The sequence below is a fragment of the Coprococcus sp. RTP21281st1_F1_RTP21281_210402 genome, assembly GCF_040915325.1.
Lineage (GTDB): Bacteria > Bacillota > Clostridia > Lachnospirales > Lachnospiraceae > Coprococcus > Coprococcus aceti.
This window is the reverse complement of sequence record NZ_JBCPDQ010000005.1, coordinates 134,265-191,935: the sequence shown is the minus strand read 5'-3', so window position 1 is coordinate 191,935 and position 57,671 is coordinate 134,265. Positions and strand designations below refer to the sequence as shown.

The 57,671-nt window shown below is 44.0% G+C and carries 49 protein-coding genes and 1 pseudogene (1 of these 50 only partly in view); 15 read left to right on the top strand and 35 right to left on the bottom strand.

Features of this window, described 5'->3' with window-relative positions; genetic code table 11:
- Positions 1–731: the 3' portion of an argininosuccinate synthase gene (locus AB5150_RS08785; RefSeq protein WP_004848633.1), read on the top strand. The gene continues 508 nt to the left of window position 1, outside the view; only the last 731 of its 1,239 coding nucleotides appear in the window; the start codon falls outside the window, past its left edge; the stop codon is at positions 729–731.
- A gap of 132 nt (positions 732–863) precedes the next feature.
- Here AB5150_RS08785 and AB5150_RS08780 read toward each other — a convergent pair whose 3' ends face one another.
- The 6 genes from AB5150_RS08780 to AB5150_RS08755 all read right to left on the bottom strand — a co-directional run bounded on the left by AB5150_RS08780 (position 864) and on the right by AB5150_RS08755 (position 7,879).
- Positions 864–1,397 (bottom strand): hypothetical protein, encoded by a 534-nt coding sequence (locus AB5150_RS08780; protein WP_004848629.1) that lies wholly within the window; start codon positions 1,395–1,397, stop codon positions 864–866.
- 344 nt (positions 1,398–1,741) lie between these two features.
- Complete coding sequence (locus AB5150_RS08775) at positions 1,742–2,644, bottom strand: NAD-dependent epimerase/dehydratase family protein (protein WP_349092948.1); 903 nt, start codon at positions 2,642–2,644, stop codon at positions 1,742–1,744.
- Positions 2,645–2,675: 31 nt separating this feature from the next.
- Positions 2,676–4,490: an alpha-amylase family glycosyl hydrolase gene (locus AB5150_RS08770; RefSeq protein WP_368291705.1), complete on the bottom strand. Its 1,815-nt coding sequence runs from the start codon at positions 4,488–4,490 to the stop codon at positions 2,676–2,678.
- A 72-nt stretch (positions 4,491–4,562) separates the two neighbouring features.
- The gene (locus AB5150_RS08765) at positions 4,563–5,723 is read right to left on the bottom strand and encodes an ABC transporter permease (RefSeq protein ID WP_368291704.1); all 1,161 of its coding nucleotides are present in this window, start codon (positions 5,721–5,723) and stop codon (positions 4,563–4,565) included.
- Positions 5,710–6,846 (bottom strand): ABC transporter permease, encoded by a 1,137-nt coding sequence (locus AB5150_RS08760; protein WP_368291703.1) that lies wholly within the window; start codon positions 6,844–6,846, stop codon positions 5,710–5,712. Before AB5150_RS08760 ends, AB5150_RS08765 begins: the two co-directional genes overlap by 14 nt.
- Positions 6,847–6,931: 85 nt before the next feature.
- Positions 6,932–7,879: an ATP-binding cassette domain-containing protein gene (locus AB5150_RS08755; protein WP_368291702.1), complete on the bottom strand. Its 948-nt coding sequence runs from the start codon at positions 7,877–7,879 to the stop codon at positions 6,932–6,934.
- A gap of 302 nt (positions 7,880–8,181) precedes the next feature.
- On the opposite strand from AB5150_RS08755, the gene AB5150_RS08750 reads away from it, so the two are divergent.
- Together AB5150_RS08750 and AB5150_RS08745 are read left to right on the top strand one after the other, a co-directional pair.
- Positions 8,182–9,339, top strand: coding sequence for a sensor histidine kinase (locus AB5150_RS08750; RefSeq protein ID WP_022217170.1), 1,158 nt, complete (start codon positions 8,182–8,184; stop codon positions 9,337–9,339).
- A 53-nt stretch (positions 9,340–9,392) separates the two neighbouring features.
- Complete coding sequence (locus AB5150_RS08745) at positions 9,393–10,046, top strand: response regulator transcription factor (protein ID WP_238050459.1); 654 nt, start codon at positions 9,393–9,395, stop codon at positions 10,044–10,046.
- Positions 10,047–10,161: 115 nt separating this feature from the next.
- Here AB5150_RS08745 and AB5150_RS08740 read toward each other — a convergent pair whose 3' ends face one another.
- On the bottom strand, positions 10,162–10,776 hold the full coding sequence (locus tag AB5150_RS08740; protein WP_015533206.1) for an SH3 domain-containing protein: 615 nt from the start codon (positions 10,774–10,776) through the stop codon (positions 10,162–10,164).
- A gap of 280 nt (positions 10,777–11,056) precedes the next feature.
- Here AB5150_RS08740 and AB5150_RS08735 point away from each other — a divergent pair, with 280 nt between their 5' ends.
- Positions 11,057–11,782: a pseudouridine synthase gene (locus AB5150_RS08735; RefSeq protein ID WP_015533207.1), complete on the top strand. Its 726-nt coding sequence runs from the start codon at positions 11,057–11,059 to the stop codon at positions 11,780–11,782.
- A 51-nt stretch (positions 11,783–11,833) separates the two neighbouring features.
- Here AB5150_RS08735 and AB5150_RS08730 read toward each other — a convergent pair whose 3' ends face one another.
- Together AB5150_RS08730 and AB5150_RS08725 are read right to left on the bottom strand one after the other, a co-directional pair.
- Complete coding sequence (locus tag AB5150_RS08730) at positions 11,834–12,946, bottom strand: N-acetylmuramoyl-L-alanine amidase (protein ID WP_015533208.1); 1,113 nt, start codon at positions 12,944–12,946, stop codon at positions 11,834–11,836.
- Positions 12,947–13,052: 106 nt separating this feature from the next.
- Positions 13,053–14,324 (bottom strand): M18 family aminopeptidase, encoded by a 1,272-nt coding sequence (locus AB5150_RS08725; RefSeq protein WP_173795608.1) that lies wholly within the window; start codon positions 14,322–14,324, stop codon positions 13,053–13,055.
- A 274-nt stretch (positions 14,325–14,598) separates the two neighbouring features.
- Between AB5150_RS08725 and AB5150_RS08720 the strand changes: the two genes are divergently transcribed.
- Together AB5150_RS08720 and aroA are read left to right on the top strand one after the other, a co-directional pair.
- Entirely contained in the window at positions 14,599–15,693 is a 1,095-nt protein-coding gene (locus AB5150_RS08720) for a prephenate dehydrogenase (protein WP_055223779.1), read from the top strand.
- Between the two features lie 41 nt (positions 15,694–15,734).
- On the top strand, positions 15,735–17,012 hold the full coding sequence (gene aroA, locus AB5150_RS08715; RefSeq protein WP_055223777.1) for a 3-phosphoshikimate 1-carboxyvinyltransferase: 1,278 nt from the start codon (positions 15,735–15,737) through the stop codon (positions 17,010–17,012).
- 140 nt (positions 17,013–17,152) lie between these two features.
- Here aroA and AB5150_RS08710 read toward each other — a convergent pair whose 3' ends face one another.
- The 13 genes and pseudogenes from AB5150_RS08710 to AB5150_RS08650 form a co-directional block, all read right to left on the bottom strand.
- The gene (locus AB5150_RS08710; RefSeq protein ID WP_070099121.1) at positions 17,153–17,383 is read right to left on the bottom strand and encodes a hypothetical protein; all 231 of its coding nucleotides are present in this window, start codon (positions 17,381–17,383) and stop codon (positions 17,153–17,155) included.
- Positions 17,384–17,486: 103 nt separating this feature from the next.
- Positions 17,487–18,383 carry a hypothetical protein gene (locus AB5150_RS08705; RefSeq protein ID WP_055223772.1) on the bottom strand — a complete coding sequence of 299 codons (897 nt, stop codon included), beginning with the start codon at positions 18,381–18,383 and terminating at the stop codon, positions 17,487–17,489.
- Between the two features lie 2 nt (positions 18,384–18,385).
- A complete protein-coding gene (locus tag AB5150_RS08700; protein WP_055223770.1) occupies positions 18,386–19,807 on the bottom strand; it encodes a hypothetical protein in 1,422 nt (473 codons plus the stop codon).
- A gap of 40 nt (positions 19,808–19,847) precedes the next feature.
- Positions 19,848–21,146 (bottom strand): GHKL domain-containing protein, encoded by a 1,299-nt coding sequence (locus tag AB5150_RS08695; protein WP_055223768.1) that lies wholly within the window; start codon positions 21,144–21,146, stop codon positions 19,848–19,850.
- A complete protein-coding gene (locus AB5150_RS08690) occupies positions 21,143–21,868 on the bottom strand; it encodes a LytR/AlgR family response regulator transcription factor (RefSeq protein WP_368291699.1) in 726 nt (241 codons plus the stop codon). Before AB5150_RS08690 ends, AB5150_RS08695 begins: the two co-directional genes overlap by 4 nt.
- Before the next feature lie 481 nt (positions 21,869–22,349).
- Entirely contained in the window at positions 22,350–22,826 is a 477-nt protein-coding gene (locus AB5150_RS08685; protein ID WP_055223764.1) for an LURP-one-related/scramblase family protein, read from the bottom strand.
- A 75-nt stretch (positions 22,827–22,901) separates the two neighbouring features.
- Positions 22,902–23,366 carry a DUF2752 domain-containing protein gene (locus AB5150_RS08680; protein WP_082431310.1) on the bottom strand — a complete coding sequence of 155 codons (465 nt, stop codon included), beginning with the start codon at positions 23,364–23,366 and terminating at the stop codon, positions 22,902–22,904.
- Complete coding sequence (locus AB5150_RS08675) at positions 23,306–23,851, bottom strand: alpha/beta hydrolase (protein WP_055223760.1); 546 nt, start codon at positions 23,849–23,851, stop codon at positions 23,306–23,308. Before AB5150_RS08675 ends, AB5150_RS08680 begins: the two co-directional genes overlap by 61 nt.
- A 100-nt stretch (positions 23,852–23,951) precedes the next feature.
- A complete protein-coding gene (gene queA, locus AB5150_RS08670; RefSeq protein ID WP_055223842.1) occupies positions 23,952–25,016 on the bottom strand; it encodes a tRNA preQ1(34) S-adenosylmethionine ribosyltransferase-isomerase QueA in 1,065 nt (354 codons plus the stop codon).
- Positions 25,017–25,242: 226 nt separating this feature from the next.
- The gene (locus AB5150_RS08665) at positions 25,243–25,635 is read right to left on the bottom strand and encodes a hypothetical protein (protein ID WP_055272543.1); all 393 of its coding nucleotides are present in this window, start codon (positions 25,633–25,635) and stop codon (positions 25,243–25,245) included.
- 132 nt (positions 25,636–25,767) lie between these two features.
- Positions 25,768–26,397, bottom strand: a pseudogene (locus tag AB5150_RS08660) (DUF4368 domain-containing protein); the annotation flags it as partial.
- A 242-nt stretch (positions 26,398–26,639) separates the two neighbouring features.
- A complete protein-coding gene (locus tag AB5150_RS08655; protein ID WP_082419760.1) occupies positions 26,640–26,843 on the bottom strand; it encodes a hypothetical protein in 204 nt (67 codons plus the stop codon).
- A 146-nt stretch (positions 26,844–26,989) separates the two neighbouring features.
- The gene (locus tag AB5150_RS08650; protein WP_055223756.1) at positions 26,990–27,214 is read right to left on the bottom strand and encodes a helix-turn-helix domain-containing protein; all 225 of its coding nucleotides are present in this window, start codon (positions 27,212–27,214) and stop codon (positions 26,990–26,992) included.
- Between the two features lie 302 nt (positions 27,215–27,516).
- Here AB5150_RS08650 and AB5150_RS08645 point away from each other — a divergent pair, with 302 nt between their 5' ends.
- The 5 genes from AB5150_RS08645 (at position 27,517) to AB5150_RS08625 (ending at position 33,773) form a co-directional block, all read left to right on the top strand.
- A complete protein-coding gene (locus AB5150_RS08645) occupies positions 27,517–28,557 on the top strand; it encodes a DUF6076 domain-containing protein (RefSeq protein ID WP_215684841.1) in 1,041 nt (346 codons plus the stop codon).
- Positions 28,558–28,626: 69 nt separating this feature from the next.
- Positions 28,627–29,310, top strand: coding sequence for a response regulator transcription factor (locus tag AB5150_RS08640; RefSeq protein ID WP_055223752.1), 684 nt, complete (start codon positions 28,627–28,629; stop codon positions 29,308–29,310).
- Positions 29,307–30,338: a sensor histidine kinase KdpD gene (locus AB5150_RS08635; RefSeq protein WP_055223750.1), complete on the top strand. Its 1,032-nt coding sequence runs from the start codon at positions 29,307–29,309 to the stop codon at positions 30,336–30,338. The genes AB5150_RS08640 and AB5150_RS08635 overlap by 4 nt, the downstream gene beginning before the upstream one ends.
- Before the next feature lie 122 nt (positions 30,339–30,460).
- Positions 30,461–31,126 carry an ABC transporter ATP-binding protein gene (locus AB5150_RS08630; protein WP_028088038.1) on the top strand — a complete coding sequence of 222 codons (666 nt, stop codon included), beginning with the start codon at positions 30,461–30,463 and terminating at the stop codon, positions 31,124–31,126.
- A 13-nt stretch (positions 31,127–31,139) separates the two neighbouring features.
- Positions 31,140–33,773, top strand: coding sequence for an ABC transporter permease (locus AB5150_RS08625; RefSeq protein ID WP_055223746.1), 2,634 nt, complete (start codon positions 31,140–31,142; stop codon positions 33,771–33,773).
- Positions 33,774–33,907: 134 nt separating this feature from the next.
- Here AB5150_RS08625 and AB5150_RS08620 read toward each other — a convergent pair whose 3' ends face one another.
- The 7 genes from AB5150_RS08620 to AB5150_RS08590 form a co-directional block, all read right to left on the bottom strand.
- Complete coding sequence (locus AB5150_RS08620) at positions 33,908–34,105, bottom strand: helix-turn-helix domain-containing protein (protein ID WP_317233054.1); 198 nt, start codon at positions 34,103–34,105, stop codon at positions 33,908–33,910.
- A 237-nt stretch (positions 34,106–34,342) separates the two neighbouring features.
- The gene (pheT, locus tag AB5150_RS08615) at positions 34,343–36,772 is read right to left on the bottom strand and encodes a phenylalanine--tRNA ligase subunit beta (protein ID WP_055273583.1); all 2,430 of its coding nucleotides are present in this window, start codon (positions 36,770–36,772) and stop codon (positions 34,343–34,345) included.
- A 104-nt stretch (positions 36,773–36,876) separates the two neighbouring features.
- On the bottom strand, positions 36,877–37,896 hold the full coding sequence (pheS, locus tag AB5150_RS08610) for a phenylalanine--tRNA ligase subunit alpha (protein ID WP_015533215.1): 1,020 nt from the start codon (positions 37,894–37,896) through the stop codon (positions 36,877–36,879).
- 642 nt (positions 37,897–38,538) lie between these two features.
- Positions 38,539–38,718: a hypothetical protein gene (locus AB5150_RS08605; RefSeq protein WP_015533216.1), complete on the bottom strand. Its 180-nt coding sequence runs from the start codon at positions 38,716–38,718 to the stop codon at positions 38,539–38,541.
- 14 nt (positions 38,719–38,732) lie between these two features.
- Positions 38,733–39,005: a hypothetical protein gene (locus AB5150_RS08600; protein WP_156327918.1), complete on the bottom strand. Its 273-nt coding sequence runs from the start codon at positions 39,003–39,005 to the stop codon at positions 38,733–38,735.
- Between the two features lie 25 nt (positions 39,006–39,030).
- Positions 39,031–40,023, bottom strand: coding sequence for a YihY/virulence factor BrkB family protein (locus AB5150_RS08595; protein WP_022217147.1), 993 nt, complete (start codon positions 40,021–40,023; stop codon positions 39,031–39,033).
- 18 nt (positions 40,024–40,041) lie between these two features.
- The gene (locus AB5150_RS08590) at positions 40,042–41,655 is read right to left on the bottom strand and encodes a SpoIID/LytB domain-containing protein (RefSeq protein WP_022217148.1); all 1,614 of its coding nucleotides are present in this window, start codon (positions 41,653–41,655) and stop codon (positions 40,042–40,044) included.
- A 434-nt stretch (positions 41,656–42,089) separates the two neighbouring features.
- Between AB5150_RS08590 and AB5150_RS08585 the strand changes: the two genes are divergently transcribed.
- Together AB5150_RS08585 and AB5150_RS08580 are read left to right on the top strand one after the other, a co-directional pair.
- Complete coding sequence (locus AB5150_RS08585) at positions 42,090–42,689, top strand: hypothetical protein (protein ID WP_022217149.1); 600 nt, start codon at positions 42,090–42,092, stop codon at positions 42,687–42,689.
- A gap of 29 nt (positions 42,690–42,718) precedes the next feature.
- Positions 42,719–43,948, top strand: coding sequence for a 6-phosphofructokinase (locus AB5150_RS08580; protein WP_238050484.1), 1,230 nt, complete (start codon positions 42,719–42,721; stop codon positions 43,946–43,948).
- 90 nt (positions 43,949–44,038) lie between these two features.
- Here AB5150_RS08580 and AB5150_RS08575 read toward each other — a convergent pair whose 3' ends face one another.
- From AB5150_RS08575 to AB5150_RS08565, 3 genes are all read right to left on the bottom strand, one after another.
- Positions 44,039–45,604, bottom strand: coding sequence for a glutamate synthase subunit beta (locus AB5150_RS08575; RefSeq protein WP_368291695.1), 1,566 nt, complete (start codon positions 45,602–45,604; stop codon positions 44,039–44,041).
- 2 nt (positions 45,605–45,606) lie between these two features.
- Positions 45,607–50,154, bottom strand: a complete 4,548-nt coding sequence (gltB, locus tag AB5150_RS08570) for a glutamate synthase large subunit (protein WP_368291693.1) — start codon at positions 50,152–50,154, stop codon at positions 45,607–45,609.
- Positions 50,155–50,488: 334 nt separating this feature from the next.
- The gene (locus tag AB5150_RS08565) at positions 50,489–52,819 is read right to left on the bottom strand and encodes an LCP family protein (protein ID WP_368291692.1); all 2,331 of its coding nucleotides are present in this window, start codon (positions 52,817–52,819) and stop codon (positions 50,489–50,491) included.
- Between the two features lie 204 nt (positions 52,820–53,023).
- Between AB5150_RS08565 and AB5150_RS08560 the strand changes: the two genes are divergently transcribed.
- The gene (locus AB5150_RS08560) at positions 53,024–53,752 is read left to right on the top strand and encodes a glycosyltransferase (protein ID WP_368291690.1); all 729 of its coding nucleotides are present in this window, start codon (positions 53,024–53,026) and stop codon (positions 53,750–53,752) included.
- A gap of 63 nt (positions 53,753–53,815) precedes the next feature.
- On the top strand, positions 53,816–55,039 hold the full coding sequence (locus AB5150_RS08555; protein WP_015533225.1) for a UDPGP type 1 family protein: 1,224 nt from the start codon (positions 53,816–53,818) through the stop codon (positions 55,037–55,039).
- Between the two features lie 57 nt (positions 55,040–55,096).
- Here the strand turns inward: AB5150_RS08555 and AB5150_RS08550 are convergent, their stop codons facing one another.
- The 3 genes from AB5150_RS08550 to AB5150_RS08540 are packed head-to-tail and all read right to left on the bottom strand — an operon-like array spanning position 55,097 to position 57,599.
- The gene (locus AB5150_RS08550; protein WP_022217155.1) at positions 55,097–55,309 is read right to left on the bottom strand and encodes a ribbon-helix-helix protein, CopG family; all 213 of its coding nucleotides are present in this window, start codon (positions 55,307–55,309) and stop codon (positions 55,097–55,099) included.
- 30 nt (positions 55,310–55,339) lie between these two features.
- The gene (locus AB5150_RS08545; RefSeq protein WP_022217156.1) at positions 55,340–56,086 is read right to left on the bottom strand and encodes a glycosyltransferase family 2 protein; all 747 of its coding nucleotides are present in this window, start codon (positions 56,084–56,086) and stop codon (positions 55,340–55,342) included.
- A 31-nt stretch (positions 56,087–56,117) separates the two neighbouring features.
- Complete coding sequence (locus AB5150_RS08540) at positions 56,118–57,599, bottom strand: sugar transferase (RefSeq protein ID WP_022217157.1); 1,482 nt, start codon at positions 57,597–57,599, stop codon at positions 56,118–56,120.
- Positions 57,600–57,671 lie beyond the last annotated feature (72 nt).

Genomic DNA, 57,671 nt, shown 5'->3' with positions numbered 1-57,671 from the left:
CATTTGATGCAAAGCATTCTTACAGCCGTGACCGTAACATCTGGCACATCAGCCATGAGGGCCTTGAGCTTGAGAATCCTGCAAATGAGCCAAACTACGATGACCTTCTGGTTCTCTCAGTTACACCTGAGAAGGCACCTGATGAGCCTGAGTACATTGACCTTGACTTCGAGAAGGGCTACCCTGTAGCACTCAACGGCAAGAAGATGAAGACTTCTGATATCATCCGTGAGCTGAACAAGCTCGGCGGAAAGCACGGTATCGGTATCATCGATATCGTTGAGAACCGTGTTGTCGGCATGAAGTCACGTGGTGTATACGAGACACCTGGTGGAACTATCCTCACAGAGGCTCATAAGCAGCTTGAGGAGCTCACACTTGACCGTGATACTATGGAGTACAAGAAGCTTGTTGGAACAAAGTTCGCAGCACTTGTATATGAAGGAAAGTGGTTCTGCACTCTCCGCGAGAGCCTTTCAGCATTTGTTGCCAAGACTGAGGAGCGTGTAACTGGTCATGTAAAGATGAAGCTCTACAAGGGTAACATCATCAAGGCTGGTACTACATCAGATTATACTCTGTACTCAGAGAGCCTTGCTTCATTCACAACTGGCGACCTCTACGATCACAAGGATGCTTCAGGTTTCATCAACCTGTTCGGTCTTTCAATGAAGGTTCGTGCTATGATGGATCAGAAGCGTGAGGAGAAGGACAACGCTAACAATAAGTAATTTATTATAGTGTAGACATGAAACATCCCCCATCATACTCGTTATGAATATGATGGAGGATGTTTTTTTCTTGACAAAACAAAAAGACTGAAATAGAATATATCAAAAGAAATGGGTTTTCACCGTACAGTTTTACGACTCAAGCGGGCTGCTCGTTTCTTTTTTTATTGTGGTAATATCATGCAGGTACTTATTACCATCCTCTGAATGTTTTATAAGAAGAATAGCTGTGAATATATTATATCTATCTAAATTGCCCGTTTTATCATCATACACAGGCAGTCCAAACCTTATATCATATCTATACCAACCATATTTAGCATCTTTATTATGCTTTTGCTCTTTATTCTCTTCCCAACGTGGATTTTTGGCTATTTTTATTAGCTCTGGAATTCCCTGTGATGCTGATGCCTTTGCCTTTTTTCTTGCACCTTTTAATGCAATTCTGCTTTTCGAACCTGCATATTCAGACGGAAATTCTTTTCCAATATAAACAACATCATTTGTTTCTGTAATTTCATAACAATCCGATATATAGCCTTTTAAGTATTTTTCTATCTGCTGCCAATCATCTTTTGATAAGCCTTTAAATTTTTTGTCATTAATAATTACTATTTGATTATTATTTTCGTCCGTTATTATACTAACATTCCTGTTTTTTATCATTCAGTAACTCCTTTATTATTTTATATTTGCCAAAAATCATTATGGAAATTAAACTATAGAAATTTCAGATCACTTATTTCTACTAAAAAAGAACTAAAATCTTATTTGAGAACAATGAGTAAAACTCCATCATTGTCAAGAACTCTCTCACTATGTATCTGCATTATATCAATGCTAGCGAAGATGTAAACCCACTTATAACGAATTTACACTTTCTTAATGAATTTATACACATCGTATATCTCGACGATATTTGAATGTATATCTATAAAAAAAGATCCGGAGCCGAAGCTCCAGATCTCCCTAAATACATATCATTTACAATATCGCTGCACCAACGTACATTATTTTAAATTACAGTCTATATATTCCATATATGACTTTTTCCCAACTTCTGATTCATTTTCCACATACCACTCTGCGCATTCTTTCAATCCATCTTCCAATGATATTGTCTCCGGGTATATTTTGTTCTGCTGCTGCACATCGAGATAATATTCATAGTTATAAAAACTAAAATAATTTCTCTGTTCTATATCCTCACTGACATTTACAAACTCAGGGATCTTATCAAAGCAGGCGTAACACATCGTCACCCAGTCTTTTATAGTGACCGGCTCCACATTTCCCACATTCATGATATGAGTCTCCGGCTTTTCCTCTATTACTCTCTCCATCAGGATACAGAGATCCTTCACATGGAAGAACTGCAGCTTCATTCCACCATCTCCGGGCAGATAAAATGGCCTGTCCGCCCTGGCGCAGTCAAATACAAAAGCCTCCCTGTATACATTGTTCATAGGTCCATAAATATATGGTGGTCTGAGTATGTAAGCATCACTCACTCTGTCAAGTAATGCATCCTCCGCAGCAATCTTATCCGTACCATATGACCCCCAGTATCTGTTGAGTGCCCGTTCTGAATCTTCACGGAATGGCTGATCTCCATACTCTGGATACACTGCACTTGAGCTGATCATGATATACTGACCAAATGAACCAAGGCTGTCACATAAGTCTGTGATATCTTCCGCATTATATGCGGTTATGTCCGCCACAACATCAAAATAGATGTCTTTGAGTTTGTCTCCCAGGTCATGCCTGTCCGTTTCTATAAGTTTCACACCTGGAACCTGCGGTCTTGAATTTCTGTTCACCACATACACCTCATAGCCTTTGTCCACAAAATACTGCGCCGCATACCGGCTTACAAATACTGTACCACCCGTTATTAGTATTTTCTTCATGGAGATCCTCCTTTAAATTGGGATTTTTTATCTACTCACCAAGTTCCAGTACCACACTCTCATTTCCAGCTAATTTCACTGAACTAAGGTCTGACACACCTGTCTCACCAGAACTTGAATAAAGTACATTTGTAACTGTTATGTCTCCGCACTCAGCAAGTGATACCGTCTGATTGCCCTCTGCAAAGTTGTGCACCACCAGCAGTTTCTGTCCATCCGCCTCACGGAAGTACGCTATCACACTGTCGCTTGTGAGCGCTGCCGCTCTATAGTTTCCTTTCATAAGGGCAGGATTGTCTTTTCTAAGCGCTATCAGTGTCTTGTAATATGAATACATTGAATCCGGATCTTTCATCTGTTGGTCAAGTCCCTTTGTCTCTGCATTCTGATCATCCTTTTCCCATGACGTGTTGTATGTACTGTCATCTCCCCACAGGAATGGTGTCCTTATCATCTCATCCGGCTTGCTGCCGTACATTCCGAGTTCCTCGCCATAGTAAATATATGGATTGCCTGGAAGTGTCATATATACCGCTGCTATCTGTCTCGCCTTATCCAGGCTGTTCACCGACGATGCTATCCTGTCCTGATCGTGATTTGCTCCAAATACTCCATTCAGATAGTTGACATCCACGCCGTCATATTTATTCTGTATATTCTCTATCGCCACGGAAAGAGAATCACCAAAGCCTGGCACCGCCATGCCTTTCTGTACGCAGTTCAGTATCTTCTGCTGAATTGCGAAATCAAACTTCGTGTCAAATGGCTGGACATAATTTTCCAGCACCTTGTCATCCTGCCATACCTCACCCACCAGGTATACATCAGGATTTATGCTCTCGCAGTAACCGGCAAATTCGTTCCACCAGTTGATGTTTGCCGCTTCAGAATCTTCCTGCTGCTTGAACTCATGCGCCCCATAGATATGAACTGCGGCGTCCATACGGAAACCGTCAAGACCAAGCTCCAGCCAGTGACCGGCGGCATCCTTCGCAGCCTGTCTAACATCCGGATTGTTATAGTTCAGATCCGGCATATCCGCGCCGAACACACCATAATAATAGAAGTCTCCTTCCTGGTGCCACACCATATCTCCCCAGCTTGATTTGTCGAGAAGATGATTGCAGTCTTTCTTGTCGGTCTTGTACACCCACCTGTAATAATCTCTGTACTCGCTGTTCTCATCGGACTTTGCCGCCTGAAACCACGGATGATTGATACTAGTGTGATTGATGACCAGATCCATGATGACTTTCATATCTCTGCTGTGTGCTTCGTCAAGCAATCTCTTAAGATCATCCTCTGTTCCGTAATCGGAATTCACCGTCATGTAATCCGCCACGGAATATCCGTGGTAGGTATCGGATGCAGTGATCGGCATGAGCCATATCCCATCGATCCCGAGCTCCTGCAGATAGTCAAGCTTCTCCGTGACGCCATTCAGATCGCCTATACCATCACCGTCTGAATCGGCAAATGATCTGACAAATATCTCGTAATACACACCGCGATTACCCTCTTCGTCGGTCTTCTTACGAGGCTCTGCCGCAAACTCCGCCACGTCATACGAATCACTTGAGTATGTTCCCTCTACATAAGGCTCATCCTTGTCTTCTGTAGCTTTTTTTGACTCCTGTCCATCTTCTTCTGATGCTCCGGCATCTGTCTGATCGTTTGTCTGACCATCCGCCAAAGTCTCTGCTTCTGACGACGCAGCACCGTCCGCTCCGTCATCTGTTTTGCCGCACCCTGTACCGAGTCCAAGTGTAAGGGCCAGCATAACCACTGCAAGTCTCTTCTGCAGTCTGAGTAAGTTGTTCTGTTTCAGCACTTTCTTTTTAAGCACTTTCTCGTTCCTCCTATACTCCCTCCAAAGAACATTATAACAGACCATGCCTCATAACTTCCAGTGTATTTTCTAAGCCATAGCCCTGCCGGCGGTCTTGTACCTGTCAACGATCACTCCAACAAGTATGAACAGAACGGCAAAGAGCACCTGTACTCCCATGCTCACAAATATTCCTGCCACCGAACTGCCTGATGTGAAATTGTCGATGGCGTCTGTCGCATTTGCATACCAGTATGCCGGGAGAAAATGTGCTATCTCCATCACAGTGTCACTTAAGAACTCTCTCGGCACAAATATCCCGCAGAGGAATGCCATTCCAAGTGATATGACATTTGCACACATGGAAAGAATCTGTTCACTCTGAGTAAGCTTGCTAACTAGAAATGCCAGCGAGAGTGCTACACAGGCATACACCAGCATATTGAGTATGAACATTCCGCCCCTTGCTGAGACTATATCATATTTTATAAGTATTCTGGAAAGTACTATAAATACTACAGACACTACACATCCAGTAAACATCATCCCCAGGACAAGTTCCCTGTTCAGCCTGAAAAATTTGTACGATGAGCACTCTATTCTCGCTCTAAGCCTTTTCCTGTTATATACCTGCAAAACAGGCGCTACCCCAATTATCATAACGCATATCATGACCCACCCCAGATAGTTGTAAAAATTATATAACATGGAATGTCCTGAGGTCTTTCCTTCAGCCATATCGACTTCAGCCTTCTGCTCAAGTGCCGTCCTCGCTCTCTTATCGGCATCGTTCACATCATCTCCGGCCCTCTTGTACAGAGACACCATATTCATGTAGCTGTCAAGCCTTGTCTCAAACAGCATGGACGCCTGACTTCCAGGGATAGTCGTTATCTCAAGCAGACCATCCGCAGTATCATTTGCCCATGCATCGCCAAAGCCATCTGGTATCCTGATCACACAATCCACCGCCCTGTTGTAGAGAGCATCCTGAATACCTCGTTCGTCCATATCAACGCCATCTACAAGCTGCTGCGTATCACTCAGGTAAGCCATCAATTTTCTGCTCATCTCACTGCCATCCTCATCACTCACCGCATATTTGATCGTTTTATCCTTATAATAGTTCTGTGGATCTGTGTTTCCCACATTGATGAACACAACCATGACTCCACACAGGATTCCCACATACATGATCATCTGCCCAATACATTTTCTCAAAACCTTGAAAAAAGATTTAAACACTTGCATATCTGTTCCTCCTTACCATGAGAATCCCAACTGCTATGAGCACCACAGCCTCAATAGTCATTATGACGATATTCTCAGTGAAAACCTGGTGGTCACTGTAAACATTCAGCGCATAGAATGAATCCGATATCAGAGCCGCGGGATTGAGTTTATTTATAATCGGCACGTGCTGCTGTATCTCATACTTTACTCCGTTTATACACAGATCAGAAAGGATGGACATCACCATGGATATTCCGATCACAATACCTATCTTGGTCCCCTCAGCAAGCTTTGATATAGCCCCAACTATGACTCCTATTGCCAGACCGATAAAGCAGCCCACAAACAGAGTAAGCAGGATCTCCCATACTCTGTCGCCAAAATCCACTCCTATGCAGGACATGTATATAAAGCTTATGACCTCGACCACAAAATGTATAATCAGCAGTGCAGCAAACTCTGCCAAAACAAAGGTCATTTTTCTCTGTGGGGACACATTTTTTCTCTTTCCCGTAGCGCTCACATTTGCCTGAAGATTGCCCATCATCTCTATAGATGAAAGTGATGCAAAAAGACAGCTCATGGCAAATATGGCATAGAAATAATTGTTATACACATTCTGGCTGCCCTCAGTGCTGGCCTTCTCTGTATAATATGATCTCTGTTCTGAGAGCTTTTCCACAAGGTTCGACATATCACCCTTAGGTTCTGTGCCATCCTTATATATATCCTTAAGTGCATGCTCGTACTGCTTGTACTCAGAAAGCACTGTCTCAAGTATGCTCGCATTGACAGAACTCTCCGCAACCGTGAGCTTCACATCATCCGTATATATGATGCCCTCGACCTCTTCATCAGCCAGTAACTTTTCCGCATCGCTTTCGCTCATCCTCGTAACCGACAGAAGGGCGTCATCGCCATCCGACAGCGCATCCAGCATATAATTAAGTCCATTTGCCGATTCATCCTCAGTGACCACCGCCACCTTGATATTCCTGAACATCTCATCCTGTTCATATATGTTGCCAAATGCCATGTACATGAATGTTGCAAGAAGCAGCGGGAATACCAGTGTCCAGAAGATCGACACCCTGCCTCGGACCATGATCTTTATGGTGTATAAAAAGTCCCGTATAAACATAATTCTCTCCTTTAATCCTGATTCATCTCAATTTTCCATATACAATACGATTTCAACGATCTCATATCTCTGCCCTGAATTTCGTTTAGTCTCTGAGCTCCTTGCCTGTGATCTCCAGAAATACATCGTTGAGCGTCGGGAGTTCCGTAACAACCCTGCCAAATGATATATCGTGCTCCTTGAAAAATTCCATGAGCCTCACCAGATTGTGTCTTCCGCCGGAATATCTAAGTGTAAGCATGCTTCCGTTATATTCGTTCTCATACACATGTGGCTGACTGCGAAGCTCCGACATCTGTTCGCCTGTAAGTCCAAACACTTCAACCTTTATGGTTTCTGTATTCTTGATCATCTTCTTAAGCTCATCCTTCGTTCCGACTGCAACAGATTTACCTTTGTCCATTATGACTATCCTGTCGCAGATCTGCTCTACCTCCTCCATATAATGAGAAGTGTACACGATGGTCGCGCCTTCCTCTTTCAGTCGTTTGATTCCCTCAAGTATTCTGTTGCGGCTCTGCGGATCAACTGCCACTGTCGGCTCATCGAAAAATATAAGCTTTGGCTTATGCGCTATTCCGCAGGCAATATTCAGTCTTCGCAGCAGTCCACCCGAGAGCTTCTTTGGAAGGAATTTCCTGTAATCCGCAATATCCACGAAATCCATTGTCTCCTCAACACATTTGCGTCTCTTCTCTTTGTCCTTTATATAGAGGCCGCAGAAGTAATCAATATTCTCATATACAGTCAGTTCATCGAACACCGCCACATCCTGCATTACAACTCCTATCTCTCTCTTGATATCGTAGCTGTCGGGCTTCATCTCTTTGCCAAATACCTTTATATCGCCCTTGTCAAATGTGAGCAGGGACAGTATACAATTTATAGTTGTCGTTTTGCCGGAGCCGTTTGGTCCAAGGAGTCCAAGTATCTCCCCCGCCTTCACCGTCAAACTGAAATGATCCAGCGCCAGTAGATCTTTATATCGCTTTACCAGATTGGTAACCTCTATTGCATTTTCTGAATTACTCATATATATCCTCCTGTTTTGATATCCTGTTTTTTGACCCTCATTATCTTATGAGTGTCGTTCATAACATGATAGTCTGCACGCATCAGCATGCTACATTCTTTATTACATGCTCTCATTATATACACCCTTGATCTGTTTTCACAGTGAACAACGTCATCTTCACAATGTGACATTTGTCATATTTCTTTTTCCCTCATATTTATTTATAATAATTATTACACTAGGCTGCGCACACTGCCTGGCACGGCTATTCAGACAGCACGATATATACTACAGCATTTTCTACATTATGGAGAATAATTATGAAACACCTCATCAACAAAGGACTCCTGCTGGTCTCAGCATTTGTCATGATATATGCGCATAATACTGCCACGGACACCTGGATTATCATCGCACTACTCCTGTCGCTCATTGCCGGTGCGGTCTATCCGGCACTTTCCGGGATCTCCGCAGTGAACAGAGCCACCACGAAGGGCGCCGAGAACCACAGCAGAATATATCCATACATATGCGAGGCACTGGTATGCGCGTATCTTGTATCCGCATTCTGGCTGCACCCAGTCTATATGTTCGTGTCCATAGTCAGCTACGACATGTACAGATACAGACAACGGCTGTCACCAGTCATACTTGTCCTGTTATCCATATACATGTGCGTCAACTATCCTCTGATGTCAGTTCTCCCACAGATATGCCTCATCGCATTCTCATTTGCTATGAGCGTGTACTGCTGCCGGATAAATCTGCTGAGGGCGGAGCTTCTTGCCATGAGGGACAATACTGCAGAACACGACATGCTGGTTGCACAGAACACACGCCAGTTGCTGGAAAATCAGGACAACATGGTGCTCACCGCCACCCTGTCAGAGCGAAACAGGATTGCCCGGGAGATTCATGACAATGTCGGTCATATGCTCACCAGATCCATACTTCAGACCGGTGCCATCAAAGTTATCAACAAAGACGAGCGTCTTGAGAAGCCCCTGGCACAGCTGCAATCTACGCTGGATACCGCAATGGACAGCATGAGAAAAAGTGTCCACGATCTACACGATGAATCCATAGACCTGCGCACTGCCCTAGATGATGTGATCAACAACGTCAGCGACATGGACATCTACATGGATTACGACATGTCAGATAAGCTTCCAAGAGAGATCAAATACTCATTCATCAACATAGTAAAGGAAGCCATTAACAATACGCTGAAGCACAGCAACGGCGACCATATGGATATCCGCGTGCGGGAACACCCGGCATTTTATCAACTGTATATAACAGACAATGGACAGAACATCCGCTCCGATCCATCCCCGGCACAAGGAAGCGCTTCTGGCGGTATGGGCTTAAATGGTATCCAGGAAAGAGTAAACAAACTTGGAGGCACAATGAAGATATCAACCGACGACGGATTTTCCATATTGATCAATATCATGAAAAGAGATTTTACAGACTGAATTCCAAACAGATATGCAAAATATCCTGATTATAAATAGGAGGAAACCGACAAATGAATGTAGTTATAATAGATGACGACCAACTGGTGGCACTGTCACTTCAGACCATACTCGAAGCCTGCGACGACATACAGGTATCCGCCACGGGAGGCAGTGGAGCTGATGCGATCAGACTGTACGAAGAATATCAACCGGATGTTCTACTCATGGACATCCGCATGGAGAACATAAATGGCCTTGAGGCTTCTGAGACTATCATGGCCTCTCACCCGGATGCCCGCATTCTTCTCCTGACAACATTTTCAGATGACGAATATATAATCAAAGCACTGAGTATCGGGGCAAAGGGATATATACTGAAGCAGAATTTTGAGAGCATCGCACCGGCAGTAAAAGCAGTACACAATGGACAGACTGTATTCGGGGATGAGATAGTTGGAAAACTCCCTGATCTTATTGGACATATGGACACTACCTCATCAGATGTCCAGCCATCGCCATTTGCCGGAATGGAATACGAACTCAGTTCCAAGGAAATGAATATTATCAGACTTGTTGCAGATGGTCTGAATAACAAAGAAATCGCATCAAGCCTGTATCTGAGCGAGGGTACAGTGAGAAACTATATCAGTTCCATCCTTGACAAGCTGCAGCTGAGAGACCGCACACAGCTGGCGTGCTTCTACTACAAAAAGCTAACCAATTGAGCAACAGTCAATACAACAATAAAAAAGCAAGCCGCACGCCATCCTTGAATGACATGCGGCTTGCTTTTTCTGTCTTACTGGGTCGTACCTGGGTGAGGGGTACTCATATACACTACTACTGAAGTGAGGCATCCACACTTACATATTCTGTTGAAATATATCCGATCGAGCCATCGTATAACTGAACTCCTATCCAGCTCTCATCCTGTGATACAACGTCGAACATCTCTCCACTGTTCACTGTAGCTATGATATCTGATTCTGATGACTGCTCTGTATGGACATACACACCATCATATATCACTGATGCTGTTACGCCCGGAAGCACCTCTGAAGGGGTCTCTTCTGTTGTCGCTTCCTCTGTTGTCACTGCCTCGGTAGACGCTGAAGTCACAGACTGTATACTACCTGATGCATTGCTGGCAACTCTGGCCGTATCGTTGGCCGATACTGAACTTCCTGCAGGCACCACTGCGTCGATGGCAAGCTGCACACTGCTGTCTGCCATCATCACTGCCTGACTCTTGTTGATAGTCACACTATCATTCGCATATAATTCATCCGCAAGCGGGTCAGCCTTCTCTCCAAAACTTATGACAGCAAATACACAAAGAGCCATTACAACCACAAGTGCTGTCATCAAAATGTTATGTCTTAAATATTTATAACTGAGAACATTCCTTCTCATGTGATCTACAAATCTTCCAAACTTACTGCGTGATCTAGTCATTAATTTTTCCTCTTTTACCCTTAATCCAAGCTATTTTCTATGTAGTATTTCGTAATCTAAATTTTACAAAGTTACCGCATTTGTTACATTTCTGTTAAATATAATACACTACACATGTGCATGTGTCAACTGATTCTGACAAAAAAATACCAATTTCTAGTGGTTTTACACAACTGTTTGTAACGACATGTTGTGTTTTGTAACATTTAACTTTTCTGCTGAAAAAAGCGCATTTTCGTGGTATCATATGACATCATACAGTCAACAAAAGGAGTACATTATGAGACTTGATAAATTTCTAGTTGAAATGGGGATTGGCAGCCGCAGTCAGGTAAAGCAGTATGTGAAAAAAGGCACTGTCACCGTCAATGGTGCCCCGGTTAAATCCTCAGATGTAAAGATAGATGAGAACAACGATACTATAAAATATAACGGCAGGATTCTGAATTATTCCAGATACAGATATTTCCTCCTGAACAAACCTGCGGGGTGTGTAAGCGCCACCAAAGATAACGTGCATCAGACCGTTATCGATCTGCTAAAAGGAGAAAATACAAAAGACCTGTCACCCGTGGGACGGCTGGATATAGACACAGAAGGACTTCTACTTCTGACAAATGACGGAGCACTGACCCACCATCTTCTGTCTCCTGCACACCACATTCCCAAGACATATTACGCAGAGATTGACGGATATGTAACAGATGATACCATAAACCTTTTCGCCACAGGTGTGGATATCGGAGATGAAAAACCTACACTGCCCGCAGATCTGCGCATATTATCTTCCGACAGCACCGCTGCCAGATCGGAGATCGAACTCATAATAACAGAGGGACGTTTTCACCAGGTCAAGCGAATGTTTGAGGCCGTTGGCATGAAAGTTACTTTTCTGCGAAGAATTGCAATGGGTGAGCTGAAGATAGACGAATCGCTTCCAACAGGTGCCTACAGAAGTCTCTCGGAAGAAGAGGTCAGTCTTCTCCGGTTCGATATGCCACAATAAAAATAGAGAACAGGAAATCCTGTTCTCTATTTTTATTTATGTTACTGACTTCTATTCTGTAATATATTTATCAAGGCCATCTGCTATTCCCTTGGCGATCTTGTTCTGATAATCGTCTGTTACAAGAAGTGCCTCCTCAGATGCTGTAGTCATATAGCCAACTTCCACTATGGTTACCGGAACTGTACTCCAGTTTATTCCGCTCATGGTATCCGTCTCCCATATTCCATCACTCTTAGCTCCTGTGGAAGCCAGAAGTCCTGATAAAACATCCGTGGCAAGACTCTTGCACTGATCATAGATAGCTGAATTATATGGATTAGATGATGTCTGACATACTGTCATCACACCTGTCGCATTACCGTCTGTCGATCCATTTGTATGGATCTTTATAACTGCATCTGCCTTAAGGTTGTTCGCATATTCTGCTCTCGTCGCATTACTTATATCAACATCATTCGATGTTCTGATCATCTTAACTGTATAGCCTCTGGATGTGAGCTCTGCCTCAAGCTTCTGTGCGATCTGAAGATTCAGCTCATATTCCTTTATTCCTGTTGATACACCTGTGTTGCCAACGGTTGCCTTTACTTTTGTCTCTGTAGCAGCAGGGCCTATCGGCTCGGTCTCTTCATTTGCATTCTGCTGATGTCCGGCATCTATAACTATCATCTTGCCCTCACCAACATTGGATGTAGTTCCCTGTTCTGTGGATGCATCCGATGAATTCTCTGTTGTCGCCTCAGTCGATGCATCAGACTTATCTCCTCCGCCTACGACCTCAAGGAGCTCTGAGAATATATAGTATTCCCCACCATCTATAGATACCTTGCTCCACTCATCGTTATAACCGATTCTGTCCAGCTCAACATCATTTGCAACTTCCTGATATATCTCTCCATCAGTTGATGGGCTCGTTCTGACATTCACATAGTCAAGAGTCTTTACTTTGTCATTACATATTGTAAAGCCATCCTTGTCCTTCTCCGGCTGTGCCTCAGTGGTTGCTTCCGTAGTCGCCACCGTCACTGCCTCTGTGGTCGCCTCTGTCTCCGTCGGATTGGCTGTGGTAGCATCGTCACCTTTGCTTCCGCATCCGGCAAATGCCAGCATGGAGGCAAGTCCAAAGCAGAGCACTGCATATTTTAAATGTTTCTTCTTCATGAGTATCCTCCGTAAGTGATTATTGAAGTTAAAAATACATCATCTTATTGTAACACAATCGTAATAACTGCACAAGTACATTGCTCAAATACCTGATTTCACCATACTACATTTCAAATACTGCACCGCAAATCTTCTCAAGTTGTGCATAATCCTCCGCACTTCCAAGCTCCACCGCTGAATGCATAGCCAGTATCGGTATTCCCATGTCTACAGCTCTGACTGGCAGATAAGATGAAGCTATAGGACCTAAAGTCTGTCCTCCTGCCATACCCGACCTGTTCACCTGACGCTGTATCTTTATCTCCTGATTTCTTGAAAGAGCCATGATGACCGCAGATGCCTCACTGTCTGACACGTATCTCTGACTTGCACTTGATTTGAGTGCCACTCCGCGCCCCATGACAATCTGATTTGTCGGATCACTCTTCTCTGAATAATTCGGATGGGTTGCGTGCGCCACATCAAGTGACAGCATGAATGCATCTCTCATAAGGCGTCTTCCTGCTCCAGCCTCAATATCCAAGCCTTCCATGATACGCTTTATTATCTCCGACAGAAGCACCGAATCTGCTCCCTGCTTTGATCTGCTGCCTATCTCCTCATTGTCAAACAATGCTATAACATTTGTATTATTGCCATTTGTCTCTCTGCACATGGTGTCAACAAGCGCTGACACGGAAGTTACATTGTCAAGTCTCGGAGAAGCTATCATATCCTTATCTGCCCCAACTATCTCCATTCCATCCATGTTATACAGGTATAGATCATAATCAAGAATATCGTTCTTCAAAAGCCCAAGGTCATCTGCCACATACTGTAATATATCTTTGTCCTTCACAGTCTGACCATCCAGACCATATACAGGTATGAGCTCCTTCTGCACATTCATTTTCTCCCCGGGTGCATCCTTTCTCAGATGCGGTGCAAGGCTTGGCACTATGCACATGGCACGCTCTGAATCATACAGATACGTCTTCGGCCTGAACGGATCCGTGGTCTGCGCCATGACCTTGCCCGCGATTCCAAGCGGTCTGTCAAACCATGTCTCCTTGATAAGTCCGCCGTACGGCTCTACATTCAGTGTCTGGTAGCCGCTTCTGTTCATATCCGGCTGAGTCTTTATCTTGAGCATAGGAAAATCTGTATGTGCAAGGCCGATATTCAGCCTGCCATACTCAGGCATCTCCCCTGCGGCAAACGCCACCATCATAGATGAGTATGGCTTCACATAATATCTTCCTCCGGCCGTGAGCTCCCAGCGTTCTCCCATATCAAGCTCCATGTAACCGTGATCCTGCAGCATGGCTTCACATTCCTTCACTACATGAAACTGTGTGACACCGGCGTCAAGTAGTCTGCAAAGTGTATCTATCATAATAAATTATCCTCCTTATAATGGTCGGTCGACAAACGCACACATCAGTATACTTTCTTATGTGCATCGTCTGCGTTCTCCACAAAGATTTTAGTACAAATCTTCAGCTTATACAATTCCCTTACTTCTTATTTTAGCTTAATATCCACATCTGATATTCAAGTTTTTTTATCGCAATGTGAATCTTCTCTTGCCCTGTCCTTCAAAAGGCTGTATAATCGCCAATAGATACTTTAACGCTTTTATGCGTCAAACTGTTAAAGGAGAACGTAAAATGAATGATTTTTCAATAGGATTTATCGGTCTGGGACTTATCGGAGGATCTATTGCCAAATCCATCCACCGCATTTTCCCTGATTACAGAATAGTCGGCTTTGACAATAATCTATCTACACTCAAGGAAGCTGTCTCCGATGGGACACTGACTGAATATACAGATGATATCCATACCATAGCAGAATGCAACTATATCTTTCTGTGCGCACCGGTCCACTATAATATAGAATACCTGCGCCAGCTCAAGCCATTTCTTACAGACAGCACCATACTGACTGATGTCGGAAGCGTAAAGCTCGACATATACGAAGCAGTCCAGGAGCTTGGGCTTGCCAGGTATTTTGTCGGCGGACACCCTATGGTCGGCTCTGAGAGATCTGGCTACGAGGCGGCCACCGACAGGCTCATAGAGAATGCCTATTACTTCATCACACCTGCAGACGGAGTTCTGCCGGGCAAGACTGAGGAGTTCTCCACATTTATCGGAGATCTTGGAGCGATACCGATCACATACTCACCTGTTGAGCACGACCGTATAACCTCTTACATAAGTCATGTGCCCCACGTCATAGCCGCCTCACTGGTCAACCTTGTCGCAGCGGCAGACAGCCCGGACAATATTTTCAAATCACTGGCAGCCGGAGGCTTCAAAGATATAACCAGAATCGCATCCTCCAATCCAGTGGTATGGGAGCACATTCTTCTGGCAAATCCTGACAATATCGTACACGGGCTTCAGGAATATGTTGAGCTTATAGACAAAATGATTTATCATATTAAACAGCGCGATGCGGCTGGGATAAATGCTTTTTTTGCATCCGCCAGAGATTACAGGGATTCCATCCCTAACAACAGCAGCGGTGTCATAAGAATGCACCATGAACTGTTCGTAGATATCCCTGACGAGGCTGGTGCGCTGGCAAAGGTGGCAGCTTTTATCGCAGAGGCAAAGATAAGCCTCAAGAACATCGGAGTCTCCCACAACCGGGAGGATGAGGAAGGGGTTCTCAGACTCTCATTCTACGATGCTGATTCAAGACGGAATGCGCAGGATGTGCTGAAGGCCGCAGGCTATAAGATTTATAACCGATAGGTAAAACATATTACACTAGAATAAAGGAATACTGAGAATTTATGAAGATCAACAGAGTAAAATCACTTAACGGAGAGATAACAATACCGGGGGACAAATCCATCTCCCACCGCTCCATCATGTTCGGCTCAATCGCAGATGGAATAACCGAGGTACACGGATTTTTAAATGGAGCAGACTGTATATCATCCATGAACTGTTTCAGGCAGATGGGTATAGATATTGATTACGACGGCTGTGTCGTTACTGTACACGGCAAAGGACTGCATGGACTGTCAAAGCCTGAAGGCACACTCGATGTCGGCAACAGCGGAACAACCACCAGACTTATATCAGGTATACTTGCCGCTCAGCCATTTGCAAGCAGGCTTATAGGTGATGCTTCTATATGTAAGCGCCCTATGAAGAGAATCATGACGCCTCTCTCCATGATGGGTGCCGACATCACATCCGAACTCGGAAATGACTGTGCACCGCTCCTTATAAACGGAAAGGAACTCCATGGAATACACTACAACTCACCTGTCGCGTCAGCACAGGTAAAGTCATGTGTACTCCTTGCCGGACTCTATGCAGACGGCGAGACAAGTGTCACCGAGCCATATGTGTCAAGAAACCACACTGAACTCATGCTTGAGTCATTTGGCGGCAATATAAAAACAGAGGGAACTACGGCTACCGTAAAGCCTGTGGATAAGCTTGTTGGACAGAAGATACTTGTACCTGGAGATATATCATCAGCTGCTTACTTCCTTGTTGCAGGACTTATCACTCCGAACTCATGCATCACCATCAAGAATGTTGGAATCAACCCGACCAGAGACGGAATACTTGAAGTAATCAAGGCAATGGGCGGCGATATGGAATACTCCAATGTAGTGAGCGGATGCGGTGAGCCAACCGCTGACATAACAGTCAGGACATCAAGTCTCAAGGGCTGTGTCATTGAGGGTTCCATCATACCAAAGCTCATTGACGAGATCCCTGCCATCGCAGTTCTCGCATGCTTTGCAGACGGTGAGACCATCATCAGGGATGCCCAGGAGCTCAAGGTCAAGGAATCAAACAGAATAGATGTCATGGTAAACGCTCTCTCATCCATGGGCGCAGACATAACTGCAACCGATGACGGAATGATCATACGCGGTGGAAAGCCTCTTCACGGTGCAGTGATTGACAGTCACTTGGACCACAGAATCGCCATGAGCTTTGCCATCGCAGGACTTAACGCTGATGGCGATACAGAGATCACCGGAGCCGAGTGCGTGAACATCTCATATCCGGGATTTTATGATGATCTGGGTGGGCTGGAACGTTAAATTTTTCATCAATAGTAAAGGCGTCACTGCTGTTTATGATGCTTCGCATCCTACGATAACAGTGACGCCTTTATTTCACCCAGTGCTCTTGACTTTTACCAGAACCATTTGGACCAGCAAATACAAGAACCATCGGTTTTCTATTTTGCATATTTTATATCTCCATTTGCATATTCAATATATGCTTTTTTATTCTCTTTATCATATCCCGCTATTGGTTTTTTACATACTCTGGCTTTATTTATTGCAGCTTTAACCGCCTCAACAGCTCTGGCATCCATCTCCCGATCAGACAACGTTAACGTTTTACTTTCTTCTTCTCTTGATACTACATTTATTATCTTCCCACTTTTCGTGTTCACTGTTGTCATACAATCACCGCCTTTATACTTTTTATTATATATATAATTCATGATTTAAATAGTCTTATTTTATAATTCATTTTACCACAGTTCATGGACTATTCACAACAGCTTACTCCGTTGCCCTCTCAAACTCATCAGTTCCAGTATCTTCCCAGTTTGTCTTTCCACTGCTTATCACTTCTCCACTGGAAAATACATATGCATAGATATCTTCTATTTCGGCGCTGCCATAATCATATGTTCCATCACCGCCTTTTTCAGTACGATACCTTACATACAGACCGCACTTCTCATTTTCTGACTTGCCATCATATACAATGTATTCCACTGTAGTATCACTTTCAGACAATATACATCTTGATGATGACTCCGAGGCGCCGTAATATACTTCGAATTTTCCAGCTGTGGCATCTGAATATTTCTCAAAGATCGCCTGATACCCGACTGTAATTTCCTTATTTTCTGGCTGATCATTTACATCAGGATCAACAGAGGAATCAGTGGAGCTCTCTGCATTCTCCCTGCTGTCACCCGAAGCTTTTTCCGTTATCGCAGAGTCTTGTTCGCTGTCTTTTTCTATATCCGTATCTTCTCTTCTATATCTGGTCGTGAGACGTCTACTGCTGGTCTGCCCATTAAAACGCATGGTCACAAGCTCGTCACGCTGTTCAGAGCCAGACACTACCACCTCCACACGATCAATATACCATGTCGTCTTTAGATCGCTTTCGTCAAATCTTGCACCATCATTTGCCACTTCAAATGACCTATATGCAACCGTCTTCTCTTTGCCCTTCAGCACCAGTCTTCCATGGGCAGCTCCAAATGGAAAATCCGGGTCGCCAACAGAATAGATCACAAGCTCATAATCACCATCTGGAGACGTTAACACACTTATCTGCTCAGCTTCGTAACGCGTCTTATATCTAACATAACCTAATGGCAGCAACACCACCATTACCAATATGCCTACTATAATCACAACATACTTTGATATCTTGTTCATGACTATTTCCTGCCTGTCTCCTCATACATTCCCATCTTTTTCATGTTATCCACTATATCTATGTAGTTTCCATCTATCGCATTTATATATACCCTCTGCAAGGGCATATCGCATCGGTAGTCTTCATTATATTCATTCTGAGAAAATATCCATGTCGGAACAAAATACTTATTTCCCGACTCATCAGCACATGGTACATAGGCAAGTTCCACATCATTAAATTCCACCGTTCCATAATTTGTCGGGTGATCCTTATAATATTTGGCTATACTCTCGCCCGCAGCTTTAATCATCTCATCCCAGCTTAAAAGCTTGACCTCCTCTTTATCAAACGTATCCTCATCGGCATATACATACACTGTAGATGAGACAACCCCAAACTTATCAACACTTATTACCGCCTTGTCAACTCCACCTTTATAGGTAAGGTTATCGGTATCAATACTATCCACGGTATCGATATCTGTTGAGTATACCACGTCTATGCCATCTATCTTCCGTCCGAACTGAAATCTGTATCCATCCGGCTTTTTACAGATATCTTCACCATATGAACCTCCAGTCCAGGCTCTTACCGCCTCCTCTGTCTCTGTACATGCAAAGCCGCTTATCCCCAGATTGTCTAGTAACTTCATTGCAGAACCGAGTCCTTCATCTTCTGTGATCGGATTCTTCTCGTCCCCATCATATGTGTCTTCACCGACAACATTGATCTCATACGTACTTTCAGTTCCAGGAACCTCTGATACAAGAGCCTTATCCTCACCCTCTGGTGTCATATCGTATGTAAAATAGCTATTGTTGTATCCATCTCCATCTTCAGCATCAGATGCAGCCATAAATATTCTCTGTATCCCATCTTTTTCCGCAACATAATGCTCGTTAAGCTTATATTCTGTAGCTAATGGCAGCTCGTCAGACATATTCTTCCTTTCTTCTTCGTATTTTACCAGTTCCACCTCCAAAAGTTCGGCATAACCAGGATCACCATTCGCCAAGGCTTTCTCTATTTCTGACTTATACATTTCTATCGTGTTGTCCAGTATCTCCTTTGAATCAGCAGCGTCAGCACTTTGCCACCTTACCTCTGATGTCTCGTCAAAAAGCTTTGATATTATAGTTTTAAGCTCATCGCCTGAACATGGCGCATTTACCGCATCAAATCCGACCTTATATACTTTGCCAGCGTCAGGGATCTCTATATCATCATCCTTCAAGGTTATGGATGAGAGTTTCGATTCTCCTGTGTCAAAAGTTACGTCACAGCTATCCGGAACATCAAGCTGACCACTAATTCCACCGGCATCAGCTGCATCATCACTGCCACCATTCATTCCATAATCAACTTTTTTATTTCCACACGCAGCAAGACTTAATGCCATAACAGAAATAAGTGCTGCACACATTATTTTTTTCTTGTCCATAGTACACCTCCGTTTTATTTTACATAAACATCAAACTGTTTTACATAGTAGCATTTGACAGATATATGACCGTATGGAATCTTTGATCATCCTCTGAATAATATGCATCAACACTGCCACCATACTTTTCTGCGACCTTTTTCATACTCTTTATTCCAAATCCATGGAATTTTTGATCCGGCTTACCGGACTTTTGTGAATCATATCTGTGCGTACAATCATTTGTCATTGCTATGATCGTTCCACCATCGTTCCCCTGTGAATTCATTCTAAGTTCCACACTGGCACTGCCTATTTCACTCATTGCCTCACTGGCATTGTCCAGCATATTACACAGAAGGACAGTTAAGTCATCTACCTGCATGTAATCCATACGTGCCCTTCTCACATCAAAATCATAATGAATCCCCGCATCAATGAACCTGCTGGCATATCTATTAAGAATAACATTTACCATATGATCATCCGAAAACCTTATAGTCTCTTTCAACTCGCTGGATTCATATATCCTTTCAGTATATTCAACTGCCTTATCGTAATCATGATGTTCGAGCAAATCATGTATCCCGCTGATATGCTTTTTTATGTCATGTATCATTATTTTCTGCTCTTCGTCCTGACTGATAATTTTTTTATAATACTCAACGTCATATTTTTCTCTCTGGATCTGCAATGTCTTATCCAGATTCTCCTTGTAGGCACTCTGCAGATATCCGTAGATCACAAATGAAATAATAATTATCACCAGACAGATTATTGAACAATACAACACTATGGATTCCTGCATTTTGCTGATGTCAGAAAAGTAACACATGTAATTGAGCAGACACACAACAACTATCACACACACTGGTATGACAAGAATTACCCACCCCTGTGCTCCCATATGTACATCCACCCTGTGTCTCATCCCGTATCGGCTGATTGCAAACATCACAAGGAAATACACAAACTTACTTAACATTGCAAAAAATAATACCGTCAAAACACCACCAGATGGATCCCATGCTTTTTGACTGATTCCAGAAAATACCGCCACAACCACCATCTCTGACAATGTCATAATTACTGACATTGCCACACTGTGAAAAACTGAGCTTAAAGTTTTTTGTCCATATACAAATTTTATTATTATCCAGTTGAATACTGGAAATGAAATAAAATTAAATATCAATATATTTAGTTCAAACAAACCAAATAAAACAACATAACACGCCAACACCAAAACAAATCTCTTTATCACCGTATATCTTGGTTTTACAAACATCCACTCGAAGTATTGAAATGCTATCAACGCTTCTATCAGAAAAACGATTCCATAAATCATAGCCATTGTCATGTCCTTGCCCCCTCCAAATACATCATAAATGCATGCTTAAAATTTTGATAATTGCGTTTCGTTAGATAGGCTGTTACCCCAGTATCCAGATACACCAATGAATGATCAAACCTTACTACATGTTCCATATTCACAATAAAACTTCTGTGTGTTCTAAAAAATCCCCTTGTATCCAATGTCTTCTCCCAGTAATCCATCTTTCTCACAGAGATGTATTTTCCCTCACTGGTGTTCACAAATAGCGTATGTCCCTGTGCCTTCAGGTAAATAATCTCCGGAGCTCTGAGGATTATATTTTCATTCTTTGTCTCAATCAATATCTTAGTATTTGATGTTGTGTATATCTTAAGTCCATCCTGTATATTTCGGTATATACGGGATTTGTCAAGCGGCTTTGAAATATACCTGAACACCCTCAAGCTCATAGCAGCATCAAGATAGCTGTCGTATGCCGTTATTATATATATCAGACACTCCTCATTCTGCGCCAATAGCCGTCTGCCTATATTTATCCCATTCATTCCCGGAATTACTATATCCAAGAATACAAAATCATATTTCACTTCGCTTTTTATCAGATCCTCGCCATTGTCAAACTCATATATGTTGGGTTCTTCCAAATGATTGGAAACAAAATATTCCTTTATCCATTCACTCAGCTGTTCAGTTACAAATATATCATCATCGCATACCGCTATATTAAGCTTACTTCTTTGGTCCATATACTCACCCCATTATGTAAAACATTTGAATATTATACACTTTGTTATATTACCTCTTCAATGCTGAATGCACGAAACGACATGATTGTGCCGATTTTGGACAAAAAAGGCTTTCCGGTTACAAATAACCCGAAAAGCCTTTTTGTAAACATATTCAATTACAGATTCCAAGGATGATCCAGAGCTCTGCTATCATACATCCGACTAAACATAAAAGGGATAATTTCTAAATGCTTTCTAAACGATCTTATTAATCAAAAATGTGACATACTCTTCTGCATCTCCACATTCAAAAAAATACTGTGAAATATCTCCTAATTCTACTGAGGTAACTGGAAATATCGACACATTATCCAAAATACTTTCAAATTCTTCTGTTGTCAAATAACTCATTTATTTTCAATCCGCTTTCTTGCCTTAAGCATCTTTTTCTTCTTATCAATGGATTCTGATGAAGGAGTTCTTAATACCTGTTTAAAAATTAATTATTATTCTGCGAACAATTGGCCGCATCAATGGCGATCACCAGCATAAGTGCCATGATCTCATCACCCGGATCTGAGATATCAAGTGTGTATGTATCTCCCCAGCTGAGAAGCTGCTTTGCTATATTTGCCACCAGCCTGCTTCCAGCTGTGACACTGTAATTCCACGAAAGGAAATCTCCATCACACTGCCATCCTCCATACTCAATACTGTACGATGGCTTGAAGAATGTAAATTCCTTCCTGATACTTCCACACGGTCTGCCACCCACACTGATGTCAAATGTAGGCAGGAACGCGAATAATCTCTGACTGATAAGACCTATCTCATTTCCCGCAATGTCATATACGTGAACCTGATGCGTCAGCCGAAACGCCTCCGACTTCACAAAATACTTTTTGTTTCCCCATTCATCATATATATCGTAGGTATCTGTCCAGGCAAATACCCGTTGTTTTATCATAAGTCTCATAAAATCCACTCCTTATATCATATGTCATCGTGCATAAGCGCGATGACACGCACACGCCTACTCAACTTGCGCTCATTATATGACATATCCCGGCACCACCAGCTTCACCACGTAAGACACCACAAATATCCCAAGCCACACATACACATACCACAACCGGAATCTCACAAGCGGTGTCCTGCCATTCGTGGCAAGCCTGATCGTATTGCCCACCAAATATATGATGCAGATGCACGCCAGATACACAGTCGCCACATGGTAATACATAGCCGTCAGAATATGTCCGTGGAGCATGGCAAGTACAGCCCTTGTCGTACCGCATGCGGGACATATCACCCCTGTAAACCGGCGTATCTGACACCCCTCAAGCCAGCTTGTATCCGGAAGTACACGAAGGAGCAGTATATATACCGCCGTGCCGATAAGCAGTGTTATGAGCACTGCTATCCCCGCAATATATAACTGCCCCTCTGTATGTCCTAGAAGTTCAAATAATCTATATATTTTTCCGCTATATCTTTCTGCGTTTTTATGTTCCATAGAATATCCTTTGTCTCTATTGAGTGATTGCCACCCTCATATCTGTAGAGTGGTATATGTCTTTCCTCGCAAAGTTTGGTTATCTCACCCGTATTCACTAGTGGATCCGCCGTTCCGTGAAAAGCTATGCCATTTGAATTGGCATATTGCATGGTAATCTCAAGTGGTGTGAAATATATATTTCTTACTTTAAGTCCTTTCTCCGCCACATATCTTGCAGATATAGCCGTACCTATACTCTTTGATAGAAATACTATATCCTCAGCATCCGAGAAATCCACATTCTTCAGACAATCTACCGCTTTATTCCAGCCATCATCAAATACCTTCTGTATCTCCTCCGGGAGATGTCCCGAAAGCTTGCCATATGTCACATCAACAATATCATATCCATGTGCCATCATATATTTTTTACTGTAGTAAAGTAACGGTTTATCAGTGTGATATCCGATTCCCGGGAATACCACGCATATCTTCTTTCCCATATATCTGTCTCCTCTCCGGATATAAGTCCCATCCAGAGTACATAAATTATCAGCACCCCTATTACATCATGCCTTTATTCTAATCGTCCTGATTCTTCTGCTATTTTATCAGCATAGCATCGCCAAATGAGAAGAATCTGTACTTCTCCTCAACCGCCACCTTGTACGCCTCAAGTATATGCTCTCTGTCGTACAGCGCAGAAACAAGCATAAGAAGCGTTGACTCAGGCAGATGGAAATTCGTGATGAGTGCGTCAATAACCTTGAACTTGTATCCCGGATAAATGAAAATATCCGTCCATTTGCTGCCTGCATGAACTGTTCCATCGTCGTCCGACATGGACTCAAGAGTTCTGGTACTTGTCGTTCCTACGGACACAACTCTTCCGCCTGCAGCCTTTGTCTCGTTGATCATATCAGCTGCATCCTGCTCTATGATACAGAACTCAGAATGCATGTGGTGATCTAGTATGTTCTCTTCCTTCACTGGTCTGAACGTTCCAAGTCCGACGTGAAGTGTCACATGCGCTATCTTGATTCCCTTCGCTTTGATCTGGTCAAGCAGCTCTGTTGTAAAGTGAAGTCCTGCAGTCGGTGCTGCCGCAGAACCGTCATGCTCTGCATAAACTGTCTGATATCTGTTCTTGTCCTCAAGCTTATGTGTGATATATGGAGGGAGTGGCATCTGTCCCAGCTCGTCAAGGATCTCCTCGAATATTCCATCGAACTCAAATCTGATGAGTCTGTTGCCCTCCTCAACTATATCGACGACCTCACCAACAAGTTTGCCCTTTATAAGTCCTGTCTCAGGGTCAGGTTCATTTGACTCTGAACCAAATACTATACGAGCACCCACCTTACACTTTTTGCCCGGTTTTACCAGAGTCTCCCATGTACAGTCGTCCTTTCTCTTCAGAAGAAGAACCTCTATGGATGCTCCCGTATCCTCCTTGACGCCCATAAGTCTCGCCGGAAGAACCCTTGTATCGTTGATGACCAGACAGTCTCCCGGATTCAGGTAGTCTATCACATCATAAAAGTGCTTGTGCTCTATCGTATTATCTTTTCTGTCCAGGACCATGAGACGTGACTCACTTCTCTTGAGGAGTGGGTCCTGTGCTATAAGTTCCTGTGGCAGATCATAGTAAAAGTCTGTTAATTTCATCATATCGTAATTCCTCGCATCTTCTAATCTATCATGTTCTGAGAAACACAAAACGTGTTTTCAAATTTATACAGCCGCTTTGCTTCTTGTGTGATCATATTCTCTGATACCTTGTCCGCACAAAAATAACTGTCTGGCATCAGATACAATATATCCGTTGCCAAACAGTTACATATTATACTACTATCACAAATATTTCAAGGACAGCAAACAACGCTTTCCATCTCTATTTTTTTCTGTAAAATAAAATTACCAGCCCCACTCCATTCAATACAATGCCTACAACCAACGCTCCAATTCCAATCCCTCTCCACATACATGCGTTCATCAGATATATTCCACCTATCATAAACATCACACCTATCATGATAGGTATAAATCCTGCCACCCTGAGCTTCGGCGTGTTCTCATCAGGCTTTCTCGTTGCAAGAAAACACGCAAGGGCAATCCCCATGAATACCCACGGAAGCGCCGCCGCAAGAAAATCCAACACCGCATTTCCCGTCATGATACTTGCAAATATGACAACGACAGCCACTATGATAGCCACTATGCCCACAGCGATAAGCCTACTGTTGGACCTTACGATATTTGTGTCCTTCTCTATCTTTTTCATCATATCCTGATCTCCTTTCAACAGTTCATCCAGACTGATATGATAGAGATCACTCATTTTGATCACGCTGGCAATATCTGGCATGGTCTTTCCCGTTTCCCTTAATTAAAGATATTATTGGGTAAAAAAGAAAGGTCAGTCAATTTTGCCGATGAAGCGGTAGTAGATTTCTACTTCCTGCTCACGGCTTCCGTCCTCGCCCTTGACAGCTTCGTGGACGGTTATTTTTTCAATTAGAGTGTTCAGAAGTTCTGCGGTCAGCTCCACAGGGTTGACATACTGTTTCATTAGGTCAATCCACTTTTCAGCATCCGCTGCGGTCTGTACGGCGGCTTCCATCGTTTCGTGAAGCTGTCTTATTTTTGTTTCAAGCTCCTTTTGCTCGTTCTGGTACTTCTCGGACAGCATATTGAAGTTATACTCGGTTATGCGTCCGGCAGACCAGTCCTCATACATTTTAGCAAACAGCCCGTCAACCTCGGCTTTACGCTTCTCTGCCTTTTTCAGCTCCGCAGCCTGCTTTTTCTTCGCAGAGTTTCTTTCCCTGTCGCTGGCATTGAGCAGGCGTTTCAGCAGCTTGTCCTCGTCTTTCTGTGCCAGCATAGACCAGTATTGCAGTCTTACAAGCACATAGGCATACAGTACATCATAGCGGATATAGTGCATGGAACACTGGCGTAATCCCTGTCCGTTCTTGCTGCAATGGTAGTACCCGTATGGGTTCTTATTCTGCTTGTTTTCCCCATAGGCTAAAGACCATCCGCAGACAGTCTGTGTGTCAGTGCTTCTATAAAACCCGATGAAAAGGGAAAACCGCAGAGCGGATTTCTCTTTGCGGCGGGTACACAGGGGATAGCCGCTTTAGCGGCGCAAGGGGGTGTAGCCACCTTGTCGGAGCGAAGCGAACGCAGACCTCGGACTGCTGATTTTATCAGCGGCAGAGGTAAGCTCCGCAGGACGCACGATACATGGTCTTTAGACTATGTATAGAAGTGCGCCCTTAGTTCCTAAGGGATTTTGCCGTTTCCGGCAGTCTTGTCCTTTTTCTTGGAACGCTTGGAAAGATACTTCAGGCAGTCAACCACAACCGCCCGGAAGCTCTGTTTACATTCGTGCTGGCATTTCCGGCACAGTTCGTTGTAAGTGATACGGCTGCGGTCATTTAAGAAGAAAGACCATTCCAACCGCCGCTTGTTGCTCATTCTTGCCATAACCGGCTCCTTTCTCCGTTTCTATCTGATGTACGCAGATAGGCTGTTTTGGTGTAGCGTTTCGGTATCATTTTTAAGGTTTTTTCCCTCTGTATGCCCCTTTGGAAAGTGCGGCAGTATTGCAGTCAGGGGATAATACCTCACGCTTATTTGTCGCTTCTCAGTACGGTTTCGGAGCCTTTTGCCATCCATTCAAAGAAAGCAATTTTGCTGACATTGATAAGCCTGCCCCTGCGGAACGCCGGAAAGCTGGGTGTGTGTACCAGCTCATAGGCGCTCGCTCTTGAAATTCCCATAATCCGCTGAATGTCCGCCACATCCAGAACCAGCGGTAAATCCTCGTAGCTGTTCAATCTCTTTTTATCGTTCATTCTGTTCCTCCCATAAATCAAATAGGTTAAAATGCTTCCTGTTGCCGTTCTCCCCCAAAGCCGTTTTCCTGCCCCATTCCTGCGGTGTTTCCCTGCATTGGTGCGCCGGATGCGTCACTTCTCCTGCCGGTCATATCCCTTTTGGACGGTCATTCACTTGTCAAGGTACTGTGTGGTACGAAATTACCAACTGCAATCATCATAGCGGACTATCCTTGACAAAACAATGCTTCTGCGATACCATGAGTGTAATTGATATAACTAAATTATATAATTACCATAAACAAAGGCAGGGGATAGGGATGGAGAATCAGTTTATACGGCATGAGCCATGTTTTGAGAGGATTTTGTTTGTCCTGACGCTGGACAGGAAGAAAATGAAAGAGCGGATTTTGATTGGGGAAGAACAGCAGATCCGCTTCCGGCTGAACGGGAGCCAAAACGCAGAGGTGCTTTGTGATATGACACGCCCGCTGGGAACTTTTTTGATAAACTTTGAGCGTGACACGGACAGAGACTGGAACTTATACGGGCTTTCTCCGCTGCGGCAAGCCCTCCACTCCAACCGATGGAAACAGCCGGAGCTGGAGCAGGCGGCAAGCGAATTTCTCTGGGGAAAATATCTTAGCAATGACCCTCTGGAAATGTATGTGGCGTTCCGTATCTGGAACAGCTATCTGCTTGCCAGAGAACCCCGTGACCGTAACGCTGCCTGTGACCGCTTCATGGATAAAATGAGCAGCCTGACCGGGGTATTCCATAACGAAGCCATGAGCTTTGACAGGGAGACAGGAAAACCGAAACATTTTCAAGCTGGCAGCCTTTATTTCAAAGGCGCACCGTCAGAAGATACCCGGCTTGACCTCTGGTTCCCGGACAACCGGCGCACAGAAGAATGTGTGTCTGCCTATGCGTCCCTCTACCCGTTGATTACCTATTATCTGAACAGGCTGAATGACTGGGGGCTTTGCTTCCGGCGGTGCAAGGTCTGTGGAAAATATTTTCTGGCAAAGAGCCAGCGGTATGAGCTGTGCAGCGACAAGTGCCGAAAAGCACAGGCGCTTCAAAACAAGCGTGAATTTGACGAGAGGGCAAGAGAAAATAACTATGACCTGCTTTATAAAAATGAATGCCAGAACTGGCGCAACAAAATAAACCGGGTAAAAAATACCGCAGGCTTTCCGGCTGACCGTCTGGAAAAAATACAGGCTGCCTTTTCCGACTTTAAGAAAGAAGCCTTACAGAGAAAAAAGGCTGTAAAAACAGGAACGGCCAGCCCGAAAGAATTTACGGACTGGCTGTATCAGCAGAGTAATGTAATTGTGGAACTGACTGAATACTAAATTTTTTTCTCGTTGTTAGGTTTCTGTGACATTTTGCTGATACTATAAAAAGAAAAAGGATGTGATACTATGCGAATACTGGTTGTTGAAGATGACCAGCTTTTGAATAAGACATTAAGCTATAATCTGTCGGCTGTCGGATATTCCGTGGATGGGGCTATGTCAAAGGCTGTTGCCATAAGATTTCTTGAAAAACAGGATTATGATTTAATCGTTTTGGATGTCAATCTGCCAGATGGGAACGGGTTTGATATATGCCGTGAGGTAAAAGAACGCCGTCCTGATACCGTCGTGATTTTTCTAACCGCAAATGATATGGAAAGCGATATGCTGAAAGGATTTGAACTGGGCGCAGATGATTATGTAACAAAGCCCTTTCCTATCAGCGTGTTCCAAAAGAAAGTATCTGCTTTACTGAACCGCATTTCAGCACAATCCGGCGGCGATTTCTACGATGACGGGAATTTGTATATCAATTTTTCCGAATTGTCAGCGTGTCTCGCAGGACAGCCGATTACCCTTACGTCGTTGGAATATCGTTTATTAAAAGTGCTAACAAGAAACTCACAAACTGTCCTAACACGTCAGGTATTGCTTGAAAAGCTGTGGGATGCAGATGAAAATTATGTGGATGAACACGCACTTACCACAACGATCAGCCGCATCCGCAGTAAAATTGAAACGAACCGGCATTCCTACATCAAAACCGTTTATGGTATGGGCTATATGTGGATTGGAGGAGCGCAAAAATGATTTCAAAAAAACTCTCCTTAAATAAAGTCTGCATAATACTGGCAACTACCATTTTACTTTTATCCGTGGTCATGTTTTCAGTTCTATATATCCTGACAAAAGAAATGTCTGTGGTATTTTGTAGCATGGCGTTTTGTCTGCTTTTTCTACTTTGTGTTACTGCTTTTGTGATACTGATACGGCGAAAGCTGACTTTGTTTTCTGAAATGCTTTGCTGCACCTTAGACGAAATGATGAATGGAAAAATAGATATATCACAGGTTGCCGAAGAAGAAAACCTGTTTTATAAAATCAATCATCGGCTGGTGCGCCTTTATGAGGTTATGCAGGAAAGCAAAAACAGCGTTGCCAGTGAACGAGCTGACTTACAGGAATTGATTTCCGATATTTCTCATCAGGTAAAGACACCAATATCAAACTTAAAAATGATAAATGCCACCTTATTAGAACAAGAAGTGCCACAGGATAAACAGCGGGAATTTCTACTTGCCAGTGGCACACAGCTTGATAAACTGGATTTCTTAATGCAGGCTATGATAAAAACTTCCCGACTTGAAACTGGCGTTATCTCACTTGAAAAGAAACAGCAGCCCATCTATGATACTCTTGCTATGGCGCTGGGCAGTATTTTTATGAGCGCTGAAAGAAAGCACATACAAGTTGAAGTAAACTGCCCGGAAACATTGGTTGTTTCCCATGACCGCAAATGGACAGCAGAAGCCTTATTTAACATATTGGATAATGCAGTTAAGTACACGCCGGAGTACGGTTCTATCCGTGTTTGCGTTGAAAGCTGGGAAATGCACCTGAAAGTCAGCATTACCGATACCGGCAAAGGTATTCCCGAAAACCAGCAGGGAGCAATTTTTAGGCGCTTTTATCGGGAAGAAGATGTCCACGATATAGAGGGAATCGGCATTGGGCTGTATCTCGCAAGGGAAATTATTAGCTTGCAGAACGGTTATATACAAGTCACTTCCCAAGTAGGAACAGGCTCAACATTCTCCGTTTTTCTTCCACATGAATAACCTGTTTTTTGAAATATCACAGGATTGTGACATTTCAGGGCGATTTATTATGTCGGCTGTGACATTTCTGTGAGGTTTGGTCGTTATAATGGATTTATCAAAAAGAAAGGATGGTGTTCTTTATGAGCATTTTGCAAACGACTGAACTAAAAAAATATTATGGCGCAAAACCGAACATTACCAGAGCCTTGGATGGTGTGACCCTCTCCATTGAAAAGGGCGAATTTGTTGCCATCGTAGGAACCTCCGGCAGCGGTAAATCTACACTGCTGAATATGATTGGTGGATTGGATGTGCCGACCTCTGGCAAGGTTATTGTGGATGGACGTGAACTCTCAACATTGAAAGATGAGCAGCTTACCATCTTCCGTAGGAGAAAGATTGGCTTCATCTTCCAGAACTACAATCTGGTTCCGGTGCTGAATGTCTATGAAAATATCGTGCTGCCTGTGGAGCTGGACGGAAACAAGGTGGACAAGACGTTTATGAACGAAGTTGTTCAGATGCTGGGGCTGGAGGATAAGCTGAACAATATGCCCAATAACCTCTCCGGCGGTCAGCAGCAGCGCGTAGCCATTGCCCGCGCCTTGGTGTCAAAGCCCTCTATTGTTTTGGCTGATGAACCCACCGGCAACCTGGACAGCAAGACCAGCGCCGATGTGCTGGGGCTTTTGAAAACCACAAGTCAGAAATTCCACCAAACCATCGTGATGATTACTCATAATAATGAGATTGCCCAGCTTGCCGACCGTATCATTCGGATTGAGGATGGCAAGATCGTGCAGTAAAGGGGGCGGGACTATGAATGACATTCTATTTGGCAATAATAACACAAAAACCATCAAGCGGCTGTCTAAACAATATTTCAAAAAAAATAAGGTTCGTAATCTGGCGGCGATTCTTGCGATCGTTCTGACAGCATTTTTGTTTACATCCATCACTTCACTGGTATTTAACATGGTATCCTCCATGCAGCTCTCTATGCAGATGCAGAAAGGCAGTAAGGCAGATGGAACCTTTGGGTACATGACCGAGGAACAGTTTGAGCAACTGAAAAACAGTGATTTTGTGGAGCAGGCAGGTCATCGGCGGATGATTGGATATGCAAGCAATGCCCTGGGTCATTCTGTTGAATTAAACTATGCTGATAGCATACAGCAGGAACTTACATTCTGTGTGCCAACGCATGGTTCAGCACCGGAAAAGGCAAATGAAATTGCTACTACCGAACTGGCTTTGAAAGCCCTTGGTGTGGAACCGGAGATTGGAGCAGAAGTTCCTCTGGAATTTGAAATTCGTGGAAAAACCTACCATTATGATATGGTGCTTTCCGGTTGGTGGGAAGCAAGCAACGATATGGTCAGCGTGGCGGTTCTCTCAGAGCAGTTTGTAAAAGATAATCCAGATGTAGTGAAAAATACCCGCGCAGTGGATGGAGAAATCTCAGGGGTTACTTTTTCTGACGTTGTGCTGAAAGACAAGACGAACATTCAGGAGCAGATGGATAACTTTGTCTACTCTATTGGCGGCAATCCAAAGGATATGTCTGCTGATAACTTTATCCTCTCTGTTGAAAACCAGATGGGGAAAGCCATGATTTCTCCGGAGTCCATCTTATTTGCCGTAGTATTTGTGCTGATGTTTGTATTGTGCGGCTATTTGCTGATTTATAATATTTTTGATATTTCCGTTATGCAGGATGTTCGGCAATATGGCTTACTGCGGATGATTGGTGCTTCTACGCGGCAAATTAAAAACATCGTCAATCGGCAGGCGGTATGGCTGACCCTGATTGGGCTGCCTATTGGTTTAATTGCCGGGTTCTTTGCAGGCCGGGCGTTGCTTCCGGTAGTAATGGAACTTTTTAGCTATGAGTATTCTGCGACAAGTTTGCAGACATCGACCTCCCCCGTGTTATTTATTATAGCTGCCTTGTTTACGATTCTGACGGTATTTATCAGTACCCGCAAACCAGCCAAAAAGGCCGCAAAAGTATCTCCCATGGAGGCGATCCGCTATACGGAGCAGGATGATTATAAAAAGAAAACCGTTACACGAACCAGAGGTGCAAAACTCTCCCATATGGCATTTTCCAACTTGGGACGCAATAGACGCCGCTGTGTATTCATCGTTGTTTCTATGCTTTTGTGTATCGTTCTGTTCAACACTATGATTATTGTGACACAGAGCATTGATGAAGAAAAGTGGATTACCCGCACAACGAAAACAGATTTTACCGTCTATAATTCGATTGCAGCCAATGCTTTGGAAGGCTTTAGACATCACGAAGATGCACTTCCACAGCAAGTGGTAGATATGATCCGTGAGCAGGACGGTCTGGAAGAAGAACGGTATCTTTATCGCAATACCGCAGATGACAGTAACGTGCTGGTTGATTATGGTTTTGAGGGACTGGAGTGTACCTCAACCTATGAAGATCAGGACGGTAGCCTCCGCAAAGCCTTTGGAAATTATAATATGAAGACTGCCCCGGATGCAGAAAATCTTTTCTTTGGAAATGTTTTTGGCGCTTCCGAACATTTTTGGGCGGATATGATGATTTATGCTGGAGAAACAGATCCTAATGTACTGAAACCAAAAATGCTAACTGGAGAATATGTCATTATTGGAGAAGGGTTAGACCGACTGAGTGGTGGTCCGAAAAGTACGCCCCTAACAGAACAGTTACAGATTGGCGACAGTATTTCTTTTTACAGGGATGGCGAGTTAGTCAAAACCTGCAGAATTCTTGCAAAAGCCTGTACCGTTGGAACTGAGGACGAAACGCCGTCAACAACTACGGCTATGAGGAATATTGGTGGCGATGCGCCCTTTGTGTATTTGCCGGACACTCTGTTCAAACAGATTTACACGACTCCAACTCTGCTGAGTTATGGATTTAATATGGATGATTCCTTACAGCCGCAAATGGAGGAATTTTTGAGCAGTTATGTTGAAAAGAACCCCTCTGTTACCTATACCTCAACAAAATTACTGAAAGAACAATTAAATTCTGTTGCAAGTATGGTTCTGGTTGTAGGCAGTCTGATTGGCTGTATCATGGCTTTAGTAGGACTGATTAACTTTACAAATATGATTATCACCAATATTATCACCCGCCGCCATGAGTTTGCGACTATGCAGAGTATCGGTATGACAAATCGCCAGCTTCAAAGGCTGATGGTTTATGAAGGCGTCTACTATGCCGCTGGTGCAGACATCATTGGTGGAGTGGTTGCGCTGCTGCTTACTGTGACGGTGCTGGAAAATGTCTTGAACTCGCCATCTATGTGGTTCTTCACTATGAATATCACATTGGTTCCTGTTCTGGTCATTGGTGTGCTTTATCTGCTGCTGGCTGCGGTTATTCCGCTGATCGTTCTCCACTTCTTTAACAAGGGAACTGTGGTGGAACGATTGAGGACCTCGGAATAAGAGTAATTTTCTTAATAACCATGTAAAAAACAAATCAAAAAGGTACTTGATATTGCGCTTCATTGCTTTTATCAAGTACCTTTTTTCATGCAGTATCATATAAGCGTGGATTCGTTATCTTTGGTGTTGTATCTTTAACTATGGGAAACTCCATTTTCCCAGTTGGATATCGTCTGCCTCGAAACCATAATCTTCTCAGCAGCCTGATCCTGGGTTAACCCAGCTCCATTTCTCGCTTCCTTTATCTTATTTCCAATCTCCATGTTTTTTCCTCTTTTACCTCCTTTATCAATCACTCTGAGTTCTCTATCTGAGCAAATGCTAACACCCATATCACATATTTTCCATCAAAAGGCTTTGTCCTTGCCCCGGATACAGTGTAAAAATCCTTTTACATACCTTACCATCCCGCCTCTCAGCGTTCAACATAAAAATACCACCCGGTAACAGACCTTCTGGGGTACACCTCATTTACGATCTGTTACCAGGTGGTATTTAAAATATATAATATCGATCATGCTAAACCAGATCTACACCACATGCGGCTTCCCGGCAGTGGTTATCAACTATTACGCTCTGATCTCGATTCCGAGCTTGCCGAGCTCCTTGAGGATCTTGGCAATGATTCCATCGACCTCTGATGTCTCAAGTGTTCTATCCTTAGCACGGAATGTCATTGTGTAAGCCACTGACTTCTTGCCCTTTGCGATCTGCTCACCCTCGTATACATCAAAAAGTTTGTAGCTCTCAAGCAGCTTGCCGCCACATTTCTTTATGACTTCCTCTATCTGTCCGACAAATATTTCCTTGTCCACAACAAGACTCAGATCTCTTGTACTTCCAGGGAACTTTGCGATTCCCTCGTACTTGGTATCGAAGTTTGAAAGCATAACCAGTGTAGGCATATCGATGACTGCCACATATACCTCACCCTTAAGGTTGTAGTTGTCACATACCTCAGGATGTACCTGTCCGATAAATCCAATTGTCAGGTTGCCCTTCTTGAGCTTTGCCTGACGGCCCGGATGAAGGAATGTGTACTCTGACTCAGGCTCGTATGTCACCTGTCCCTTGAGACCAACCTTGTCTGTAAGCTCCTCGAGAACTCCCTTGAGATCAAAGAAATCTCCCTGACCATACATACCGATAGTCAGCTTCATTCTCTCCTCTGGAAGCTCTGTGAGTGGAAGTGACTTTGGAAGGTATACATTTCCGAACTCATAAAGTCTTGCGATCTTGTTCTTTCTATTATAATTTGTTGCCAGTGATGTGAGAACACCGTTCAGTGATACAGTTCTCATGATACTGAAGTCCTCACCGAGAGGATTTGCTATTGTAACGGTCTTTCTAAACTCGCTGTCAGCAGGAAGAAGCAGCTTGTCAAATACCTTAGGGCTCTCGAATGAGTAGCACATACCGCCAGAGAAACCATTTGCCTCAAGGACATCCCTTGCGATGGCATTGATCATCTGGTCGTATGGGAGCTTACCAACTGTAGCCTCACCTCTTGGAAGTGATACAGGAATGTTGTCGTATCCGTAGAATCTTGCAACCTCCTCTGCCAGATCTGCCATGCAGTTCAGATCCTGTCTGAAGCTTGGCACATCCAGTGTGTTTGTCTCTGCATCATATGTGAGTCCAAGTCTGCCGAAGTAGTACAGCATCTTCTCAGGCTCAACATCTGTTCCGAGAAGCGCATTCATCTTGTCTGGCTCAAATGGGAGCTTCTTGTCCTGTACAGGATTTGGATATACATCGACAGCTCCGCCGACTACCTCACCTGCGCCCATCTCCTCGATGAGCTGACACGCTCTGTCTATTGCCTCCATAGCAAGATTTGGATCAAGTCCCTTTGTGAACTTGGCTGCCGCATCAGTTGCAAGACCGATCCTTCTGGATGAAAGTCTGATATTTGTTCCATCAAAGCAAGCTGCCTCAAAGAGCAGTGTATCGATACTGTCTGTTACCATGGAATTCTCGCCGCCCATGATTCCGGCGATACCGATCTCCTTCTCACCGTCACAGATCATCAGAACGTCATGGTCGAGCTTTCTCTCCTGTCCATCAAGTGTTACAAATGTATCTCCGTCATTTGCACGGCGGACAACGATCTTGTTGCCAGCTATGGTACTGAGATCATATGCGTGCATTGGCTGTCCGTACTCTTCCATAACGTAGTTTGTTATATCTACAAGGTTGTTGATCGAACGGATTCCCTGTGAAGCAAGTCTCTGCTGCATCCACTTTGGTGAAGGTCCGATCTTCAGGTTCTTGACAACCCTTGCTGTGTATCTAGGGCAGAGGTCAGGATCCTTTACCTCTACTGATATATAGTCATTGACGTCCTCGTCATTTCCTGTCTTTGTTACCACTGGTGGGTAAAATGACTTGTCAAATGTAGCTGCTGCCTCTCTTGCCATACCGATCATTGAGAAACAATCAACTCTGTTGGATGTGATCTCGTATTCGACAACAACATCGTCAAGTCCAAGTGCCTTCACAGCGTCATCGCCCGGCTTCACACCTGACTCCACCGGGAATACATACACGCCATCCTCCGGTGCTTCCGGATAGAAGTCTCTTGATGAACCAAGCTCCTCTATACCGCACATCATACCATTTGACTCAACTCCTCTGAGCTTACCCTTCTTGATCTTGATTCCGTCAGGGTACTCATTGTTGTCGCCGTGTGCTGCCGCAACCTTACCACCGTCAAGTACAAGTGGGATGAGATCATTGACCTTTACATTCTTTGCTCCGGTCACGATCTGAAGAGGCTCCGCCTGTCCAACATCTACCTGACATACTACAAGCTTGTCCGCATCCGGATGCTTCTCCATAGTGAGAATCTTGCCGACAACAATCTTGTCAAGATTCTTATCCTTCTGTTCGTAACCCTCTACATGTGATCCTGAGAGAGTCATGGCGTCTACAAACTCCTGAGCTGTCACGTCCAGATCAGGAACATATGCCTTTATCCATGAAATTGGTGTATTCATCTATTTGTCCTCCTATTTATCATTGAACTCCAGCCATGCAAAATTTGCCTTCGGCAAATGGCTGGAGCTGCATGTCAAGTTTTCACAGAAAACTTGACACATACTTAAAACTGGTCTAAGAATCTCATGTCGTTCTCGTAGAGAAGTCTCATGTCATCTATCTCATACTTGAGAAGTGTTACTCTCTCAAGTCCGATTCCAAATGCAAATCCTGAATATACCTCAGGATCTATTCCACAGTCGCGGAGAACCTTTGGATGAACCATACCACAGCCAAGGATCTCTATCCAGCCGCTGCCCTTACATACTCGGCATCCCTTGCCGCCGCACTTGAAGCATGTGATATCACACTCTGCTGAAGGCTCTGTGAATGGGAAGTGGTGAGGTCTGAACTTGACCTTTGTGTTCTCACCGAAGAACTCCTTTGCCCACTGCGCCAGTGTTCCCTTGAGGTCAGCCATGGTGATTCCCTTATCTATTACAAGTCCCTCTACCTGATGGAACGATGGTGAATGTGTTGCATCTACCTCATCAGCTCTGAATACTCGTCCAGGTGAGAGGATTCTGATCGGAAGATTGCCCTTCTCCATGATTCTTGCCTGAACAGGTGATGTCTGTGTACGAAGGAGGATATCCTTTGTAACATAGAATGTATCCTGCTCATCCTTTGCAGGGTGATTTGCAGGAATGTTCAGCAGCTCAAAGTTGTACTTGTCATACTCTACCTCTGGTCCCTCAACTATCTCGTAACCCATACCGATGAATACTCTCTCCAGATCTTCAAGTGCTATCTGGTTTGGATGTCTGTGTCCTGTAAGCTTCTTCACTCCTGGAAGAGTTACATCTATGGTCTCTCTCTTCATCTTCTCTGCACGGAGTGCCCTGTTGATGGACTTTGTCTTCTCATCAAGGGCTGTCTCGATGGCCTGACGCGCCTCATTTACCATCTGGCCTACCTTTGGTCTATCCTCCGGTGCTACATCCTTCATGCTTTTGAGAACCTGTGTGAGTTCTCCCTTCTTACCGAGTATCGCCACCTTCACATCGTTAAGTGTCGATACAACCTCTGCGCTCTCGATCTTGGCAAGAGCCTCTGCCTTTATGGCTTCCAACTTGTCTCTCATCGTGTTTCTCCTTTTTCTATTTATAGGGATTTCAATGTGGATCCTATATTAATTACTTCCATATATAAGTCACGGAATTGCTCGCCTACGGCTTCCGCAATTCCTACAGTAATTCGCGCTCCGCCCTATCGGGCTATGCGCTCATTCCTCTTTTTGGCGTTTACCGGGATTGCTCCGCGCATCGCAGCCGCTTGTCACCCTGTAAACGCAAAAGTCCCTAGCATGTTATACATACTAGGGACGAATTATATCCGCGTTACCACCCTGATTCCAGACACTCTATGTATCTTGTCCATGTCTGACTCTCATTAGACGTTTGTCGCACGTCACACGCCACAACCTACACAGACCAACATCTGTCATCTGATAAAACAGATATCTTCAATCCTTCAGCCGTGGTGGCTCTGATGTGAAATTAAATACGCACTCTTACCTGACCTGGCTTTCAGCCGCTGACCCGGTCTCTCTGATGGTGACATACGTATCTTTTGCATCGTCACTGCCTGTAGAGATAATATACCTACATGTGGGTGTTAGTCAACATCTTTTTTGTCATACTGTCATGATCAACAACAATTCAATTTTCAGAAATATTATATAACTTGATTGTGAAAATAAACCTTACGAGTACCATACTCCTATTTAATCATCTTCCCGTTTCTTTTTCTTTATTTGTAAAGCAATTGATGCCAAAAGTAATATCCAGCCTATCAATAAGATTATATAAAACATCACCTTACCAAAATCTCCTTTTAAGATAAAATCGATTGCAAACAAACATGCACTAAGCACTAACAGAAGTATAGCTTTTTTTTCTCTCATATATTTTCTCCTTTTTATATCAAAATCGCTTTATATCTTTCACTCTTTATTTTCTTTGTATCTGCAAGTCTTCCTTTACTATTATACGTAAGTAAATAAATATCAAATCCATCTTTACTGCTATTTGTTACATATTTAAATCTATACCCCCAGTTTTCAATACCAGCAGACCTAATATCAGTACTTCCATAGTTACTTATTATATCTGAAAGAAGCGTAGACAATGTATACCCTGTTGCTAGACTTGCTGTGACTGCCCCCTTAGTTACCAAAATATCAATTGCCACTCCACCAGAATAGGAGGCTTTTATTTCATTTATCTACTTCTACATCAACTTCTTCGTCCATCTTTAAATGTCGATTTTTTCGCATCCGCCTCTTCTCCGCACGCTTTTTCTTCCTCTCAAGTCGTCTCTTCTTACGCCCGGCCTTGTGCGCACGCCTTCTTATTCCCCGGATTCCATTATCCATGAATTTGTTGATCTCCGCGCCTATCAGCATGACGTACATACACATGTAAAGCCACAGCGCAAGCAATATCACACTTGCAAGGCTTCCATACATATATGTGTTGATTCCCACTATATTGATATAGCTTGATACGCCAAATGACAAAAGCATCCAGAGTATGGTCGTAAATGCAGCTCCCGGCACAGCGGTCTTGATCCTCACCCGCTCAACCGGCAATGCCCAGTATGCCACGATCATAACCCCAAACAAAACCGTAGGGGCAAATGCTATCTTGACGATCGACAGGATATTCGCAACGGTATCCACCAGTTGGAATCTCTCCACCGAATCCAGCCGCACCAGCATTTTTGACACAACTACATCGCCGAGGATATATATGACCATAACCGCCACCAGCATCACACAGAATATCAATGTATACAGAGTGTGTATCGCTCTTCTGAGGAAATAATTGACGCTGTCCTCCTTGCCTGCCATGAAAGTGAGTCCGCGGCCTATAGCCATTGTTCCCTTTGACGCCGACCACACTGTGAGCAATATGGTTGCTGTGGTGGCAAGCAATGAGCTCTTGCTGTTGAAAATCTCTGCAAACATGAATTCAAAATTGGAATTGATCTCCTTCGGGAACAGTTCCTTTATTATATCCAACACCTGGGTCTCTGTGAATGGCAGATATTTGACAAATGTAAGCAGCGTCATCGCCAGTGGAAACAGTGACAGCAGCAGGAAAAAAGCAGACTGTGCCGCAAATGCCGCCACCTGATCCTTATTCATCTCTGCCATAAACAATCTGACTTTATGGTATATGAGCACTATGCGCTTCTTTAACTTCATAATTAGTGATTCTCTCCGTTACTTTTCAACCGAACTGAGAACTGCTCCGTTGTAATAATGGCTTATTATCTGCGCTGCAGTATATCCCAGCTTTGCCAGTTCATTTGCACCATTCTGACTCATTCCGACTCCATGTCCGTATCCGCCGCCCTTAAGTGTGTAGAGTCCTGTGTCATTATCCTTCTTTACATAGTAGAAATTACTTGGAACGCCTGTCCAGCCCGTGAGCTCTGATCCATCCTGCTCTGTTATAGCCTTGCCATCCGTGGCGAACAGAACTCGGATATTGCTCTGGCCGCTGACTACCACGCTTCCCTTGTCGCCTGTTATCGTAACTTCCTTCACAAGTCCACTGTCATCTCTTCCCGTCACCATTATTGACTTGATCTTGCCAACCGATGTCGCAGACACATCCGAGCATCTTGAAAGGCCGGTCTCAACCGCATTTCTCATCTCATCTTCTGTGTATGTAACCGTCCACCTGTACATAGGAAGATTTCTCTCAACCACATCTGTGTCCGTCTTGCCATCCATGAAATCCCTGAATGCCGCTTCATCGCTGAAATATGGGATGTCCAGCGCCGTATTCTGAATACGTGTACAGGTATATGGCATGCTTCCGCCCCACACCTGGTCACTCGTGGTAGTCGTTCCGCACGATGTTGAGAAATATACAGCATTTATGATCTCTCCGTTATATGTAGGTACAATTCCGGATGTGGACTGGACTGCATCTATGGAATTTCCCGTCTCAGGGAAGTTATTGTAGACCTGGCACGATGTTGTGTCATCAAGGTCTGCATTGTATCCCCTGTAGTTACTTCCAAGCTTTCTATATGTAAATCCTCTGGCGCAGATTGCCATAGCCTTGAGCGCCTCCGGGCTGTAGCTCGATGAAACCTCACTTGACACTACCCCATACAGATACTGTTCTATATCTACCTGATTGATGATCATGTATCCCGACGAATCCTTTGTTATCTCAAGGGCTCCGTGATACCTCGGGGTGCCGCTTGATTTGCTGAGACTCGATACTGTTATCATTCCATCCGAACTCTCAGGCTCAACTATGATGGATGAGGCCTTGTTGTCGCTGCCAAGTGATACAAATTCATCCGCCTTGTAGGTTTTCTTCTTGCCATCGCTCGTCACGTTAAATCCTGTACTGCAGGTAAATTCCACATAGCTCTGATAATAATCTCCGCCATTTGTCAGGATGACTCTGACACTGTTCTCCATACCGGATATAACTACTGACGATCCGCCATAGCCGCTACCCCCGCTGGTTCTGTCGGTGCCGGACGAGCTGCTTCCTTTATCCTCTTTCTTCTTTGAAGCCACAGTTCCTGCTCCCTGAATTGTGTAGTCATACTCCGCGATCTCTGTACTGTCCGTGTCGGCTTCAACATATTGCTTCAGATCTCCCAGCGGATCATCCGGAGCTTCTATAACTATGGTCTCCACTGAATTGCCATCGTTGTTATCATCAGTCTCTTCGCCTACTCTGTTTTTACCTGTTATCATCATATATCCGACAACACATACCAGAATTATAGTTATGAAACTCACTATCTTAAAATTCTTATTGTATTTGATCTTCTGATACCATTTCTTCCTCTGATCTATTCGCATTCCCCTGTCTCCATTTCTCCGCAAATATATCCACATACAGAGAAAAAGCAGCATATACATGCTGCTTCTTCATCTTGTGTAATAAACTGAAATGCGCCCTTGCTTTTGAGTCCTAGCAGCGCTAGGTGGGCAACCGCAATTGTATATCTGCCTTCCACTAGAACTTATATAACGAGGCTTGACTTCAATAACAATGATATAGGAATCCCGTTTATTCAAATGTAGGTTCAAAATCACAAGAGACTTAATACATCTCAGCTATGAGCACATTATACCTTACCTTTACATCTCTTGCAAGAATTTTTCACGTGAACTTTAACCACTATAATTGACATTATATGCCTTCTTGAAATACCAATCTTACCTGTGTTAGAATGTAGATACTTATGGGAATTTATAATTATTTCCAAACATGAAAGGCAGGTGTTCACCAAATGGATAAAACCAGCTTACAAATGTTATTCGGCGTATTGCTCGGAGTATTTCTGCTTGCACTCATAGTCATCACTGTGGTGTATGTCAGAAGAAAGCTTGCCGATAAGCGCGAGGAGGCACTGAGAGATCTCGATCTCATGCAGGAAGAGGCTATCAGGGAGGAACAGAGCCAGAGCAAGGGGTACTGGATAAACCGTGATGACATTGAGGACGAGAATCAGGCTCATCTGCTCCGTTACTACCACTATTTCGATAATATCGATGAATGTATCCACGATCTCATAGTTGAGATGTATGACTGTGGATTTGTCAGGACAGAAGAGATATTTGTCGCAGCATACGGTGAGGAAGCACTCACACCTGATTCATTCATTTACATGACAGATGCTGACTGTGATCTGGAAAAGGCAAAGGCTGCACTTCCGCCTGTCAGTGAGAAGAACCAGAAGATCATCTATGACCTCTGGTGCTCATATGTCGAAAAGCTTCTGGACACTGTTGAGATACACACAACCGATGCCAACAAAGATATAATCAAGGACGCACTTATGGTTTATGGCCGCAAAAAGATAACCATACTCCTGCGCAGTCCAGAATAAAATAAAACCTTTCAAAGGAGATTTACAAAATGAAAGATAACTGTATAGTAGCTCAGTCAGGAGGTCCTACCGTAGCGATAAATGCTTCGCTGGCAGGTGTCATAGACGGAGTTAAGAAAAGCAACAAATTCACCAGAGTTTATGGTGCAATTCACGGGATCCAGGGAGTGCTGGACAATAATTTCATAGATCTGTCCCTCATGGCCCTCTCAAAATTTCCTCTGGTAAATACTCTGGAGCTCTCCCCTGCAATGTACCTTGGCTCATGCAGATACAAGCTTCCTGATTTTGAGGTTGACTCAAAACCTTATGAGATAATATTTGACAGATTTGAGGAATATCAGGTTGCCGCATTCTTCTATATCGGCGGCAACGACTCTATGGATACAGTGGATAAACTCAGCAAATATGCAAATAAGATCGGATCGGATGTGAAGATCGTCGGCATCCCTAAGACCATTGACAATGACCTGTGCCATACCGACCACACTCCGGGATTTGGCTCTGCAGCCAAGTATGTTGCATCCACCATGTTGGAGATTGCCCACGACACTTACATCTACCAGATACCAAGTGTTGTCATCGTGGAGATCATGGGCCGTGATGCAGGCTGGCTCACCGCTGCATCCTGTCTGGCAAGAAATGACTACAGTCCTGCTCCTCATCTCATATATCTTCCTGAGGTAGACTTCGATGAGGATCAGTTTATAGATGACATCAAAAATGTATTAAAGACTTCAAGATGTGTCATCGTGGCCGTATCTGAGGGTATACATGATAAGGATGGCAACTACATCAGCGCATCTTCTGCTGTGGCAGACAAGTTCGGACATGCCCAGCTCAGCGGAACCGGCAAGGCTCTCGAGAGTCTTGTTAAGAACAGAATGGATATAAAGGTTCGTTCCATCGAGCTCAATGTTCTCCAGAGATGTGCAGCGCATATTTCCTCAAGGACAGATATCAACGAGTCATTTGCACTTGGCCAGGCTGCTGTAAAATACGCCGCCGAGGGAATGACTGCTGTTATGTCCACGATCAAGCGAGTTTCTAACGATCCATACCAGTGGATCATTGAACCTGAGAATGTATCTCTCATCGCCAACCAGGCTAAGACAATTCCGCTTGAGTGGATCACACCTGAGAAGAATGACGTCACACCTGAGATGGAAGCATATCTCAGACCTCTTATAATCGGCGAGGTTTCCCTTCAGTACAAGGATGGACTTCCTATGTACCTGCCGGTAAACCACCTGCTTTAAAGGATAAAATATCCCTAACACCTCAATATCTGTGGTATTAGGGATATTTTTTATAATTCACTCAAGGAACGAACCAAATACGTCTATCCTTTACTGTAGATTCGTGTATCCGAGCAGCAGCTCTTCTACTGCCATGGCGGCCTCGCGGCCTTCGCGGATGGCCCATACGACCAGTGACTGTCCTCTGTGCATGTCTCCGGCTACGAATACCTTTGGAACATTTGTTGTATATGAGTTTGGACATGGAGTCTTGACATTTGTTCTCTCGTTGAGTTCCACACCAAAGCTCTCTGCCACATATGTCTGACATCCGAGGAATCCGGCTGCGATGAGTACCACATCACAGTCAACGATATACTCGCTTCCCTCTATCTCTGTCATAGTCATTCTTCCTGTCTCAGGATTCTTCTTCCAATCGAGCTTCACACACTTGGCTGCCTTGACATTTCCGTCCTTGTCCTTGATGAATTCCTTGACTGTAGTCTCATATATTCTAGGATCATGTCCGTATACTGCTATTGCCTCCTGCTGACCGTAGTCTGTCTTGCAGATCTTCGGCCATTCTGGCCATGGATTGTCTGGTGTTCTTGTATCAGGTGCCTTTGGCATCATCTCAAGCTGTGTAACGCTGACAGCGCCCTCACGGACTGCTGTTCCCACACAGTCATTTCCTGTATCACCACCACCGATGACGAGAACATTCTTGCCTTTACAGTTCACGAACTGCTTGTCAGCAAAGCCCGAATTTACAAGGCTCATTATCGTAGTCTTGAGGAAATCAACAGCGAAGTAGATTCCCTTTGCATCCCTTCCAGGTGCTTTTATATCTCTTGGATTGGCTGCACCACAGGCAAGCACAACTGCGTCGTATTCCTTGAGCAGATCCTCAGCCTTCACATACTTGAGGTTCTTGTTCTTAAGATAACCTGTCATCTGATCATCCTTCGGACACACAGCCTTCGCAGATGCCTTTCCGGTTGCAACCTCTGTGTTCAGTACGAACTTTATTCCTCTCTTCTTCATGACATCTATTCTTCTGTCTATGATCTGCTTCTCAAGCTTCATGTTTGGGATACCATACATGAGAAGTCCGCCCGGTCTGTCACTTCTCTCATACACAGTCACGTCGTGGCCTCTGCCGATCAGCTGGTCTGCCACGGCCAGTCCCGAAGGACCTGAACCTATGACTGCCACCTTCTTGCCTGAGTGAACCTTTGGCTGTTTATCATTTACAAGGTCATTTGCAAATGCATACTCTATGATGGCTCTCTCGTTCTCACGGACCGACACTGGATCACCGTTTAAGTTACAGGTACATGCCTTCTCACAGAGAGCCGGGCACACACGGCTTGTAAACTCAGGGAAACAGTTGGTCTTGCTGAGTCTTGCAAATGCCTGCTCAAGATTGTCGTTATAGAGCATATCATTCCACTCTGGGATCAGGTTGTTCAGCGGACAGCCCGATGTCATTCCGCATATGTTCATACCTGCCTGGCAGAATGGAACGCCACAGTCCATACATCTTGCAGCCTGCTTTCTCTGCTCATCACGGCTAAGCGGAGTGTGGAATTCATTGAAATTCTTGATTCTGTCCTTAGGAGCAAGCTCTGCGCTTGTCTTTCTCTCATATTCTAAAAATCCAGTTGGTTTTCCCATTCCTACTTACCTCCGTTCTTAACCTTGTAGAATGCTTCGATAGCTGCCTTCTCGCGGCTCAGGCCCTTCTCCTCAAATGCAACTATCATATTCATCATCTTCTTGTAATCCTTTGGTATGATCTTCTTGAACTTTGGAAGATATCCCTCAAAGTCCTCAAGAATCCTCTTGCCTATCTCTGAATTTGTATAATTTACATGATCCATGATGAGCTGCTTCAGCTCGCTCACCTCGTACTTGTCTGTCACAGCCTCTATGGATATCATCTCTTTGTTAAGTCTCTTGTACAGATCGTTGCCCATATCAAGTACATATGCGATACCACCGCTCATTCCGGCTGCAAAGTTCTTGCCTGTTGTTCCAAGAACTACTACTTTACCACCTGTCATGTACTCACATCCGTGATCGCCAACACCCTCAACGACCGCCGTGGCACCAGAGTTACGAACTGCAAATCTCTCGCCGGCAACACCGTTGATGAATGCCTTACCACTTGTGGCACCGTACAGTGCAACGTTTCCTATGATGATGTTATCCTCATGCTTGTACTTAACTGAACGAGGCGGATAAACTATCAGCTTACCACCTGACAGACCCTTGCCGAAGTAATCGTTGCTGTCGCCCACCAGCTCAAGTGTAAGTCCCTTTGGAATAAATGCTCCAAAGCTCTGTCCGCCGGCGCCGTTGCATTTGACGATGTATGTGTCCTCATCAAGTGACTCGCCGTACTTCTTTGTGATCTCTGAACCGAATATCGTTCCAACAGATCTGTCTGTGTTGACCACATCAAGCTCAACGCTCTTCTTCTGTCCCTTCTCAAGTGCAGGTCCAAGCTTCTTCATGAGAATTCTCATATCTACTGTCTTCTCAAGCTGGAAGTCATAGACATTCTTCTCGTGATACTTTACCTTGTTCTGTGGCATATCTATATAAGGATTGTTAATTATCTTATCAAGGATGACATTTCTCTCATCTGCTCTGTCGCTGCTCATGAGGAGATCTGAACGTCCAACCAGCTCATCGACTGTTCTGACGCCGAGCTTGCTCATGTACTCTCGAAGCTCCTCTGCTATGAACAGCATGAAGTTCTTCACGTACTCAGGCTTACCTCTGAATCTCTTTCTGAGTTCTGGGTTCTGAGTTGCTATTCCGACAGGACATGTGTCAAGGTTACATACCCTCATCATGACACAACCCATTGTTACAAGCGGTGCTGTTGCAAATCCAAATTCCTCGGCTCCGAGCATTGCAGCTATCGCAACGTCACGGCCTGTCATCAGCTTACCGTCTGCCTCAAGGATGACCTTATTTCTGAGATCATTCATGATAAGTGTCTGATGTGTCTCTGCAAGTCCAAGCTCCCAAGGGAGTCCTGCGTAATGGATGGAGTTGTTAGGTGCTGCACCTGTTCCTCCGTCGTAACCTGAGATCAGGATGACCTGTGCTCCGGCCTTTGCAACACCGGCAGCTACTGTACCAACGCCAGCCTCAGACACAAGCTTTACTGATATTCTCGCATCACGGTTTGCATTCTTGCAGTCGTAGATGAGCTGTGCAAGGTCCTCTATCGAATATATATCGTGATGTGGTGGTGGAGAGATAAGGCTTACTCCCGGTGTCGAAAGTCTTGTCTTTGCGATCCATGGATATACCTTTCCGCCAGGGAGATGTCCGCCCTCTCCAGGCTTTGCTCCCTGTGCCATCTTGATCTGTATCTCCTTGGCACTCACAAGATATCTCGATGTAACGCCAAATCTTCCTGATGCTACCTGCTTGATGGCTGAGCATCTATTCTTGCCATCCTTGCCGATCGTAAGTCTCTCTATCGACTCACCGCCCTCTCCTGAATTGGACTTACCGCCCAGCTCGTTCATGGCGATGGCCATACACTCATGTGCCTCCTGTGATATACTTCCGTAGCTCATGGCACCTGTCTTGAATCTCTTGACTATCTCACTTGCTGGTTCAACCTCATCAAGTGGAACCGGCTTATCAGCAAACTTGAAGTCCATGAGACCTCTAAGGTGGAATGGCTTCTGCTCATCGTGGAGCGCTGCTGTGTACTGCTTGAACAGCTTGTAATCGCCGCGCCTTGTTGCCTCCTGAAGAAGATGTATCGTGACAGGATTGTACAGATGCTCCTCCTTGCCGCTTCTGAACTTGTGTGCACCGATGCTTGTAAGGGCAAGGTTCGTGTTAAGTCCAAGCGGATCAAATGCTGATGAGTGAAGATCATCAACTGTCTTCTCAAGCTCCTTTATACCAGAACCGCCAACACGGCTTACTGTATTTGTAAAATATCTGTCCACAACATCCTTTGAGAGTCCGATACACTCAAATATCTGTGAACCCATGTATGACTGGATCGTTGAGACTCCCATCTTGGATGCGATCTTTACTATTCCATGACATATTGCACTGTTGTAATCATCTACAGCCGCATTAAAATCCTTGTTCAGCAGATGCGAATCAACCATCTGCTTGATCGTCTCTATTGCAAGATAAGGGTTGACTGCACATGCACCGTATCCGAGAAGTGTTGCAAAGTGATGAACATTTCTTGGATCTGCACTCTCAAGGATGATCGCAACCGCTGTTCTCTTCTTGGTTCTTACCAGGTGCTTCTGCATAGCTGATACTGCAAGGAGTGATGGTATTGCAACATGGTTTTCATCCACACCTCTGTCTGAAAGGATGAGGATATTTACACCGTCCCTGTAGAGCTTGTCGGCCTCGATAAACAGTCTGTCGAGAGCCTTCTCCATGGATGTGTTCTTATAATAAAGAATCGGAAGTGTCGCAACCTTAAGTCCCGGTACATTCATATTCTTGATCTTCAAAAGATCCGTATTTGTCAGTATTGGATGGTTGATCTTCAGCACATGACAGTTCTCCGGCTTCTCCTCAAGGATATTACCATCCTTTCCGAGGTATACCGATGTGGATGTGACAACTTCCTCTCTGATCGCATCGATTGGAGGATTTGTAACCTGTGCAAATAACTGCTTGAAGAAATTGAACAGTGGCTTGTGACTATTTGACAGAACTGCCAACGGCGTGTCAGTACCCATGGCGCTGATAGCCTCTGCACCTTTCTCTGCCATTGGATATATTGTGTTCTTGAAGTCTTCATAGGTATATCCAAATGCCTTCTGAAGTCTTGCTCTCTCCTCATCTGTGTACTCCTGAACTCTGATATTCGGGATCTTCAGATCAGCGAGATGTACAAGATTGCTGTCTACCCACTCTCCGTAAGGCTTTGCAAGCGCGTATTTCTCCTTGATCTCCTCATCTGAGATAAGACGTCCGTTCACTGTATCTACCAGAAGCATCTTGCCAGGTCTGAGTCGGTCTTTCTTCACGATCTTGGATGGATCAACGTCCAGGACTCCGACCTCAGACGAAAGTACAAGGTAATCATCATCTGTGATATAGTATCTCGATGGTCTAAGTCCATTTCTGTCAAGGACTGCTCCCATGAGCTCACCGTCTGTAAATAATATAGAAGCAGGACCATCCCAAGGCTCCATCATGGTTGCATAATACTGATAGAAATCCTTCTTCTCCTGACTCATGGCTCTGTCGTTCTCCCATGGTTCAGGGATCGTGATCATGACAGCCATAGGAAGCGGTATTCCATTCAGTACGAGGAACTCAAGACAATTGTCAAGTCTTGCTGAATCCGATCCATCCGGATCAAGAACAGGCATAACCTTGTACATCTCATCCTGCATGATGGTCGACTCCATAGTCTCCTCACGGGCGATCATCTTGTCCTCATTTCCTCTTATTGTATTGATCTCACCATTGTGGCACAGATATCTGTATGGATGAGCTCTGAGCCATGATGGTGTTGTATTCGTTGAAAATCTTGAATGAACAAGTCCTATAGCTGACTCATAGTCTGGATCCTGAAGGTCGTTGTAGAACTTTCTGAGTTCACCGACAAGGAACATTCCTTTATATACTATAGTCTTGCTGGAAAGTGATGGAACATACGTATCATCATTGCTCTCCTCAAATATTCGTCTGACGAAGTAGAGCTTTCTGTCGAAGTCCATACCGGCCTTCACTGTCTCAGGTCTTCTGATGAATGCCTGCATGATGCATGGCATGACATCTATTGCCTTCTTGCCAAGGATTCCAGGTGTTGTAGGAACCTCTCTCCAGCAAATGAACTCCAGTCCTTCCTTCTCCACTATGACCTCAAACATTTTCATAGCCTGCTTGCGCGCCAGCTCCTTCTGTGGAAAGAAGAACATTCCTATTCCATAATCGCCTTCCTTTCCAAGGTCATATCCAAGCTCTGCTAAAGCCTTGGTGAAGAACTTATGTGATATCTGAAGGAGTATACCTACACCGTCTCCGGTCTTGCCCTCTGCGTCCTTTCCTGCTCTGTGCTCAAGATTCTCAACAATCTTGAGTGCATTGTTCACTGTGTCATGTGTCTTTATACCCTTGATATTGACAACGGCACCGATACCACAGTTATCGTGCTCAAAGCTTGGGTCGTATAATCCGGTATTCTCCGCTCTCTTATTCTCAATCATGTCCTGTTCCGTCCTTTCCATGTTTTTGTCATTCACAACGATATTTTGATTTTAACTTTTGTTTCTCAAGTAAATATTGTTATTTTTGTATTTTTCTCAAGTCATTTATCGTTTTTGATATATTACTACCATTTACACTGTTTGTAAACAACTTTTTTCAATAAATTATCTGACAGTTTTCGATTAAAAAACAATGCTCTGTAATGTATATACAATTCTTTATATTGTAGTCTTTCTTTAAGCATCGGATGTCTCATATCTCAATGTCTCCGATGCATAAAAAAAGGAAGCCCCATATCTGAAGCTTCCCTGCTTAATTATTATGTTTAGTTTTTTATTCCTCGACGATCATTCCCTTTGGAGGAGTTGTTATCGTCCTAAGATCTCCATCCTCGTCGCTTCCATCTGATATTCCATCACCCGGAGCCTCCGTCGTCACCTTGACCTTCTGTGACTTAACACCTGATATGCTCTCTATATTGCTGCTTATCTGCTTTACTGTGCCTGATATGACGTATTTGTCAGCACCATACAGATATTCATGTAATGCCTCCACATTGGATGCCATATCAGCAGCCACAAGGCAGTTACCCTTGTCCGAGAGTTCCTTTGCCTCATATGCAAATGGGAATCCTGCGGTATCTACAACCTTATATCCAGCCACATTCTTGACAAGAGCATGTATATCGTCCTTGTTAAGACTTGTTGATATACATTTAAATGAAACATCAACAAATGAATCAAGTGAACCTGTGTCTGCGCTGAGCAGCTTGTCTATAACCTTCATGAGGACTATTCTCTGTCTCTCGGTTCTTGTTATATCTCCCTGGCCAGTGGATCGTATTCTTGAATATGCAACTGCCTGCTGTCCATCAAGAGTATACTCTCCTGCCTCAGTTATTCCTGATGAATATTTGCCTGACAGGCTTATCTGCTCTGCAAGGTTCTTATTGAAGTTGTTCACCTCTTCATCAATGACCTTGACATCAACGCCTCCAACAGCATCGATTATACTTGCCATTGCACTGAAATCAACTGCCACATAATCTGTGATATTCAGGTCGAGATTGGTATTCAGTGTGTTGATGGCTGTAACCGCACCGCCGAGCTGGTATGCGTAATTCACCTTCTGTGTGGTATCCATAGAACCGCTTGCTATCTCCATCAGAGTATCTCTGTATACAGATACAAGCTTGATCTCCTTGGTGCTCTCATTGATGCTCACTATCATTATACTGTCACTGTTAGTTCCTGAATTCATATTCGAATCTCTGGAATCCACTCCGTAGAGTGCAATGGCACGATATCCCTTGGTCGCATCCTTGACACCGTCATTGACAAGTATCTGATCTGCACTTATCTCATTGATATCCATCTCATTGTACTTCATTCTGGCATAATTCTTGACATATATTATACATATGAGTATAAACAGTGCAAGCAGGACAAAGAACGCTATCGCCCACACTCTTGTACTGATGTTAAGCTTCTTTCTCTCCGGATTGACAACCTTTGGATCAGCCTCATCGAGAAGGTTCTCCCTGAAGAACTTTTCGCTGTCTGACTCCTCGTCCTCCTCAGGCTCTTCCTCATCATCCTCAAGCTCCACTTCATCGAAGCCCAATGCTTTGCCTATGTCTCCAAGTCCCAGATCAGCCGTATCTGATTCCGAATAACTGAGCTTATCCTCATCAATATCCTTCTCCATACGCTCAAGCTCATCCATGTCCAGCATGTCATCTGTTCTTCGGGATGATACTGTCGAAGCCTCTTCCACAGGCTCTGCCTCTGCAGCTTCCTCGACCTCATCGTCAAGGACAGGCTCCGTATTCTTCTCCAGAATATCTGCCGGCTCAGTCTTCTGTTCATGCTCTTCTACTGGCTGTGTGGCAGTTTCTACAACTTCCGCATCACTCTCCTGCGGCTCAGTGATCTTGTTATCTTCCTCAACAGGCTCTTCCTTTTTCTCAGCTTCTTTCATCTGCTGGCGGCGCTCAAGCTCCTGCTGAACCTTAAGCTTTCTTGCCTCTTCGCGGGCATTCTGCTCTCTCTCGAGCTCCAGCCTCTCAACCTCAGCCTTTGCCTTTGCAACATTTCTCTGGGTGCGTTCCCACGCCTCACGTCTAAGCTCCTCATGTCTTGTCTGCACATCTGTCTCAATATTGTCAACTTCTCTGAGCAGATTGTCCACAGATGAGCTTCCTGTGCTCTGTATACTCCTGCGTGGTCTCTGGGCAGCTTTTGAAGGTCTCTGCACGGTACTCTGATTGCTCTGTGTCCTCGGTACAGTGCCCTGTGTCCTCTTCACCGGACCTCTGTCCACAGCTCTGTCTGCTACAGGCTGTCCGGTCTGTCTCTGCTTTGCCCGGGCCTCACTCTTCACTCTTCTTGCCCTGCTGTCCTCGTGATAATACTCGTCATAATTCTCTTCCGGCTTCACAGGTCTGGAAATATTCTTCTGAGTCTTCTTCTCCGGCTTCTTTTCCGGTCTCTTATCAGCCTTTCTCTCCGGCTCAGGATCACGCCTTTTTTCTTTCTTCTTTTTATCCCCGAACAACAATGATCCTATCAATCCACCATCATCAAGATAATCATCATCGTCATCCAGCCAATCCATGTCCTCATCGTACCTGGATCTCATTCCATTTTTCTTCTTATTATCCATTGGAACTCCTTTTTCAAATATCTAAAAATGTCGTTACCTCGCTCTATAATACATTATATTTTTTCCTTTTACAACATGTATTATATCTTAATTAGTATAAACACCTTCATATTAACACTATTTTATTTGACACATGATGTATAAAAAAGTATACTCGTATTAATAATGTCTAAATATCAATGCTTATTTTTTAAGGAGCAAGAAATGGATAATAACAATATTACTTTGTCGGTGGTTATGCCCGCCTACAATGAAGAACAGCACATCAAAGATAATCTTCTTGAGACTAGCCGAATACTCAGCCGTTTTCTTCATCGTTATGAGATAATCGCTGTGAATGACGGCAGCAAGGACTCCACAGGCAAACTTATTGCCGAGGCAGCCGAAATGGATTCTCATATTGTAGATACAGGATATGATGTCAATCAGGGAAAGGGACATGCTATCACAACCGGAATTGCCAAAGCTTCCGGCAAATATATAGCATTCCTTGATTCAGACCTTGAACTGAGTCCATCTCTTCTCAAGCCATTTATGAAGCAGATGAGGGACACCGGTTCTGACATAGTCATAGGATCAAAGCTTCACCCTGAATCCAAGCTTGATTATCCTCCTATTAGAAGAGTCATGAGCTACAGCTATTATATTATGCTCAAAATGCTGTTTCATCTTGGTATCCATGACACCCAGACCGGTATAAAGCTTTTCAAAGCAGAAGTCATAAAGCCGATTGCCGAGAACCTTTCCATATCGGGCTATGCTTTTGATATTGAAATCCTTGTGGCTGCACACAGACAGGGATATTCGATATCCGAAGCTCCTATCGTCCTGAATTACAGCAGGGACGATGCATCAGATGGAAGAAGGATCAAGATCAAGGACATTTGGAAGGTATTCACAGACACTATTGAGATCAAGAAGAAATATCATTAATTTAGGGATTATACACGGATAGAGAAAATAAATACAAACTACACATTTATTAAGGAGATTTTTATGAATTACGAAAACGCTTACAAGCTTCTCGAAGAAAAAGGACAGCTACACTTATTAAAGTATTATGATACTCTCAGCGAGGCTGAACAGGCAGCACTCCTGAACCAGATCAGTGAAATTGATTTCTCACTTATCGATATGATCGGACACAATTCATCAGGAAGTGATTCTGATATCGCTCCCGTTGCAGCTCTCCAGATGGACAGCATTGCAGAAAAATATGATATATACAAGAACGCAGGCCTTGAAGCCATCAAAGCTGGCGATCTGGCACTGGTCCTCCTGGCAGGTGGTCAGGGCACCCGTCTTGGATTCTCCGGTCCTAAGGGAACCTTCAACGTCGGTGTCACCAAGGATATGTTTATATTCCAGCTTCTCATCGAGCACACCCTCGATATTGTGAAGATGGCAGATACCTGGATCCATTTCTTCATCATGACCAATGAGAAGAACCACGATGACACAACATCATTCTTCAAAGAGCATGACTACTTCGGTTACAATCCTGAATATGTTCATTTCTTTAAACAGGAAATGGTTCCTTCAGTGGACTTCAACGGCAAGATATATCTCGAGGAGAAGGGAAAGGTTGCCATGTCTCCTAACGGCAACGGTGGATGGTTCTCATCCCTCTGCAAGGCCGGCCACCTCGACAAGCTCACGAAATACGGAATCAAGTATATAAATGTATTCTCAGTTGACAATGTACTTCAGAGAATTGCAGACCCAGTATTCCTCGGAGCAGTTCTCACAGAGGGCTTCCTCTCCGGCGGAAAGGTTGTCAAAAAAGCATACCCTGACGAGAAGGTTGGCGTCCTGTGTACTAACCACGGAAAGCCATATATCGTCGAGTATTATGAACTCACAGATGCCATGCGTGATGAGCGCGATGCCAACGGCGATTACGCTTACAACTATGGAGTTACATTAAACTATATCTTCCCGGTTGACAGACTGATGAAGATCATGAATGAAAGTATGCCTCTCCACATCGTCAAGAAGGCTATCCCTTATGTCGGTGAGGATGGAGAGATCGTCAAGCCATCAGAGCCAAACGGCTACAAATTTGAGACACTGGCTCTCGATATGATCGCTTATATGGGAACATGTCTTCCATTTGAGGTCGACAGAGAGAAGGAATTTGCTCCTATAAAGAATGCTACAGGAAATGATTCTATAGACTCAGCCAGAGAGCTCCTCAAAAAGAACGGCTACACACTTTAATCCATGAATATATAACAAAATAACAGGTCGATGGTATATGCCATCGACCTGTTATTTTTATTCTGCCTCATTCTTCTGCTGTTTTTCTTTTTCTCTTCGGAATATCTCATCTATCGCTTCCCTGACAAGCTCTGACATAGATACCTGTCGCACCGCCGCACATTCACTGAGCTTCCGATGAGTATCTGTATCTATCCTAAGTCTCAGGATCGTATCTTTTCTCTTTTCCGTCGGCCTTCCCGGGCCTCTCTTCTTATTGCCATCCGTCATTTCTTTTCTCCGCCATATAATTTATTCCTATCAGAACAGATATTTTACAACACCATTTACCGCATAACACATGAAGTAAAAGCAGCTTCTTATAACTCCATATCCAACTTTTCTGTATACGGCAAATGTCTTTTTTGCAGACGACAGTTTTGAACCAGACTTACTGTTTCTCATCTGCCTGTATAATAGCAACGGCTCATTTATCGCAACCGAGCTTCCGTATTCCTTCAGTATCTGCAACCAGCAAATATAATCCTCATGGATATCGTCGTTGCCCATCGGATATCTGAGTGCAACCTGTCTGTCCATCACAACCGATGAACAATTGATCACATTTCCTCTGAGCAGCATCTTATAGGTGACCTTTTCAGGAACTCCGATCACTTTTCCCGTTCTGGATCCGTCTTCGTTCACAAGCTCCCTGGCCGTAGAACACAGAACCGCACCTGTCTGCTCCATAAGCTTCAACTGTTTAGCCAGTTTATCAGGCTGCCACTGATCATCCGAATCTATAAATGCAACGTATCTGCAAGTTGCAGCCGCAACCCCGCGGTTACGCGAAGCTGCAACTCCCATATTTTTTTCATTTCTGATGATATTCACACGGTCATCTTCCGCGTATCCATCAAGTGCTCCTGTCAGATCATCCGTCGAACAGTCATCAACTATTATGACCTCCACAGGAATCCCCTGCTTCATAACTGAATCCACCGCAGAATAAATGGTTCTGCTGCTGTTATACGCCGGAATTATCACCGATACTTTTTCTCCAGTCATCACACACACCTACATCGATATATATCGCTTATTATTTATCTGTTTTCTGCACAGTCTTTCCGAGGTCATAGAATGCATCCTCAGACTCATCAAGCCCTTCCGGCTTCACATTTACAGGTGAAGGTATCTGTACCTTCTCGCCATCCCTGAGTGCCGTGGTCATATTTGATGCGATTCCCTCTGATGTCTCCTTCTGGAACATGATCTTTACCGTCAGGAGCATCAGCTTGAGATCAAGCCATATTGAATACTGCTCATAATAGGTAAGATCCAGCTTAACCTTATCTCTAGGGGTTGTGTTGTATTTGCCGTAAACCTGTGCATATCCCGTAAGTCCGGCCTTCATCTTGAGTCTGTAGTCAAACTCAGGGAATGTCTTTTTATAAAGCTCGGCGATCTCCGGTCTCTCAGGTCTCGGTCCGACAAGTGACATATCACCCTTGAGTACGTTGAAAAGCTGTGGCAGTTCATCAAGATGCAGCTTTCTGAGCCATTTTCCCACAGGGGTTATTCTGTCATCATCCTTCTTTGCAAGCTGTGCTCCACCTGCCTCGGAGTCCATCTTCATACTTCTGAACTTGATGATCTTGAACACCTTGCCATTCAGTGTCAATCTGTCCTGCTTGTAGAATATCGGTCCTCTGTCATACAGCCATATCGCAAGTGCTGATATGAGCATAAATGGTGAAGCTATGACAAGCAGTATAAATCCACATATAACATCCATGATCCTCTTAATGATCATATCGTCACCGGTAAGTCCCTGATTTCGTGATAAGAGGATAGGCGTATCGAACAAATGAATAGGCTCAGCTCCTAATATGATTATGTCGGAAAGCTTTGGCACAACATACGATCTGATGGAGTGTTCAAAACAATACTTCACAAGCTCATTTCTTATATAAGCCTTTGTCTCGCAAATGATTACTCCATCGTACTGGAGTATCTTCTCCTTGATCGCCTGCTCGCCCTCGCTGACATGTATTCTGTCTTCTATTACATACTTGTCCTTACGGGCATTGATCTTGTCTATGAACTCTATCGGAGTCTTATATCCATATACCAGCAGCAGATGCCTTGGCGGATACATCTTCGCATACAAAAATCTACACGCAAATATCCAAATCAATATCACTATCGTTTCAAGCCCGGTTACCTTTAACAATGGTACCGGATTTACATAGTCACGACAGATTATACAGAGCTGCAGGTAACCAACTACATTGGCACACACGAGAGCCAGCAGCTGTGAGTAAACTATATCAAGCAGTCTGAAGAATCCGACTCTGTAACCACCATAAAGCTTGGTGAAAAGTATGATGATTATTCCATACATTCCGATAACTGCCCAGTTTCCTCTTCTCCAGAACGGAAGCGTAAGCGTTACCTCATAGTCCCGGTACCACATGAGTCCAAACAGCACCAGCTCCACAGCGATGAGTACACAGGCCTCACCCACTGTTATGAGACGTTTGTATCTGTCCCTCTTTCTAACTCTTCTGTTTTCTTCCATATTTATAGCATCTCCCTAAGCATCTTGTTGACAGATCCAGGATCTGCTTTACCCTTCATAGCTTTCATAACC

Coding starts and splice junctions, on each gene's coding strand:
- AB5150_RS08745 (WP_238050459.1), top strand. CDS start 9,393: ATGAATGTAGTTATAATAGATGACGACCAACTGGTGGCACTGTCACTT.
- AB5150_RS08665 (WP_055272543.1), bottom strand. CDS start 25,635: ATGATGAAAAAGATAGAGAAGGACACAAATATCGTAAGGTCCAACAGT.
- AB5150_RS08620 (WP_317233054.1), bottom strand. CDS start 34,105: ATGGGTGTTAGCATTTGCTCAGATAGAGAACTCAGAGTGATTGATAAA.
- AB5150_RS08625 (WP_055223746.1), top strand. CDS start 31,140: ATGAATGACATTCTATTTGGCAATAATAACACAAAAACCATCAAGCGG.
- AB5150_RS08560 (WP_368291690.1), top strand. CDS start 53,024: ATGGATAATAACAATATTACTTTGTCGGTGGTTATGCCCGCCTACAAT.
- AB5150_RS08720 (WP_055223779.1), top strand. CDS start 14,599: ATGAATGATTTTTCAATAGGATTTATCGGTCTGGGACTTATCGGAGGA.
- AB5150_RS08655 (WP_082419760.1), bottom strand. CDS start 26,843: ATGGCAAGAATGAGCAACAAGCGGCGGTTGGAATGGTCTTTCTTCTTA.
- AB5150_RS08735 (WP_015533207.1), top strand. CDS start 11,057: ATGAGACTTGATAAATTTCTAGTTGAAATGGGGATTGGCAGCCGCAGT.
- AB5150_RS08635 (WP_055223750.1), top strand. CDS start 29,307: ATGATTTCAAAAAAACTCTCCTTAAATAAAGTCTGCATAATACTGGCA.
- AB5150_RS08760 (WP_368291703.1), bottom strand. CDS start 6,846: ATGTTTATACGGGACTTTTTATACACCATAAAGATCATGGTCCGAGGC.
- AB5150_RS08595 (WP_022217147.1), bottom strand. CDS start 40,023: ATGAAGTTAAAGAAGCGCATAGTGCTCATATACCATAAAGTCAGATTG.
- AB5150_RS08605 (WP_015533216.1), bottom strand. CDS start 38,718: ATGAGAGAAAAAAAAGCTATACTTCTGTTAGTGCTTAGTGCATGTTTG.
- AB5150_RS08685 (WP_055223764.1), bottom strand. CDS start 22,826: ATGAGACTTATGATAAAACAACGGGTATTTGCCTGGACAGATACCTAC.
- AB5150_RS08575 (WP_368291695.1), bottom strand. CDS start 45,604: ATGGGAAAACCAACTGGATTTTTAGAATATGAGAGAAAGACAAGCGCA.
- AB5150_RS08585 (WP_022217149.1), top strand. CDS start 42,090: ATGGATAAAACCAGCTTACAAATGTTATTCGGCGTATTGCTCGGAGTA.
- pheS (WP_015533215.1), bottom strand. CDS start 37,896: ATGAGAGACAAGTTGGAAGCCATAAAGGCAGAGGCTCTTGCCAAGATC.
- AB5150_RS08780 (WP_004848629.1), bottom strand. CDS start 1,397: ATGATAAAAAACAGGAATGTTAGTATAATAACGGACGAAAATAATAAT.
- AB5150_RS08725 (WP_173795608.1), bottom strand. CDS start 14,324: ATGATAGATACACTTTGCAGACTACTTGACGCCGGTGTCACACAGTTT.
- AB5150_RS08675 (WP_055223760.1), bottom strand. CDS start 23,851: ATGGGAAAGAAGATATGCGTGGTATTCCCGGGAATCGGATATCACACT.
- AB5150_RS08755 (WP_368291702.1), bottom strand. CDS start 7,879: ATGAGTAATTCAGAAAATGCAATAGAGGTTACCAATCTGGTAAAGCGA.
- AB5150_RS08775 (WP_349092948.1), bottom strand. CDS start 2,644: ATGAAGAAAATACTAATAACGGGTGGTACAGTATTTGTAAGCCGGTAT.
- AB5150_RS08590 (WP_022217148.1), bottom strand. CDS start 41,655: ATGCGAATAGATCAGAGGAAGAAATGGTATCAGAAGATCAAATACAAT.
- AB5150_RS08710 (WP_070099121.1), bottom strand. CDS start 17,383: ATGACAACAGTGAACACGAAAAGTGGGAAGATAATAAATGTAGTATCA.
- AB5150_RS08740 (WP_015533206.1), bottom strand. CDS start 10,776: ATGACTAGATCACGCAGTAAGTTTGGAAGATTTGTAGATCACATGAGA.
- AB5150_RS08690 (WP_368291699.1), bottom strand. CDS start 21,868: ATGGACCAAAGAAGTAAGCTTAATATAGCGGTATGCGATGATGATATA.
- AB5150_RS08540 (WP_022217157.1), bottom strand. CDS start 57,599: ATGGAAGAAAACAGAAGAGTTAGAAAGAGGGACAGATACAAACGTCTC.
- AB5150_RS08650 (WP_055223756.1), bottom strand. CDS start 27,214: ATGAACGATAAAAAGAGATTGAACAGCTACGAGGATTTACCGCTGGTT.
- AB5150_RS08700 (WP_055223770.1), bottom strand. CDS start 19,807: ATGGACAAGAAAAAAATAATGTGTGCAGCACTTATTTCTGTTATGGCA.
- AB5150_RS08640 (WP_055223752.1), top strand. CDS start 28,627: ATGCGAATACTGGTTGTTGAAGATGACCAGCTTTTGAATAAGACATTA.
- AB5150_RS08705 (WP_055223772.1), bottom strand. CDS start 18,383: ATGAACAAGATATCAAAGTATGTTGTGATTATAGTAGGCATATTGGTA.
- AB5150_RS08695 (WP_055223768.1), bottom strand. CDS start 21,146: ATGACAATGGCTATGATTTATGGAATCGTTTTTCTGATAGAAGCGTTG.
- aroA (WP_055223777.1), top strand. CDS start 15,735: ATGAAGATCAACAGAGTAAAATCACTTAACGGAGAGATAACAATACCG.
- gltB (WP_368291693.1), bottom strand. CDS start 50,154: ATGATTGAGAATAAGAGAGCGGAGAATACCGGATTATACGACCCAAGC.
- AB5150_RS08630 (WP_028088038.1), top strand. CDS start 30,461: ATGAGCATTTTGCAAACGACTGAACTAAAAAAATATTATGGCGCAAAA.
- AB5150_RS08565 (WP_368291692.1), bottom strand. CDS start 52,819: ATGGATAATAAGAAGAAAAATGGAATGAGATCCAGGTACGATGAGGAC.
- pheT (WP_055273583.1), bottom strand. CDS start 36,772: ATGAATACACCAATTTCATGGATAAAGGCATATGTTCCTGATCTGGAC.
- AB5150_RS08680 (WP_082431310.1), bottom strand. CDS start 23,366: ATGGAACATAAAAACGCAGAAAGATATAGCGGAAAAATATATAGATTA.
- AB5150_RS08550 (WP_022217155.1), bottom strand. CDS start 55,309: ATGACGGATGGCAATAAGAAGAGAGGCCCGGGAAGGCCGACGGAAAAG.
- AB5150_RS08555 (WP_015533225.1), top strand. CDS start 53,816: ATGAATTACGAAAACGCTTACAAGCTTCTCGAAGAAAAAGGACAGCTA.
- AB5150_RS08750 (WP_022217170.1), top strand. CDS start 8,182: ATGAAACACCTCATCAACAAAGGACTCCTGCTGGTCTCAGCATTTGTC.
- AB5150_RS08580 (WP_238050484.1), top strand. CDS start 42,719: ATGAAAGATAACTGTATAGTAGCTCAGTCAGGAGGTCCTACCGTAGCG.
- AB5150_RS08765 (WP_368291704.1), bottom strand. CDS start 5,723: ATGCAAGTGTTTAAATCTTTTTTCAAGGTTTTGAGAAAATGTATTGGG.
- AB5150_RS08645 (WP_215684841.1), top strand. CDS start 27,517: ATGGAGAATCAGTTTATACGGCATGAGCCATGTTTTGAGAGGATTTTG.
- queA (WP_055223842.1), bottom strand. CDS start 25,016: ATGAAATTAACAGACTTTTACTATGATCTGCCACAGGAACTTATAGCA.
- AB5150_RS08545 (WP_022217156.1), bottom strand. CDS start 56,086: ATGACTGGAGAAAAAGTATCGGTGATAATTCCGGCGTATAACAGCAGC.
- AB5150_RS08730 (WP_015533208.1), bottom strand. CDS start 12,946: ATGAAGAAGAAACATTTAAAATATGCAGTGCTCTGCTTTGGACTTGCC.